Source organism: Kitasatospora sp. NPDC058444 (assembly GCF_042721415.1).
In the GTDB taxonomy this organism is placed as follows: Bacteria; Actinomycetota; Actinomycetes; order Streptomycetales; family Streptomycetaceae; genus Kitasatospora.
In genome coordinates, this window is the sequence record NZ_JBHXLL010000058.1 from 1 (window position 1) to 43,906 (window position 43,906).

The 43,906-nt window shown below is 73.9% G+C and carries 37 protein-coding genes and 1 pseudogene; 22 read left to right on the forward strand and 16 right to left on the reverse strand.

Annotated elements, in window-relative coordinates; all coding sequences use genetic code 11:
• From ACFWP2_RS35910 to ACFWP2_RS35925, 4 genes and pseudogenes are all read left to right on the forward strand, one after another.
• Nucleotides 1–97: pseudogene (locus tag ACFWP2_RS35910) on the forward strand (electron transfer flavoprotein subunit beta); the annotation flags it as partial.
• A gap of 45 nt (nucleotides 98–142) precedes the next feature.
• On the forward strand, nucleotides 143–1,105 hold the full coding sequence (locus ACFWP2_RS35915) for an electron transfer flavoprotein subunit alpha/FixB family protein (protein WP_380459604.1): 963 nt from the start codon (nucleotides 143–145) through the stop codon (nucleotides 1,103–1,105).
• A 296-nt stretch (nucleotides 1,106–1,401) separates the two neighbouring features.
• A complete protein-coding gene (locus ACFWP2_RS35920) occupies nucleotides 1,402–2,823 on the forward strand; it encodes an acyl-CoA synthetase (protein WP_380459606.1) in 1,422 nt (473 codons plus the stop codon).
• A gap of 298 nt (nucleotides 2,824–3,121) precedes the next feature.
• Complete coding sequence (locus ACFWP2_RS35925) at nucleotides 3,122–3,991, forward strand: C40 family peptidase (protein ID WP_380459608.1); 870 nt, start codon at nucleotides 3,122–3,124, stop codon at nucleotides 3,989–3,991.
• A 170-nt stretch (nucleotides 3,992–4,161) separates the two neighbouring features.
• Here ACFWP2_RS35925 and ACFWP2_RS35930 read toward each other — a convergent pair whose 3' ends face one another.
• On the reverse strand, nucleotides 4,162–5,076 hold the full coding sequence (locus tag ACFWP2_RS35930; RefSeq protein ID WP_380459610.1) for a PfkB family carbohydrate kinase: 915 nt from the start codon (nucleotides 5,074–5,076) through the stop codon (nucleotides 4,162–4,164).
• Nucleotides 5,077–5,554: 478 nt separating this feature from the next.
• Between ACFWP2_RS35930 and ACFWP2_RS35935 the strand changes: the two genes are divergently transcribed.
• Both ACFWP2_RS35935 and ACFWP2_RS35940 read left to right on the forward strand, forming a co-directional pair.
• Entirely contained in the window at nucleotides 5,555–6,622 is a 1,068-nt protein-coding gene (locus tag ACFWP2_RS35935; protein ID WP_380459612.1) for an NUDIX domain-containing protein, read from the forward strand.
• A 209-nt stretch (nucleotides 6,623–6,831) separates the two neighbouring features.
• Complete coding sequence (locus ACFWP2_RS35940) at nucleotides 6,832–7,707, forward strand: DUF4184 family protein (protein WP_380459614.1); 876 nt, start codon at nucleotides 6,832–6,834, stop codon at nucleotides 7,705–7,707.
• On the opposite strand, the gene ACFWP2_RS35945 is transcribed toward ACFWP2_RS35940, so the two are convergent.
• Nucleotides 7,683–9,047, reverse strand: a complete 1,365-nt coding sequence (locus tag ACFWP2_RS35945) for a dipeptidase (RefSeq protein ID WP_380459616.1) — start codon at nucleotides 9,045–9,047, stop codon at nucleotides 7,683–7,685. The genes ACFWP2_RS35940 and ACFWP2_RS35945 overlap by 25 nt on opposite strands.
• A gap of 398 nt (nucleotides 9,048–9,445) precedes the next feature.
• Between ACFWP2_RS35945 and ACFWP2_RS35950 the strand changes: the two genes are divergently transcribed.
• A complete protein-coding gene (locus tag ACFWP2_RS35950) occupies nucleotides 9,446–10,618 on the forward strand; it encodes a geranylgeranyl reductase family protein (RefSeq protein ID WP_380459679.1) in 1,173 nt (390 codons plus the stop codon).
• A gap of 118 nt (nucleotides 10,619–10,736) precedes the next feature.
• On the opposite strand, the gene ACFWP2_RS35955 is transcribed toward ACFWP2_RS35950, so the two are convergent.
• Nucleotides 10,737–13,040, reverse strand: coding sequence for a glycosyl hydrolase family 18 protein (locus ACFWP2_RS35955; RefSeq protein WP_380459618.1), 2,304 nt, complete (start codon nucleotides 13,038–13,040; stop codon nucleotides 10,737–10,739).
• A gap of 422 nt (nucleotides 13,041–13,462) precedes the next feature.
• Between ACFWP2_RS35955 and ACFWP2_RS35960 the strand changes: the two genes are divergently transcribed.
• Nucleotides 13,463–14,236, forward strand: a complete 774-nt coding sequence (locus tag ACFWP2_RS35960; protein WP_380459620.1) for an enoyl-CoA hydratase family protein — start codon at nucleotides 13,463–13,465, stop codon at nucleotides 14,234–14,236.
• Between the two features lie 169 nt (nucleotides 14,237–14,405).
• Here ACFWP2_RS35960 and ACFWP2_RS35965 read toward each other — a convergent pair whose 3' ends face one another.
• Entirely contained in the window at nucleotides 14,406–15,176 is a 771-nt protein-coding gene (locus ACFWP2_RS35965; protein ID WP_380459622.1) for a maleylpyruvate isomerase family mycothiol-dependent enzyme, read from the reverse strand.
• A 106-nt stretch (nucleotides 15,177–15,282) separates the two neighbouring features.
• On the opposite strand from ACFWP2_RS35965, the gene ACFWP2_RS35970 reads away from it, so the two are divergent.
• Entirely contained in the window at nucleotides 15,283–16,038 is a 756-nt protein-coding gene (locus ACFWP2_RS35970; RefSeq protein WP_380459624.1) for a DapH/DapD/GlmU-related protein, read from the forward strand.
• 94 nt (nucleotides 16,039–16,132) lie between these two features.
• Here the strand turns inward: ACFWP2_RS35970 and ACFWP2_RS35975 are convergent, their stop codons facing one another.
• Complete coding sequence (locus tag ACFWP2_RS35975) at nucleotides 16,133–17,449, reverse strand: PucR family transcriptional regulator (protein WP_380459626.1); 1,317 nt, start codon at nucleotides 17,447–17,449, stop codon at nucleotides 16,133–16,135.
• A 290-nt stretch (nucleotides 17,450–17,739) separates the two neighbouring features.
• Here ACFWP2_RS35975 and ACFWP2_RS35980 point away from each other — a divergent pair, with 290 nt between their 5' ends.
• Nucleotides 17,740–18,609 carry an esterase/lipase family protein gene (locus ACFWP2_RS35980; RefSeq protein ID WP_380459681.1) on the forward strand — a complete coding sequence of 290 codons (870 nt, stop codon included), beginning with the start codon at nucleotides 17,740–17,742 and terminating at the stop codon, nucleotides 18,607–18,609.
• A gap of 118 nt (nucleotides 18,610–18,727) precedes the next feature.
• Here ACFWP2_RS35980 and ACFWP2_RS35985 read toward each other — a convergent pair whose 3' ends face one another.
• The gene (locus ACFWP2_RS35985) at nucleotides 18,728–19,300 is read right to left on the reverse strand and encodes a HutD family protein (protein ID WP_380459628.1); all 573 of its coding nucleotides are present in this window, start codon (nucleotides 19,298–19,300) and stop codon (nucleotides 18,728–18,730) included.
• A gap of 87 nt (nucleotides 19,301–19,387) precedes the next feature.
• Complete coding sequence (locus tag ACFWP2_RS35990; protein WP_380459630.1) at nucleotides 19,388–20,677, reverse strand: MFS transporter; 1,290 nt, start codon at nucleotides 20,675–20,677, stop codon at nucleotides 19,388–19,390.
• Nucleotides 20,678–20,694: 17 nt separating this feature from the next.
• Here ACFWP2_RS35990 and ACFWP2_RS35995 point away from each other — a divergent pair, with 17 nt between their 5' ends.
• Nucleotides 20,695–21,975 carry an ROK family protein gene (locus ACFWP2_RS35995; protein ID WP_380459632.1) on the forward strand — a complete coding sequence of 427 codons (1,281 nt, stop codon included), beginning with the start codon at nucleotides 20,695–20,697 and terminating at the stop codon, nucleotides 21,973–21,975.
• Between the two features lie 104 nt (nucleotides 21,976–22,079).
• Entirely contained in the window at nucleotides 22,080–23,246 is a 1,167-nt protein-coding gene (locus tag ACFWP2_RS36000; protein WP_380459634.1) for a PLP-dependent cysteine synthase family protein, read from the forward strand.
• An 85-nt stretch (nucleotides 23,247–23,331) separates the two neighbouring features.
• Here the strand turns inward: ACFWP2_RS36000 and ACFWP2_RS36005 are convergent, their stop codons facing one another.
• From ACFWP2_RS36005 to mscL, 5 genes are all read right to left on the reverse strand, one after another.
• Nucleotides 23,332–23,673, reverse strand: coding sequence for a DUF6191 domain-containing protein (locus ACFWP2_RS36005; protein ID WP_380459636.1), 342 nt, complete (start codon nucleotides 23,671–23,673; stop codon nucleotides 23,332–23,334).
• A gap of 59 nt (nucleotides 23,674–23,732) precedes the next feature.
• Nucleotides 23,733–26,249, reverse strand: coding sequence for a right-handed parallel beta-helix repeat-containing protein (locus ACFWP2_RS36010; RefSeq protein ID WP_380459638.1), 2,517 nt, complete (start codon nucleotides 26,247–26,249; stop codon nucleotides 23,733–23,735).
• Between the two features lie 404 nt (nucleotides 26,250–26,653).
• The gene (locus tag ACFWP2_RS36015; protein ID WP_380459640.1) at nucleotides 26,654–27,541 is read right to left on the reverse strand and encodes an MOSC domain-containing protein; all 888 of its coding nucleotides are present in this window, start codon (nucleotides 27,539–27,541) and stop codon (nucleotides 26,654–26,656) included.
• A gap of 193 nt (nucleotides 27,542–27,734) precedes the next feature.
• On the reverse strand, nucleotides 27,735–28,514 hold the full coding sequence (locus ACFWP2_RS36020; protein WP_380459642.1) for a DUF6643 family protein: 780 nt from the start codon (nucleotides 28,512–28,514) through the stop codon (nucleotides 27,735–27,737).
• A 397-nt stretch (nucleotides 28,515–28,911) separates the two neighbouring features.
• On the reverse strand, nucleotides 28,912–29,358 hold the full coding sequence (mscL, locus tag ACFWP2_RS36025; protein WP_380459644.1) for a large conductance mechanosensitive channel protein MscL: 447 nt from the start codon (nucleotides 29,356–29,358) through the stop codon (nucleotides 28,912–28,914).
• Nucleotides 29,359–29,804: 446 nt separating this feature from the next.
• On the opposite strand from mscL, the gene ACFWP2_RS36030 reads away from it, so the two are divergent.
• Both ACFWP2_RS36030 and ACFWP2_RS36035 read left to right on the forward strand, forming a co-directional pair.
• Nucleotides 29,805–31,133 carry a glycosyltransferase family 4 protein gene (locus ACFWP2_RS36030; protein ID WP_380459646.1) on the forward strand — a complete coding sequence of 443 codons (1,329 nt, stop codon included), beginning with the start codon at nucleotides 29,805–29,807 and terminating at the stop codon, nucleotides 31,131–31,133.
• A gap of 140 nt (nucleotides 31,134–31,273) precedes the next feature.
• The gene (locus ACFWP2_RS36035) at nucleotides 31,274–31,948 is read left to right on the forward strand and encodes a thiol:disulfide interchange protein DsbA/DsbL (protein WP_380459648.1); all 675 of its coding nucleotides are present in this window, start codon (nucleotides 31,274–31,276) and stop codon (nucleotides 31,946–31,948) included.
• Nucleotides 31,949–32,198: 250 nt separating this feature from the next.
• On the opposite strand, the gene ACFWP2_RS36040 is transcribed toward ACFWP2_RS36035, so the two are convergent.
• The gene (locus ACFWP2_RS36040; RefSeq protein WP_380459650.1) at nucleotides 32,199–32,945 is read right to left on the reverse strand and encodes an SAM-dependent methyltransferase; all 747 of its coding nucleotides are present in this window, start codon (nucleotides 32,943–32,945) and stop codon (nucleotides 32,199–32,201) included.
• Nucleotides 32,946–33,034: 89 nt separating this feature from the next.
• Nucleotides 33,035–34,222, reverse strand: coding sequence for a glycosyltransferase (locus ACFWP2_RS36045; RefSeq protein WP_380459652.1), 1,188 nt, complete (start codon nucleotides 34,220–34,222; stop codon nucleotides 33,035–33,037).
• Nucleotides 34,223–34,240: 18 nt separating this feature from the next.
• Here ACFWP2_RS36045 and ACFWP2_RS36050 point away from each other — a divergent pair, with 18 nt between their 5' ends.
• A complete protein-coding gene (locus tag ACFWP2_RS36050) occupies nucleotides 34,241–35,011 on the forward strand; it encodes a glutamate racemase (RefSeq protein ID WP_380459654.1) in 771 nt (256 codons plus the stop codon).
• Nucleotides 35,012–36,320: 1,309 nt separating this feature from the next.
• Here the strand turns inward: ACFWP2_RS36050 and ACFWP2_RS36055 are convergent.
• Complete coding sequence (locus ACFWP2_RS36055) at nucleotides 36,321–37,154, reverse strand: polysaccharide deacetylase family protein (protein WP_380459656.1); 834 nt, start codon at nucleotides 37,152–37,154, stop codon at nucleotides 36,321–36,323.
• 819 nt (nucleotides 37,155–37,973) lie between these two features.
• Here ACFWP2_RS36055 and ACFWP2_RS36060 point away from each other — a divergent pair.
• From ACFWP2_RS36060 to ACFWP2_RS36070, 3 genes are all read left to right on the forward strand, one after another.
• Nucleotides 37,974–38,198 (forward strand): hypothetical protein, encoded by a 225-nt coding sequence (locus ACFWP2_RS36060; protein WP_360352468.1) that lies wholly within the window; start codon nucleotides 37,974–37,976, stop codon nucleotides 38,196–38,198.
• A 283-nt stretch (nucleotides 38,199–38,481) separates the two neighbouring features.
• The gene (locus ACFWP2_RS36065; RefSeq protein ID WP_380459659.1) at nucleotides 38,482–39,033 is read left to right on the forward strand and encodes a sugar transferase; all 552 of its coding nucleotides are present in this window, start codon (nucleotides 38,482–38,484) and stop codon (nucleotides 39,031–39,033) included.
• Between the two features lie 10 nt (nucleotides 39,034–39,043).
• Nucleotides 39,044–39,532, forward strand: a complete 489-nt coding sequence (locus ACFWP2_RS36070) for an NUDIX domain-containing protein (protein WP_380459661.1) — start codon at nucleotides 39,044–39,046, stop codon at nucleotides 39,530–39,532.
• 85 nt (nucleotides 39,533–39,617) lie between these two features.
• Here ACFWP2_RS36070 and ACFWP2_RS36075 read toward each other — a convergent pair whose 3' ends face one another.
• On the reverse strand, nucleotides 39,618–40,157 hold the full coding sequence (locus ACFWP2_RS36075) for a PTS-dependent dihydroxyacetone kinase phosphotransferase subunit DhaM (protein ID WP_380459663.1): 540 nt from the start codon (nucleotides 40,155–40,157) through the stop codon (nucleotides 39,618–39,620).
• A gap of 431 nt (nucleotides 40,158–40,588) precedes the next feature.
• On the opposite strand from ACFWP2_RS36075, the gene ACFWP2_RS36080 reads away from it, so the two are divergent.
• The 4 genes from ACFWP2_RS36080 to ACFWP2_RS36095 all read left to right on the forward strand — a co-directional run bounded on the left by ACFWP2_RS36080 (nucleotide 40,589) and on the right by ACFWP2_RS36095 (nucleotide 43,838).
• Nucleotides 40,589–40,852 carry a DUF397 domain-containing protein gene (locus ACFWP2_RS36080; protein WP_380459665.1) on the forward strand — a complete coding sequence of 88 codons (264 nt, stop codon included), beginning with the start codon at nucleotides 40,589–40,591 and terminating at the stop codon, nucleotides 40,850–40,852.
• 743 nt (nucleotides 40,853–41,595) lie between these two features.
• Entirely contained in the window at nucleotides 41,596–42,090 is a 495-nt protein-coding gene (locus ACFWP2_RS36085) for a hypothetical protein (protein ID WP_030058989.1), read from the forward strand.
• Between the two features lie 80 nt (nucleotides 42,091–42,170).
• A complete protein-coding gene (locus ACFWP2_RS36090; protein WP_350526312.1) occupies nucleotides 42,171–42,254 on the forward strand; it encodes a putative leader peptide in 84 nt (27 codons plus the stop codon).
• A gap of 390 nt (nucleotides 42,255–42,644) precedes the next feature.
• The gene (locus ACFWP2_RS36095) at nucleotides 42,645–43,838 is read left to right on the forward strand and encodes an acyl-CoA dehydrogenase family protein (protein WP_380459667.1); all 1,194 of its coding nucleotides are present in this window, start codon (nucleotides 42,645–42,647) and stop codon (nucleotides 43,836–43,838) included.
• Nucleotides 43,839–43,906: the final 68 nt, after the last annotated feature.

Here is a 43,906-nt window from a genome sequence, read left to right on the forward strand (position 1 = left end):
GGCGCGTCCGGCGCGTACCGCGGGCACGGTCGTCAAGGACGAGGGCGAGGGCGGCAAGGCGCTCGCCGGCTTCCTCGCCGACCAGAAGTTCATCTAGTCCCACCCGTTCGCGCATCCAACGATCGATCAGGAGCAACGAATCATGGCTGAGATCCTGGTTCTGGTGGACCACGCCGACGGTGTGGTCCGCAAGCCGGCCCTGGAGCTGCTGACCCTGGCCCGCCGCATCGGCGAGCCGTCCGCCGTCGTCCTCGGCGCCGGTGCGGCCGCGGCCGACATCGCGGCGAAGGCCGGCGAGTACGGCGCCGCGAAGGTGTACGTCGCCGACGGCGCCGAGTTCGCCGACCAGCTGGTCGTCCCCAAGGTGGACGCCCTGGCCCAGATCGCCAAGGCCAACGACGTCGCCGCCGTCCTGGTGACGTCCTCCGGTGAGGGCAAGGAGGTCGCCGCCCGCGTCGCGCTGCGGATCGGCTCCGGCATCATCACCGACGCCGTCGACCTGGAGGCCGGTGACGGCGGCCCGGTCGCCACCCAGTCGGTGTTCGCCGCGTCCTTCCAGGTGAAGTCGAAGGTCACCAAGGGCGCGCCGGTCATCACCGTCAAGCCGAACGCCGTCGCCCCGGAGGCCGCCCCGGCCGCCGGCGCGGTGGAGAACGTCGCCGTGGAGTTCACCGGCAACGCCGCCAAGGTCACCTCGCGCACCCCGCGCGTGTCCTCCGGCCGCCCGGAGCTGACCGAGGCCGCCATCGTGGTCTCCGGCGGCCGCGGCGTCGGTGCCGCCGAGGGCTTCGGCGTGGTCGAGGAGCTCGCGGACGCGCTGGGCGCCGCCGTCGGTGCCTCGCGCGCCGCCGTGGACGCCGGCTGGTACCCGCACAGCAGCCAGGTCGGCCAGACCGGCAAGCAGGTCTCCCCGCAGCTGTACATCGCGGCGGGCATCTCCGGCGCGATCCAGCACCGGGCCGGCATGCAGACCTCGAAGACCATCGTGGCCGTCAACAAGGACCCCGAGGCCCCGATTTTCGAGCTCGCCGACTACGGCGTCGTCGGCGACCTCTTCCAGGTGCTGCCGCAGCTCACCGCCGAGGTGAAGGCCCGCAAGGCCTGATCCCCGAACGACAGTGGAGGGCGTGGCGCCGAGTGGTACTCGGTGCCACGCCCTCCGTCGTTGCCTGCCGTCCGCCGTTGCCTGCCGTCCGCCGTCGCCGTCGGAGCCGTTCTCCTCGTCCGCCGTCCTCCCCGGCGCCGGCCCGGCGGCCCCGCCCGGTCGTCCCCGGAGCACGGTGGGCGCGGTGGCGGCCCGTAGAGTCGGCGCCGGCGCGTGACGCGGAGGCGGACGCGCGGAATCGAGCGCGCGGCGCACGGGCGCGGCGCGGTGGCGTGGGACGAGGCGAGGACGGTGGCATGGCACTGCTGACGGCACTTCAGGGCGGTTTCGGCGACGCGGCGGAGGCACTGCGGATCGACGGTCGGGCGCTCTCCCGGGAGGACCTGCTGGGCGCGGCGACCGCCGTCGCCGACCGGGTGGCCGGCGCCCCGGCGCTCGCGGTGCTCGCCCGGCCCACCGTCGAGACCGTCACCGCCGTGGTCGGCGGCCTGCTGGCGGGCGTCCCGGTGGTGCCGCTGCCGCCCGACTCGGGGCCCAAGGAGCGCGAGCACATCCTGCGGGACTCGGGGGCGGCGCTGCTCGCGCACGCCGTCGGGGAGACGCTCCCGCAGGACACCTCGGTGGCGGGGCTGCCGGTCGACCCCGCGCAGCGCTCCGCTACCACCCACGCCGAGCCGGACGCCGCGTCGACCGGCTTCGTGCTCTACACCTCGGGCACCACCGGCGCGCCCAAGGGCGTGGTGATCCGGCGCGAGGCGATCGCCGCGGACCTGGACGCCCTCGCCGCCGCCTGGCAGTGGACCGCCGAGGACACCCTCGTGCACGGCCTGCCGCTGTTCCACGTGCACGGGCTGTTGCTCGGCGTGCTCGGCGCCCTGCGCACCGGCAGCGGCCTGGTGCACACCGGGCGGCCCACCCCGGCGGGGTACGCGGCGGCCGGCGGCAGCCTGTACTTCGGCGTGCCCACCGTCTGGTCCCGGGTGGCGGCGGACCCGGAGGCGGCGGCCCGGCTCGCCACGGCCCGGCTGCTGGTCTCCGGCAGCGCGCCGCTGCCCGTCCCGGTGTTCGAGAAGCTGGCGGCGCTCACCGGGCACGCCCCGATCGAGCGGTACGGGATGACCGAGTCGCTGATCACCGTCAGCACCCGGGCGGACGGCGAGCGGCGCCCCGGCAGCGTCGGGCTGCCGGTGGACGGGGTCCGCACCCGGCTGGTCGGCGAGGACGGCGCGCCGGTGCCCAGCGACGGGGAGAGCGTCGGCGAACTCCAGGTCTGCGGCCCGACGCTGTTCAGCGGCTACCTCAACCGGCCGGACGCGGACGCCGAGGCGTGGACGGCGGACGGCTGGTTCCGCACCGGCGACGTCGCGGTGATCGGCGCGGACGGCTTCCACCGGATCGTCGGCCGCGCCTCGGTGGACCTGATCAAGAGCGGCGGCTACCGGATCGGCGCGGGCGAGGTGGAGGCCGCACTGCGCGACCACCCGGCGGTCGCCGACGCGGCGGTGGTCGGCGTGCCGGACGAGGACCTCGGACAGGCGATCGTCGCGTACGTCATCCCGGACGGCACCGTGACGGGGGACCAGCTGACGGCGTTCGTGGCGGAGCGGCTCTCGGTGCACAAGCGGCCGCGCCGGGTCGTCCTGGTGCCCGAACTGCCCAGGAACGCGCTGGGAAAGGTGCTGAAGAAGCAGCTGCTGGCGGAGGCCGGCGGCCGCTGACGAGGGGGCGGCGGACGCCCCCTCCGATGACGGCCGTTCACCCTGATGCGCCGTCGGTGCTCACCACCGGTGACCCTTCCATTGGCGCACTCCACTGCGCGCAGTGAGCGGACGCGTGCCTAACGTGACACGCAGGCAGAACCGAATCCCTGGGCGACACGCCGCGGCTCCCGGTCGCAGGACCGGAAGCCGCGGCGTGCCGGACGGGGACCCTGCCGGCAAGCACGGCCAGTCCTGGCCGGTCACAGCAATCCGCTGCAGTCCGCAGCGACCCGCAGCAGTGAAGGAAGTCAGCACGATGACCACCGTCAACACCGGCGCGCCGGAGGCCGCCGGCGAACCGACCGGGCAGCAGCACGCTGCCACCGTCCGCACCTCCCGTCCGTCCCGCTCCGCGCGGCTCCGTCGGGGGATAGCCATGGTGGCCGTGATCGCGACCGGTGCGGGCGTGATCGGCCTCGGCACCGGCGTCAGCCCCGCGGCCGCCGAGCCCGCCCCGGCGCACGCCGGGTGGGACGGCTCCCGGTACTGGTTCAAGAACAGTCAGGGGCAGTGGCGCTGGACGTCGCACTACAGCGTGTACGTGGCCCGCACCGGGGGCGGCTCGCCGTCCGCCGCCAAGGCCACGAGCAAGTCCTCCGGCGGGATCAGGCAGGGCTGGGACGGCTCGCGCTACTGGTTCCGCAACAGCAAGGGCGAGTGGCGTTGGACCTCGCACTACGACATCTACCTGGACCGCACCGGCGGCGGCTCCTCGTCGGATTCCGCGGGCTCGGGCTACTCCGACGACTCGGTCGCGGAGGACCGGAACGTCGAGACCGCCGTGCAGTTCGCCCTCGCCCAGCTGGGCGTACCGTTCCGCCGGGCCGGCAACGGGCCGGACGGCTACGACTGCTCGGGCCTGGTGCAGCAGTCCTTCCGACGCGGCGGGATCGACCTGCCGCGCGTGGCCAACGACCAGTACGCGGCGTCCACGCCGATCGGGGCGAGCCAGCTGCGCCGCGGTGACCTGCTGTTCTGGGCACCGGACGGAACCGCCCGGGGAATCCAGCACGTGGCGATCTACCTGGGCGACAACCGGTACGTCGAGGCCGCGCGGCCCGGGACCAACGTCCGGATCTCGGGGATCAGCAGCGGCTACTACCCGGCGTTCATGGGGCGCCCGTAGCGGGGTCGGATCTCCGCCCGTCGGGGGCACCGGGGCTGACCGGTGCCCCCGACGGGGGCTGTGCGGGCGGGGCCCCGGGCGCTTTCCGACGGGTGCTGCGTGGGCGGGTGCTCGCGTGCGTCGCGGTGGGCGCTGCGTGGGCGGGGCTTCGTGTGCTTCGCGACGCGGTGTCAGAGGTCGGCCGGGCGGGGCAGGGCGCCGCGGGCCCCGAGACCGGTGACGGCGAAGGCCCCGGCGGCGACGGCGGTGGCGGCCGCTTCGGGCAGCGCGGCACCGCGGGCGAGTGCGGCGGCGAGGGCGCCGCAGAAGACGTCGCCGGCACCGGTCGTGTCGACCACCCGGACGGCGGGGGCGGGCAGTCGGGTGGACGTTCCGTCCACGGCGACCAGCGCACCCTCGCCGCCGAGGGTGACCACCGCGCCCTCGGCGCGTTCGGCCAGTACCCGGGCGGCCTCGGTGACGTCGGTGGTGCCGGTGAGCTGGCGGGCCTCGACGGCGTTCGCGACCACCAGCGGGAGGCGTCCGGAGGGGCCGGCTTCCGGCAGGACTCCGGCCGGGGCGGTGTTGTGCAGCCAGCGGGTGCCGCCTGAGGGGCCCGCGGCGGGGAGGGCGGCGGCGGTCGCTCGGATGCACGCCGCGGGGACCTCGTTGCTGGTCAGGACCACGTCGACGGGCAGCAGGCGCAGGCGGGTGAGCGCGGCGGTGACCTCCTCCGGGGTGAGGTGGGCGTTGGCGCCGGGCACGACGACGATGCTGTTCTCGCCGGCCGGGTCGACCATGACGATCGCCTGACCGGTGGGCGCGTCCGGGTGGGTGAGCACGGCGCCCGTCTCGACCTGCGCGCCGTGCAGATCGGCGCGCGCCGCCTCGCCCTCGGCGTCCCGCCCGACCTTGGCGACCAGGTGCGTCGCCGCTCCCAGCCGGGCCGCGGCCACCGCCTGGTTGGCCCCCTTGCCGCCGAAGCCTTGGGTGGCGCCGGTGGCGAGGACCGTCTCACCGGGGGAGGGGAGCACGGGGCAGCGGAGGATGCGGTCGGTGTTGACCGAGCCGATGACGACGACCCGGCCGGCGGGAAGCAGTTTCATCGTTCCTCTGTACGCGGCGGGGTACGGGCAGCGCAAGGAGGCGGGCAGTGACGGGCGGATGCGGGGCGAGGGAAAGGCGAGGGAAGGGCGAGGACGGGACGAGGGCAGGGCGGCGTGGCGCGGAGCGAGGGCGGGGCGTGCACGGGGCGTGCGCGCGGGGTGCTGGAGCGTACGGGTGGGGGCGTGCGGAGCGTACGCGCGGGGCGTGCGCGGCAGGTCGACCCATCGGGCGTCCTGTGCCCCAGCCGTGGTGAAGGGGTGCAACTTTGATGTAGACCGGTCTGCATATTTCCTTCCGCACCTGTCTGACCTGGGCACATGCCCCTGTCACGGGGCAGTCCGGGGCGTGGCGGCGGGCGCACGGGAGAGGCATGGGGAGCGGCGTGACGCGGGTACCACCACGGGTGGCGCTGGTTCGACCGACGGGGGCGCTGCCCGGTGCGAACGGCATCGGGGGAAGTCGAGGGCAGGGGACGTTGTGATCGTCTGGGTCAATGGCACATTCGGGGCGGGCAAGACGAGCGCCTGCCGCGAGCTGGTGGAACTGCTGCCCGGGAGCGTGCTCTTCGATCCCGAGCTGGTCGGGTTCGGCCTGCGCCGGATGCTTCCGGCCGACCGGCTGGCGACGGTGTCCGACTTCCAGGACCTGGCGGCCTGGCGTCGGCTCGTCCCCGAGACGGCGGCGGCGCTGCTCGGTGAGGTCGGGGGCCCGCTGGTGGTCCCGATGACCCTGCTCAGAGAGGACTACCGGGACGAGATCTTCGGTGACCTGGCCTCGCACGGGATCACGGTGCACCACTTCGTCCTGGACCCTGAAGAAACGATCCTGCGCGACCGCATAGCCCATCGCGACGAGTGTCCGGGCGATCCGGAGGGCAGCGAGCGGGTCCGCGCCTGGTGCCTCGAACACCTGCCCCGCTACCGCGCCGCCCGCCGCTGGCTGGTCGGGGACGCCCGCATGATCGACACCAGCGAGCTCTCCCCCCGGGAGACCGCGCACCGGATCGCCGAGCTGGTCCGGGTCGGCGCCGCCCGCTGCCCGATCGTCCAGAGCCCGGACCCGACCGGGGACACCGTGGCCTCCGCCGTGCTGTTCTTCGACGAGCAGGACCGCGTGCTGCTGGTCGACCCGGTCTACAAGCCCGACTGGGACTTCCCCGGCGGTGTGGTCGAGCGTGGCGAGGCCCCCACCGACGCCGCGCTGCGCGAGACCGCCGAGGAGCTGGGCCTGCGCCCGGACCCGTCCACCCTGCGCCTGCTCGCCGTCGACTGGGAGCCGCGCACCGGCCCGCGCCGCGGCGGCCTGCGGCTGATGTACGACGGCGGTCTGCTGGACGCGGAGGGCCGGCAGAACCTGCTGCTCCAGCAGGAGGAGTTGCGCAGCTGGCGCTTCGTCACCCTGGACGAGGCCGGCGAGCTGCTCCCCCCGGGGCGCTACCGGCGGCTGGAGGCCGCGCTGGACGCGCGGCGGAGCGGCGAGCTGCGGTACCTGGAGGCGGGGAGCCGGGTGGCCGTCGGATTGGCGAGCACGGCGGACGCGGCGTAGGCGGGCAGCGGGGTAAGCGGGGCAGACGGGCAGGCTGGCAGGCGGGGTAGGGCCGTGTGGGCGGGGAACGGCCGGCCCGGGCGGACGAGGCGTGGCGGTCGGCCGGGACGGGGCACGGTCGGTGGTCCAGGCTTTCCCGGGCGGTCTGGGGCGCCTGCGGTGTGTCTCCCGGCGCGTCGTGCCCCGGTCGTGGGCGGGAGGATGGGGGTATGCCGTTCACGCTGAGCCATCCCGCCGCCGTCCTGCCCCTGCTGCGCGCCGCCGGCGCGCGCGGGCCCTTGGTGGCCTCGGCGCTGGTCGCCGGGTCGATGGCGCCGGACGTGCCGTTCTTCGCCGAGTCCCTGCTGCCCGGGGTGTACGGCCACGGCGGGCTGACGCACCGCTGGTGGGCGGTGCCGACGCTGGACGTGGCGATCGCCGGCGCGCTGGTGGCCGGCTGGCACGGGCTGCTGCGCGGGCCGATGGTGGCGCTGCTGCCCGAGCGCTGGGCGGCCGGCGCCGAGGCGCTGACCGCCCGGCGGGCCGGGGACACCAGGGGCATCGGCGCGGTCGGAGGAGTGGCCGGCGGCGCTGTCGGTGGCGCGGCGTGGTTCGCGGCTTCGGCGGCGCTCGGCGCGGCCACCCACGTCGGCTGGGACGCGTTCACCCACGGGGACCGGCTGGGGACGCGGCTGTTGCCCGCACTGGACCGGCCGGTGGCCGGCGTCCCGCTGTACGAGGCGCTGCAGTACGGCAGTTCGGCGCTCGCCCTGGCCGCGCTGGGCGGCTGGGCGGTGCGTGCGGTGCGGGCCGCGGAGCCGGTGCGGCCGGCCGTGCGGCTCGCGCCCCGGGTCCGGCGGGCGGCCGTCGCGCTGCTGGGCGCGGCGACGGCCGCCGGGGTGGTGCACCGGCTCAGCCCCCTGCGGCGGAACCTGGTGCCGGAGGTCTGCTTCGGCGCGGGGGCCGGGCTCGCGGTGGGCGCGGTCGGTTACGCGGTGGTGCTGGCGGCCGCCCGCCGGTTGCGCGGCGGACGGCCCGACGCCGCGGGCGAGGCCCCTCGGGACCTCGCCCCGAACGTCCGTCAGACGGAGCGCAGTTCGGCGTAGCGGCGGAGGAACAGCGCCTCGGTGAGGGCCATCCGCTCCAGCTCCTGCGGGTCGACGCTCTCGTTGACCGCGTGGATCTGGGTGGTCGGCTCCTCGACGCCGATCAGCACGATCTCGGCCTGCGGGTAGAGCGAGCGCAGCGTGTTGCAGAGCGGGATCGAGCCGCCCTCGCCGGAGGCGACCATCGCGGTGCCGAAGGCCTCGGCCATCGCCTCGCCCATCGCCTCGTACGCCGGGCCGCTGGTGTCGGCGCGGAACGGCGAGCCGTTGCCCTGGCGCTCGACGGTGAGCCGGGCGCCGAGCGGGACCTGCGCCTCCAGGTGGGCGACCAGCGCGTCCTGGGCGGCGTGCGGGTCCGAGCCCGGCGCGACGCGCAGGCTGATCAGGGCCTTGGCGGTGGCCTGGACGGAGGAGGTGGCGCCGATCACCGGCGGGGCGTCGATGCCGAGGACGGTGACGGCCGGGCGGGCCCAGAGGCGGTCCGCGATGGTGCCGGTGCCGGTCAGGGCGACGCCGTCGAGCACCTTGGCGTCGGCGCGGAACTGCTCCTCCGAGTACTGCACGCCGGTCCAGGACTGGTCGGTGGTCAGGCCGGCCACCGCGACGTCGCCGTTCTCGTCGTGCAGCGAGGCCAGCATCCGGACCAGGGACTGGAGGGCGTCCGGGGCGGCGCCGCCGAAAGCGCCGGAGTGCAGGTTGCCGGCCAGCGTGGTGACCGTGGCCTCGACGACCGTCATGCCGCGCAGCGAGGCGGTCACGGTGGGCAGCCCGGGGGCGAAGTTGCCGGTGTCGCCGATGATGATGGCGTCGGCGGTGAGCAGCTCGGGGTGGGCCTCGGCGTAGCGCTCCAGGCCGCCGGTGCCCTGCTCCTCGGAGCCCTCGACGATGATCTTCAGGCCGACCGGGTAGGCGTCGCCGTGGACCTGACGCAGCGCCCGCAGGGCGGTCAGGTGCATCAGGATGTTGCCCTTGCAGTCGGCGGCGCCGCGCCCGTACCAGCGGCCGTCGCGCTCGGTCAGCTCGAAGGCGGGGCTGAGCCAGCCGTCCTCGTCCAGCGGGGGCTGGACGTCGTAGTGCGAGTAGAGCAGGACGGTCGGCGCGCCCTCGGGGCCGGGCAGCTCGCCGTAGACGGACTGGGTGCCGTCCGGGGTGTCCAGCAACCGGATGTTGGTCAGGCCCTCGGCGGCGAAGGCGTCGGCGACCCAGCGCGCGGCCTTCTCGCACTCCTCGACCGGGAACTGGCGCGGGTCGGCGACCGAAGGGAAGGCGACCAGTTCGGCGAGGTCGGTGCGGGCACGGTCCATCAGGGACCGGACGGCGTCGGCCAGGGGCTGTGACATCGGGGCTCCGAGGAGACGGTCCGCCCTGGGGTGGAGCGGGCGGAGGCGGCGGTTTTGCGGTAGTGCCGATCATAGGCGGAGCGGAGCGGGGAGTTCCGAGGGTTCGGTGCGGGACCCTTCGGATCGCTGGACCCGCGGGCCCCCCGGCCTTCCTCGGGGCCCCGGATCCCCTGGCCCCCGGCCTTCTCCGGGGCCCCGGATCCCCGGACTCCTTCGGCCCGCTGGACGTCTGCCGGTCCCCCGGGCGACCGGGTGGCGCCGGTGCGGGGGCGGCGCGCTCGACCGGCGAGGCCGGACGCATAGGATTGCTCGACGTGACTGACTCCGGAAGCTCCGATTCCCGCAGCCCGCTCGACAGCCCGGCCGAGGACGGTCCGACCGACGAGGCGGCAGCGCCGCTGGACGGCGTCTGGGACGTCGTGGTGGTCGGCGCCGGACCGGCGGGCTCCTCGGCCGCGCACGCCGCCGCGGTCCAGGGCCGTCGGGTGCTGCTGCTCGACAAGGCCGAACACCCCCGGTACAAGACCTGCGGCGGCGGCATCATCGGCCCCTCCCGGGACAGCCTGCCGCCGGACTTCCGGCTGCCGCTCCAGGACCGGGTGCACGCCGTCACCTTCGCCTACGACGGGAAGTACACCCGCACCCGGCGCTCCAAGCCGATGCTGTTCGGCCTGGTCAACCGCGACGAGTTCGACCTGCGCCTGGTGCAGGCGGCCAAGCAGGCCGGGGCGGTGCTGGTCACCGGAGTGACCGTCACCGGTGTCGAGCAGCGCGGCGGCGACCACCGGACGGCGCTGGTGACGGCCGCCGACGGGCGCACCTTCGAGGCCCGCGCGGTGGTCGGCGCGGACGGCAGCGCCAGCCGGATCGGCCGGCACGTCGGCGTGACCTTCGACCAGATCGACCTCGGCCTGGAGGCGGAGATCCCGGTGCCGGCGCAGGTCGCCGCCGACTGGGCGGGCCGGATCCACCTCGACTGGGGCCCGCTGCCCGGCAGTTACGGCTGGGTGTTCCCGAAGACCGAGACCAGCAGCCTGACCGTCGGTGTCATCTCGGCACGCGGTGACGGCGAGCGGACCAAGCAGTACCTCGCCGACTACATCCGTCGGCTGGGCCTGTCCGGGTTCACCCCCCGGGTCGAGTCCGGGCACCTGACCCGCTGCAGGGCCGAGGACTCGCCGCTCTCCCGCGGTCGGGTGCTGGTCGCCGGGGACGCGGCCGGACTGCTGGAGCCGTGGACCCGCGAGGGCATCTCGTACGCGCTGCGCTCGGGCCGGCTGGCCGGCGAGTGGGCGGTGAAGATCGCCGAGTCGGGTGACGCGGCGGCGGTGCGGCGCGAGGCGCTGAACTACGCGTTCGCGGTCAAGGCCGGGCTGGGCGTGGAGATGCGCGCGGGCAAGCAGCTGCTGGGCGCCTTCGAGCGGCGGCCGTACCTGTTCCACGCGGCGGTCTGCCTGGTGCCGGCGGCCTGGCGGGCCTTCGCCCGGACCACCCAGGGGCACACCACCTTCTCCCAGGTGCTGCGGCAGTACCGGGCCGCGCGGCGGCTGACGGCGATGGCCTTGCGGTAGGCGGTAGGCGTGACGCGGGGCCGGTGCTCCTCCCCGGTGCGGGGAGGGGCACCGGCCCTGTTTCCTGCGTGGTGCGGGCGAACTACTTGAGCCCGGTGTCCAGCGCGGTGCGGACGGACTACTTGAGCCCGGTGTCCAGTGCGGACATCAGGGTGCCGGTCGGGGTGTCGCCGGACATCTCCCAGATCATGCCGCCGAGCAGGTTCTTGGACTTGAGGTAGGCGGTCTTCTGCGAGATCGACCAGGCGTCGTCGAAGCTCCACCACTGGCCGCCGGCGCCCGTGTAGCCGTACGTCGCAACGGACTTGGGGTCGTGATAGACCTTGAGGCCCGAGAGACTGCTGATCAGGTTCTGGTAGCCGCGGGTACCGGCCTCGTCGGTGAACTGGCCCGGTGCGGCGCCGTTCGCGGACTGCCAGGCGCCGTTCGCGCCGCCGTCCGTGACGCTCTGCCAGCCGCGCCCGTAGAACGGGAAGCCGATGGTCAGCTTGCGCGGGTTGACCCCGGCGGTCAGGTACGTCTGGACGGCCGTGTCCACGCTGAAGTGGGTGGTGTACGGGTCGTTCGGGTCCTGGTAGAGGTTGGAGGCGTGGCCGGTGCGGTTCGGCTCCCAGGAGTTGTCGCTGCCCGAGCCGTGGAAGTCGTAGCCCTGGACGTTGGCGATGTCCAGCGAGCCGAAGATCTTCGAGAGGTCCCAGCCGGCGGCGACCTTCGCCGGGTCGGCGGGCGTGAAGGCGGTGAGCAGCTTGTGCGAGCCGCCCAACGCGTCCAGCTGCTTGCGGAATTCGGCCAGCAGCAGGGTCAGGTTGTCCTTGTCGTTGGGGCTCCAGTGGTTGCCCGGGTGGCCGTCGCCGGAGCCGGGCCACTCCCAGTCGAGGTCGATGCCGTCGAAGATGCCGGCGGCCACTCCGTCGCCGCCGGCGCCGTTGTAGACCGGCAGGTTGCCCTTGATCCAGGTGTCGACGCAGGACTTGACGAACTTCTTCCGGGACGCGTCGGTGGCGGCGGCGTCGGAGAAGTACTTGGAGTACGTCCAACCGCCGAGCGAGACGACCACCTTCAGGTTCGGGTACTTGGCCTTGAGCTTCTTCAACTGGTTGAAGTTGCCGCGGAGTTTGCCCCAGCCGTCGTCGGCCACGCCGTCCACCGACTGGGCGGCGCTCATCGCCCGGCCGTAGTCCGCGTCCGCGTCACCCGCGCCGGTGCCCTGGTCCGGGTCCTGGGGGTTGCCGCTGGTGCCCTTGGTGACGCCCGCCATGCAGGTCAGGTTGACCGGATCGATGTTCTCGAAGGCGTAGTTGATGACGTCGAGCTTGGCGGCGGCGCCCGAGGTGTCCAGGTTCTTGACGAAGTACTGGCGGCCGTAGATGCCCCACTGGACGAAGTAGCCGACCCGGGCGTACTTCCCCGCGCCGACCAGGTCCGAGGTGGTCACGGTGAGCGGGGCGGACGCGAGTGAGGCGTTGTCGGCGGCGTCCCGGGCCTTCACGGTGAACGTGTAGGTGGTGGACGGCGAGAGGCTGCCGACGGTCGCACCGAGCGTGCTGCCGGTGACCGTGGCCGCCAGGGTGCTGCCCTGGTAGACGTCGTACGCGGCGACCCGGACGTTGTCGGTGGCGGCGTTCCAGGCGAGCTTCACATCTGTCGAACTGACCGCTGTTGCCCGGAGGCCGGCCGGTGCGGTGGGCGGCGAGGTGTCGGTCGACGGGTCGAAGGTGGAGGCGGTGACGGACGCGCTGAGCGGGCCGGTGTTGCCGCGGCTGTCCTTGGCCCGGACGGTCAGGGTGTACGAGGTGGCCGGGGTGAGACCGGTGACCAGGACGCTGTTGGACGCGCTGGAGGCGAGCACGGTGCTGCCGCTCAGCACGTCGTAGGAGGCGACCGGGAAGTCCCCGCCGGTGGCGGCCGGCCAGCTCAGCGCGAGCGTGTGCGCGGTGGACTCGGTGACCGTCGGGGCCCCCGGTGCGGTCGGCGGGACGTCCGCGGTGCCGTCGCACTTGTCGCCGTTGATGCGGCAGTTGAGCGGGGTGGAGACCGGTCCGTTGCCGACGAACCAGAAGCTGTACGGCTCGGTGGTGCTGTGGGCGTTGACGGTGGAGTTGTAGAACGCGGCCGTGGCGGTGACGTGCCGGCCGTTCACGGTCGCGGTGCCGTTGTAGCTGTTGCCGATGGTGACGCCGGTCGGGAGGTCGAACTCCAGGGTCCAGCCGCTCACCGCGGTCGCGTTGTCGTTGTGGACGATGTAGGTGCCCTGCCACCAGGAGCCGTTGTCGGCGGTGGTGAAGGTGGCGGTGAGCTTCCCGGCGGCGTTCGCCGGGGCGGCCAGCGCGGTGAGCGCGGCGAGGGGCAGGAGCAGGACGGAGAGCAGTGCCAGCAGTCTGCTGCGCACGCGCGGGCGCCCGGCCCGGGATCGAGCGGACATGGTTCTCCCTGTGGCTGTGGGGGTTGAACAGGGTGATGTAGAACCTTGATTGATCCGTGTGCGATCGATGCCTGCGCCGTGGGGAGGCGAGGCATGGGAACTGTAGGAGGACTGGACCAATGCGTCAACAGGTCTGTACCACTTGGGAGTTGGCGGGGGTGCCGGGAGTCGGACCGAGGTGGGTGGGCGGAGTTGGGCGAACGGATGACAGATGACAGATGACAGATTTCAACATCTGTCATCTGTCATCTGTCATCCGTTGCCCGTTGCCTGTTGCCCTTGTCCGTTGTGTCCGGCCGGTGGGCAGTCGGCTCTGGCCGAGGGGCGGGTGGGCGTGCCAGAGTCGTCCGGGCGTCGTCCGGGCACCTCCCGGACCGCACCCGCAGTCCGACCCACCCTCAGCCGGAAGGCAGGCCCCGCCGATGACCAGCGCAGCGCCCCTCGTCCACGTCACCACCGCCGACGCCGTCACCACGCTCACCCTCGACTCGCCGCACAACCGCAACGCGCTCTCCACCCGGCTGATGGCCGAGCTGCACGCCGGGCTGGCCTCCGCCGCGGCCGACCCGGACGTCCGCGCGGTGGTGCTCGGGCACGCCGGCAAGGTGTTCTGCGCGGGCGCCGACCTCTCCGAGGCGACCGGCGCGGACCCGACGGTCGGCCCGCGCGGTCTGGTCGAGCTCCAGCGGGCGATCGTGGACTGCGCGAAGCCGGTGATCGCCGTGATCGACGGGCACGTCCGGGCCGGTGGCATGGGCCTGGTCGGCGCGGCGGACCTCGCCATCGCCGGACCGGCCTCCACCTTCGCCTTCACCGAGGTGCGGCTTGGCCTCGCGCCCGCCGTCATCTCACTGCCGCTGCGCCCGAAGCTGGACCCGCGCGCCGCCTCCCGCTACTACCTCACTGGCGAGGTCTTCGACTCCGCCGAGGCCGCCCGGATCGGGCTGATCACCACCGCCACCGACTCCGCGGAGTCCACCGCGGTGGTCCTGAAGGGCGTGCTGGACGCGCTGCGCCTGGGCTCCCCGCAGGGCCTGGCGGAGTCGAAGCGGCTGGCCAACGCCGAGGTGGTGCGCTCCTTCGAGCGGGACGCGGACGAGCTGGTGGAGCTGTCGGCGCGGCTCTTCGGCTCGGACGAGGCGCAGGAGGGGATGCGGTCGTTCCTGGAGAAGCGGCCCGCGCGCTGGGTGCGCTGACGGCAGGGCGCCCGGCGCCGCGCCCGCTCGCCCGGGGGCGGCGCCGCCCCCGGGCGTCACGGATGTTCGCACGTGTCACGGTGACAGGTGTCCGCGCGCGGCATGGACGTTCGCACGCGTCACGGTCACCGGTGTCCGCACCTGGTATGGGCCTTCGCGTGCGGCGGCGTCACGACCAGCGGATGGCCGCCGCGTCCTTCCAGAGGTCGAGCAGGTCCTGGTCGCCGATCGCCTTGGTCTCCCCGGCCTGTTCGGCGGACAGCCGGTTCCACAGCAGCAGGTAGAGCTCGCGGGCGGGGCCGGTGAGGGTCAGGTCGGCCGGTTCGGAGCTCTCGCCGGTCGTGACGGTCGGCGGCTCCTGGGTGATCGTCAGCCGCCAGGAGCCGGCCGCGTCGGTGGTTCGGACCTGGAGGGTTCGCGGCCGGTCGCTGCGCAGCGCGGAGCGGCTGCGGGTCATGAAGCCGCACACCAGTTCGTCGATGCCGTCCACGGCGAGGGCGGTGTCCACGACCGGGCCGGGCACCCCGGCGGCCGCGTCGGCGTCATAGCGGTGGATGGCGGTCTCGTGCGCCTGGCGCCGGGCCCAGGACGCCAGCGGGGTGGGCGAGGGCAGGACGCTCCAGCACTCGACGTCGGCGGGCGCCGAGGTGAGCACGTCCACCACGGTGGCGTGGCTCTCGCGGTACCAGTCGAGCAGCGCGGCGTCCGAGGGCATCGGCCCGATGGCGGCCTGCGCGTCCGCCTCGTCCAGCGGCGCCCGCAGGCCCCGGGAGAGAATGGTGGCGGCCCAGCGGTGGACGTAGCCGAGGTGCCGCAGCAGGTCCGCCAGCTGCCACTCCGGGCAGGTCGGCACCGGGGCGGACAGCTCGGTACGGGCTGCGGCCTCGGCGAGCCGGGCGCCTTCGCGGCGCAGCGCGTCGATGTGCTCGGTGATTTCCATGGACGGAGTCTTCCACCGCGGTCGGCCGGCACTCGCGGATTTCGGACGGTTCTTCGAGTCGCCTCCCGGCGAACGGGCGGACGCTACGGGCCGGTAACGTGAGCGCATGCCGATAACCCGTTCCCTCGTCTCAGCCGTCCGGACCGGTGGCCGCCGTGCCGCCGGACGCCTCGTTCACCGGGGCTGGCGCTGGGTGCAGCGGACCGGCGCGGTCACCAACCGCAACCCCGGCCCGTACCGGTTCGGCGAGCTGGGGGACGGCACGACGCTCAGCTTCCCGCTCGGGGCGGTGTTCAACGAGCAGTGGATCACCATCGGGCCGTTCTCGATCATCGGCGAGCGGGTCACCATCAGCGCCGGGTTCCTGCCCGGGCTCGACCTCGGGCCGGAGCCGATCGTGCGGATCGGCGGCGGCTGCGTGATCGGCCGGGACAGCCACATCGTCGGTCACCAGTCGATCGTCATCGGAGACGACGTGTGGACCGGGCCGGGCGTGTACATCAGCGACCAGGCGCACGAGTACCGGGACACCGAGCTGCCGATCGGCAAGCAGTGGCCGCGCAACGAACCGGTGGAGATCGGCGCGGGCAGCTGGATCGGCACCGGTTCGGTGATCCTTCCGGGGGCGCGGATCGGCCGCAACGTGGTGGTCGCGGCGGGGGCCGTGGTGCGCGGCGAGGTGCCCGACCACAGCGTGATCGCCGGGGCGCCGGCCAAGGTGGTGCGCCGCTGGACCGAGGCCGAGGGCTGGCAGCCGCCGCTGCGCCACGACGCTCCCCAGCCGGTGCCGGACGGCGTGACCGCGGAGCAGCTGCGCGCCCTGGTCGGTTGGGACCTGCGGCTGCCGGGGGAGCAGGGCTGACGTCGTGCGCGGGGGCGGGGCTGGTGTTGTCCGTCGGGTACTGGCGTCGGTGTCGCCCGCGGGCGCGGCGCCGTGAGGCGGCGGACGGCCTGAACTACCCCGCGAGGGAAGACTGTTCGGCGGTCCGGGCGGCGATGGCGGCGGTGATCCGCGGGATGTCGGCGGGGCGCGTCGGATCCAGACCGGTCAGCGCGGCGATCCGGCGAAGCCGGTAGTCGACGGTGTTCGGGTGCAGGTGCAGGGCGCTCGCGGTGTGCCGGCGGTTCAGGCCTCCGGCCAGGTGGGTGCGCAGGGTGATGAGCAACTCCCCGCTGTCGGCGAGCGGTTCGAGCAGTGCGGCGAGCCGGGGGCGGGCCTGGCTGGGCCGGGTGAGCTGGTACTCCAGGAGGACGTCGTCCAGCCGGTGCAGCCCCGGAAGGCGTTCGAACGCCCGTGCCACGTCCAGGACTTCGCAGGCGAGGGCGGCGGCTCCGGGCACCTCGGCGGGGGCGGCCGAGGCGGCTCCGGCCAGGACGGGTGCGCCGGCCGCCCGGGCCGCTGCGGCGAGGGTGGTGGCGAGCAGCGGCCAGGGCGCCTCGTCGGTGCCGTCGTCCTGGCTCGGACCGGATGACGGCCCGAACGGGATGAGTACCAGGCCACCCGTGGGGGTGAGCGCGGTGAGCGCCGACTGCCGGGTGCGGTGGTCGAGTTCGGCCTCGAACCGGCGGAGCTTGCGTCGGGCGGCGATGCCCGGCTCGACATCGGGGGAGCGCTCGTCGGGATGGTCGGCGATGGACAGGCAGAGCACGGCGTACCCGGTGGGCAGCCGGAGCCCGGCGCGACCGGCGGCCTCGTCGGCGGGGGTGCCGGCGAGGAGTGCGCCGAGCAGGGAGTGCCGGGCCGCGCCGCGCCGGTCGGCGGTCGGACGCCGGCCGTCGAGATAGCCCGCCCCGGTGGCGGTGGCGGCCTGGCGGAGCTGGTCGAGCAGCAGCCGGTTGAGGACGAGCAGGTCGGCGGCGTCGCCGTCCCGGGCGTGCCGGGTGGCGAACTCCCAGCAGACCTCCAGGCCGAGGTGGTGGGCGAGCAGTACGGCGTCGAGCGGCAGGCCTTCCTCGGCGCGCCGGGTGGCGGCCTCCCGGACGGCGGTGAACTCCTCGGCGGGGGCGGGGATGCCGGTCCGCACGGTGTGGGCGAGGGCGCGGATGCGACGCTCGGTGTCCCGGGTCAGCTCGCCGGTGATTTGCTCGCGGGGCATCCGGCGGTAGGCCGCCACCCGCTCCACCAGGGCGGCGACCACGGTCTCGGCCAGCTCCCGTGCACCGCCGAGCAGTCGCTGGTCGGCCGGGAGCCCGCCGATCACCGGGACGCGCCAGTCCGGCGGCCGGTCGGAGGTGTTCGGGGACGTGCAGTGGGGTGCGTTGTGACCGGTCACAGAGAACACCGTCCAGGTCTGGGGAACGCCCAAGGGCCGGGCCGGAGGGGCGACCGCATGATGGAGCCCTCGGGTTACCTGTTGGTAACAAACTTCCGCTGTGGAGGCAACAGTTGAGAACCCCACTTCTCCGCTTGTCCGCAACTCCCGTGCGCGGCAGGGCCGGTGGCGCCCTGGGTGCACTGCTGCTGGCGGGGGCGCTGCTGGTCGGTGCGACGGGCGCGCCGGCGAGCGCCGCCGCGGCCCCGTCGGTGGCCGTCGGGGCCGGGTCCGCCGCGCCTGCCGGGTTCATCGGGTCTGCCGGATCCGCCGGATCCGCCGGATCCGCCGGGGCTGACGGAGCGGCTGCCGGGACCGCCGAACTGCCGCCCGACGGTGACACGGTGGCCTCGCCGCCCGGCGCCAACGACTGGACCTGCCGGCCGAGCGCCGCGCACCCCGCCCCGGTCGTCCTGGTGCACGGCACCTTCGCCAACCGCTACGAGAACTGGCTGGCGCTCTCCCCGCTGCTGAAGAGCCTCGGGTACTGCGTCTTCGCCCTCGACTACGGGACCATCCCCGGCATCACCTCCAGCGGCAGCGGCCTGCTGCTGCCGATCGGCGGCCTCGGGCCGGTTCCGGAATCGGCGGCCCAACTCGCCCGGTTCGTGGACCTGGTGCGGAACGCGACCGGTGCCGCCAAGGTCGACATCGTCGGGCACTCCCAGGGCGGCATGATGCCGAACTACTACCTCAAGTTCCTCGGCGGCGCGTCCAAGGTCGGCAGGCTCGTCGGGCTGGCGCCGTCCAACCACGGCACGACACTCAGCGGGATCACCAACCTGGTGCCGTACTTCCCGGGCGTCGCGGACCTGATCTACACGGTCTGCCAGGCCTGCCGGGACCAGGCGGTGGGCTCCGACTTCAACAAGCAGATGGCCTCCCGGCCGGACACCGTGCCGGGTGTGAGCTACACCGTGGTCTCGACGGTCCTCGACGAGGTCGTCACCCCCTGGCGGACCCAGTTCCTGAGCGGCTCGGGTGTCGACAACCAGGTGGTGCAGGAGCACTGCCCGGTCTCACTGGTGGAGCACGTCGGGATCGCGTTCTCCCCGACGGCGCTGCACCTGGTGACCAACGCCCTGGACCCGGCGCACGCCACGCCGGTGTTCTGCGGCTGAGTCCGCCGGGCGGACCGGTGACGGCGCTTCCGCCTCCTGTCGCGACGGGAGGCGGAAGCGCCGTCTCGCGCCGGTGTACGGGTGCGTGGGCCTGTCGGCCGGTCCGCCTCGCCCGCGGTCAGCGGGTGGGGCTGAAGGTGACGACGGCGGTGGTGCCCTCCGGGTGCAGCTCGTACGTGCCCGAGGTGGGGAGTAGCGCGGCGTCGTAGCGGGCGAGTTCGACGCCGTCGACGGAGGCCGCGCCGGCGAGGCAGACCAGGAGACCGGTGCTTCCGGCCGGGACGTCGACCGCGGTGGTCGTGACGGCCAGGTCCACCGCGGCCTCGACCCGCCCGCGGCGCGTCATCACGTTGAAGTCCACCACCGGGCCGGCCAGTAGCCGGCAGTCGGTGGTGGCGTCGCCGGAAAAGGCGAACGGCCGGAACGGCTCGTCCACCAGGCGCTCGGTGCCGTCGACGGTGAGTGCCATGCCGGGGCCCTCGACCAGGGTGATCACCCGGTCGATGCCGGGAAACGCGGAGAACGGCCCGGCCGAGGCGACGTCCGCGAGGCTGACCCGCCAGTCGAAGGCGTCCAGCCCGGCTCCGGCGGGGAACCCGGCGACCTCCCTGGTCACCCCGCCGCCGTTGAGCCACGCCGTCGCCGGGCGCTCGCTCGCCCGCAGTACCTGGAAGCGTTCGCTGCTCGTCATGGCCCCGCATCCTGTCACATGGCGGATGACAGCTGACAGCTGACAGATTTCATCAGCTGTCATCTGTCATCCGTTGTCCGTCGGCTGTCACCTGCCGTCCGCCGCTCGCCGCCCGACCGACAGCGGCAGGAGCGCCGCCACCGTGGCCGCGACCGCGACGGTGGTGAGGGCCAGCGGCAGTCCGGCCGCGTCGGCGAGGAAGCCGATCACCACCGGGCCGATCAGCATCCCTCCGTAGCCGAGCGAGGAGGCGAACGCGACGCCCTGCGGCCCGCCGGCCTCGCCGGCCCGGGCGATGGCGAGCGGGAAGAGGTTGGCCAGGCCGAGGCCGACCAGGACGAACCCGCAGATCGCGACCGGCACCACCGGCGCCAGGGCGGCGATCAGCATGCCGACCGCCGCCGTCAGCCCGCCGAGCAGCATCAGCCGGTTCTGGCCGAGCCTGATGGACAGCCAGGTACCGCCGACACGCCCGCCGGCCATCGCGAACGCGTAGGCGCCGTAGCCGGTGGCGGCCACCACGGAACTCGCCTGGACGTCGTCGGTGAGGTGGAGCGTGGTCCAGTCCGCGACCGCGCCCTCGCCGTACGCGGTGCAGAGCGCGGTGAGGCCGAGCAGCAGGACGAGCAGCCGGGTGCGGGTACGGGCCGAGCCGGTGTCCGCCGTCGCGGTGCCGGACGGCTCTGCGGTCCGGCGCGTGCGGTCCCGGTCCGCACGGCTCGGCGTCACCGGTGTCACCGCCGGGCTGCGCAGCAGGACGATGCCCGCGCCCACGGTGACGGCCATGCCGAGCGCGGCGCTGAGCGCGAGTGCCCACCCGGTGCTCAGCGGCCCGGCGAGCAGTCCGCTGACCCCGGTGCCGGCCAGTCCGCCGAAGCTGTACCCGGCGTGGAAGCTGGGCATCACGGGCCGCCGCAGCTGCGCGACCAGGTCGACGGCGGCGCTGTTCATCGCGACGTTGGCCCCGCCGTACCCCGCGCCGAACAGCAGCAGTACTCCGCCGAGTGCGGTGACCGAGTGGGCGTGGGCGGGCAGCGGCACGGCGAGGCTGAGCAGGGCGAGGGAGCCGACGGTGACCGGGCGCGAGCCGTACCGCAGGCAGAGCCGGCCGATCATCGGCATGGTGAGGACGGCACCGATGGACAGGCAGAGCAGGGCGAGCCCGAGGGTGCTGTGCGAGGCGTCGACCTGCCGTCGGACGTCCGGGATGCGGACGACCCAGGCGGCGAAGAGGAAGCCGTCGATGGCGAAGAAGGCGGTGAGGGCGACACGGGCGGGATCCCAGGGGCTGTCGGTCGCCGGGGGTGTGCTGCGAGACTGGGAGGAGGGATGATGGTTCGGGCGCGTGAGTGAACCGATTTTGTTTCGAAGCGACACAAAGTCACAATAGGGGCGTGCAGCTCTCACCATCAAGCCCGAGGCCCGGCACCGGGACCGACTCCGACGCACAGCGCGACAGTCACCGCCGCGCGGCGCCCGACCGGGGTCGGACGCTGCTGGGCCCTGCGCTCTCCCTGATCCATACCGGCCAGGCGCCGACCCGCTCGGCGCTCACCCGAGCCCTGGACGTCACCCGGGCCACCGCCGGCGCGGTCACCGCCGAGCTCGAGGCGCTCGGACTGATCACCGTCGACTCGCGCCCGGCCGGCGGGGGCCGCGGCCGCCCCTCGCACCGGCTCGCGATCGACCCGCAGGGCCCGGTCGTGGTCGCCGGGCAGATCCACGCCGACGGACTGAGCGTCACCCTGGCCGGCCTCGGCGGACTGCTGGACCCGCCCGTCCACCTGCCGTTGCCCGCCGCCACCGACCCGGTCCGGATGCTGCGCGCCGTCGCCGTGGCCGGCGCCGAGCTCGCCCGCGCGACCGACCGCCGCTGTCTGGGCGCCGCCCTCGCACTGCCCAACCCGGTCACCGAGCCGGACGGCACCGCTCTCGCCGCGCTGCACTTCGCCTGGCCCAGCGGCACCCCGGTCGCCGACCTGTACGACGTCGAGGTGGGGCGCGCCGACCACGGTCCCAGGGCGATGCGTCCGCTGCCCACCGCGATCGCCAACGACGCCAACCTGGCCGCGCTCGCCGAGTACCGGCACGGTGCCGGCCGAGGCGCCCGCCATCTGCTCTTCGTCACGTCCGGCCACCGTGGTGTCGGTGGCGCGCTGGTCATCGACGGCCACCTGCACACCGGCAGCGCCGGCCTCGCCCTGGAGGTCGGCCACCTCACCGTCGACCCGCAGGGCCGGCCGTGCATGTGCGGCAACCGGGGCTGCCTCAACTCCGAGACCGACCCCGACGCGCTGTTCGCCGCCGCCGGACTCACCCCGGAGCCGGGGCGCCCGCTGCTCGACCAGGCGCGCGAGCTGTGCCAGGCGGCCGCGACGGACGACCGTGCGAGGGCGGCGGTGGAACACGTCATCGACCGGCTCGGGCTCGGCCTGGCGGGCGTCGCCAACATCCTCAACCCCGACCGGGTGGTCCTCAGCGGGCTGCACCTCCACCTGCTGGAGGCCGCGCCCGACCGGCTGCGGTCGGTGGTCGCCGAGCGCAGCCTGTGGGGGCGCAGCGGCCGGGTGCCGATCGTCGGCGCGGAGCTGGTGCACGGCGCGCTGGCGGGCGCGGCCGAGCTGGGCTGGGGGCCGTACCTGGCGGACCCGCAGTCGGTGCCGGTCCTGCCCTGACGGCAGGGATAAGCGGAAGCTGGGTCGCCGAAAACGGTCACTTATCGTGACCGTCATACACTCGTAGTGAGCAGTGGGGGGTCACCACGAGGGAGACAGCGACGATGAGCATCCAGTCCGGCACTCAGCCTGGCACCCAGCCCGGGATCAAGCGCGGGATCAGGCCCGGCATCGAGCCGACCGTCGACGTCGACCGCTCCGACCCGGAGTACCGCGCCTGGCTCAAGGAGGCGGTGCGCAAGGTCCAGGCGGACGCCAACCGCTCCGCCGACACCCACCTGCTGCGGTTCCCGCTGCCCGCGGAGTGGGGGATCGACCTCTACCTCAAGGACGAGTCCACCCACCCCACCGGCTCGCTCAAGCACCGCCTGGCCCGCTCGCTCTTCCTCTACGGGCTCTGCAACGGCTGGATCCGGCCCGGAAAGCCGGTGATCGAGGCCTCCAGCGGCTCCACCGCCGTCTCCGAGGCGTACTTCGCCCAGCTCGTCGGGGTGCCGTTCATCGCCGTGATGGCGAAGAGCACCAGCCAGGCCAAGATCGACCTGATCCAGTTCCACGGCGGCGAGTGTCACCTGGTCGAGCGTTCGGACGAGGTGTATGAGGCCTCCGCCCGGCTCGCCGAGGAGACCGGCGGGCACTACATGGACCAGTTCACCTATGCCGAGCGGGCCACCGACTGGCGCGGCAACAACAACATCGCCGAGTCGGTCTTCGCCCAGCTGCGCCTGGAGCCGAACCCCGAGCCGGCCTGGATCGTGGCCACCGCCGGCACCGGCGGCACCTCGGCGACCATCGCCCGGTACGTCCACTACATGCAGTACGACACCCGGATCTGCGTCGCCGACCCGGAGAACTCCTGCTTCTTCGACGGCTGGGTGCACCACGATCCGGACGCCCTCTGCGAGAGCGGCTCGCGGATCGAGGGGATCGGGCGGCCGCGGATGGAGCCGAGCTTCGTCCCGGGGGCGATCGACCGGATGATGAAGGTGCCGGACGCCGCGTCGATCGCCGCCGTACGGGTGCTGGAGCAGGTGCTCGGCAAGAAGGCGGGGGCCTCGACCGGGACGGGCCTGTGGAGTGCGCTGCGGATCGTCGCCGAGATGAGGGAAGCCGGACGGACGGGCAGCGTGGTCGGCCTGATCTGCGACCCGGGGGACCGCTACCTGGACAAGTACTACTCCGACGACTGGCTGGCGGGCGAGCGGATCGACATCGCGCCGTACCGGGCGGCGCTGGAGTCCTTCCTCGCGGGCGGGGCCTGGGCGGGCTGACCCCGGCGGCGCACAGCCAGGGGCCGACAGAGGACAGCTGACAGATTTCATCATCTGTCAGCTGTCCTCTGTCATCTGTTCGCCCTCAGCCCTCGCCCTCAGCCCTCGCCGCCGGATCGCCATCGGATCGCTGCCGGATCACCGCCCGACCGCCCGCGAGGTCGATCCCCGTACGCTTCGGCGCGCCGTCGTGCTCGTCGTCCCGCAGCACCAGTTCGACCCGCCGCTGCTCCAGCTGCACCCGCTTGCTCGGGTAGAGCAGCGCGTGCAACTCCTCCGTCGCGGTCGCCCCCGCGCCGCGTCCGCCGCCCGGCTCCACCGCCGGGCGGGCGCGCAGCCGGCGTACCACCGCGCCGAGGAAGAACACCACGATCAGTCCGGCCGGCAGCAGCAACCCGCCGGCCGCGCCCGTCAGCAGCACACCCATGTCCGCCTCAACGGACCGGCGCGGCCGACGAGTTCCCTGCCGCGGTGCCATGCCTTCCGCTACGGAAGCGGCGCCGACGGCAGGTCGGCCGGGACGAGCAGTTGGAGTTCCTCCGTGGACGGGTTCGCGAGGTGGGCGATCCGCACCGCGTGCCGCTCGACCATGGTCTCGAAGACCTGCCGCGCGGTGCGCCCGTTGCCGAAGTTGGGCCCACGCTCCAGCCCGCCGAAGTGTTCCAGCAGTGCCTTCTCCGTCTCCTCGGAGAGCGCGTACTCGTGCTCGGCGCACTGCGCCCGGGCGATCTCCAGGAGCTCGTCCGCCGTGTAGTCGGGGAAGCCGATGGTGCGTGAGAAACGGGACGAGACACCGGGGTTGGCGGAGAGGAAGCGCTCCATCTCGGCGGTGTAGCCCGCCACGATGACGACCACCTCGTCCCGGTGGTCCTCCATCAGCTTGACCAGGGTGTCGATCGCCTCGCGCCCGAAGTCGCGCGCCCCGTCCTCGGGCGCGAGCGCGTACGCCTCGTCGATGAAGAGCACCCCGCCGCGTGCCCGGTCGAAGGCGGCCGCGGTGCGGATCGCGGTGGAGCCGATGTGCTCGCCGACCAGGTCCACCCGGGCCACCTCGACCAGGTGCCCGCGCTGGAGCACGCCGAGCGAGGCGAGGATCTCGCCGTAGAGCCGGGCGACGGTGGTCTTGCCGGTGCCCGGTGCCCCGGTGAAGACCAGGTGTCGGCGCAGCGAGGGCGCCTTGAGCCCGGCCTGGCGGCGGCGCCGGCCGACCGAGATCAGGTCGATCAGCGTGCGCACCTCCTGCTTCACCGTGGCCAGTCCGACCAGGGAGTCCAGCTCGGCGAGCGCTTCCTCGGCCGGACGGCAGTCCGGGATCGGTGCGATCGCCGCCGAGCCGGTTGCCGCGGGCGCTGCCAACACCGCGGCTGCCGCCGTCAGTTGGGCCGCCCGTGGCGCCGGTACGTCGGGGGATCCGAAGGGTGCCCCCAGCCCCGGGCCGCGCCCGGACGCCGGCCCGGACCCGAGTCCGGGCCCCGGTCCTAGCCCCGCCCCGCCACCGGGGGCGGCGGGAGCGGCCGGCATCGGAGCGGCCGCGACGTCGTCCGAGATGCAGCCCTCGGTGACCGGCCCAGGCTCGGAGAACTCGAACCCGGCCCGTTGGTTGTGCTCCGCCCGGCACCGGGTGAGCTGGGTCCGGCAGCCGTCGATGATGTGGAAGCCGAAGCCCTTGCCCTGGGAGACCCGGCAGTCCTCGAAGGTGCCCCGCCCCTGCGCCGAGACGTACACCGCGGCGTCCGTGCTGGCCCGTACGGTGCAGTCGCGGAGCACCGGGTCGGCGCCCTTGGTGACGATCACGCCGGTGGCCACGTCGGAGATCTCGCAGTCGGTGAGCAGTCCGCCGCTGCCGTGGTCGCGGAACCAGAGCCCGGTGCCCGCCTCCTGCACCCGGCAGGAGGCCAGGGAGACGGTGGCCCCGCCGCTGACCGAGACCGCAGAACTGCGGATCCGGCTGAACGAGCAGCCCTCGGCGGTGGCGGCGGAGTCCCGGTCGAGGACGAACAGGGCGTCCGGCAGGTCGTGCAGCGAGCAGTCGGTGAGGGTCAGCCGGGCGCCGTCGCTGACCCACAGCGCCGGGTACTCGCCGGTCGAGCCGTGGATCTGGCAGGACTCGGCGACGGCCTCGGTGCCCTGGTCCCAGACCGACAGGGCCCCGCGCCCGAAGTCCCGGACGGTGCTGTTGGCGAGGCTCAGCCGGGCGCGTCCGCGCAGGTCGGCGCCGTTCTCCGGCAGGTCGTGCACGCGGCAGCCGGTGAGCACCAGCTCGGCCTCGCCGTCCAGGGTCAGACCGTTGCCGGTGACCCGGTGGATCTCGCAGTCGATCAGCCGCCCGCCGGCCTGCGCCTCGGCCTGCACGCCGCTGCCGCGGATCTCGTAGATCTCGCAGCCGGTCAGCTCGGCCGCGCTGCCGGGGTCGGAGAGCAGGACCCCGGCGCCGGAGGCGTGGTGGACACGGCAGCGGTCCAGGACCGCTGTGGCGCCGCCGAGGACGGCCAGTCCGGCCTGGCCGGCGGCGGCGACCTCGCAGTCCTCGAAGGCGGCGGCGGTGTCCGCGCCGCGCAGCCGCAGCCCGAGCCCGCCCGGGTTGGTGACCATGCAGCCGCGCAGGGTCGGCCGGGCGCCGCCGGTGACCTCGATCCCGGTGGCCGAGCGGGTCTCGATCCGGCAGCCGCTGAAGGCGGGCTGCGCCTCCGGCCCGGTGACCAGGACGGCCGGGGTGGAGCTGTCGCCGCCCTCGACCACCAGGTCGCGCACGGTCGCGGCGGCGGTCACGGTGAGCGCCACCCCGGAGGGCGGGTCGATCCGGACCGTCCCCGGGCCCTGGGCCGGGACGATCGTCACGGGCTTGTCCAGGACGACGTTCTCCCGGAAGGTGCCCGGACGGACGGTCACGGTGTCGCCCGGTTCGGCGGCGGCCAGGGCCTCCGCGAGCGTGTCGTACTCGCCCGCGCGGCGACGCCAGCGGGATGCGCTGTCCTGGGTGACCCGGACCCTGTGCTCAGCCATGACGGTCTTCGTCCCCACCTTCGTCGAGCCGGCGATCAACGGGCCGAAACGCGCGGGGGTGCGCGGGCCGCCCGCCCACCGTAGCGCGCCCACGTGGGTGGTCCGGCCGCCCGCGGTCGCGCGGACACCGGTAGCGTTCAGCGCCGCCACAGGTTCCGACCACTTGTTTCAACGAGCGCGCACAGCGGTGGTTCCGTCCGGGACGCGCCGGTTCCGGAACGCGGGGCGCGCCCGGCGCCGGTCGGCGGACGCACCGCGCCGCCGACCAGGCCGGGAAGTCGGCGCGGGACAGCTTCGGTCGGCTCCGCTCAGCGCGGGTCAGCTCCGCTCAGCGCGGGTCAGCGCTGATCAACGCGGGTCGGCTCAGCTCCGCTCGGCGCGGGGCCAGCTCCGGTCAGCTCCGCTCAGCGCTCGTCGGCCGGCCAGTGCGCCCCGGCCTCCAGCACCTCGACCTCGTCGCCCAGCCGCAGCGTGCCGAGCTCGTCGCCCTCGACGCCGGCCGCCCGCTCGGGGATCAGGTTCTGTCCGAACGAGGCCTTGCGCAGCAGCCGGTGGTGCCGGGCCAGGGTGCGCAGCGGTTCCTTACCGCGCCGCTCGCCGGTCTCCTGGTCGGTGGTGGTGACCACGCAGCGGCCGCAGGGCTTGACCACCTTGAAGGTGACCGTGCCGATCCGGATCCGGCTCCAGGTGTCCTCGGCCCACGGTTCGGCGCCGCCGACCACCACGTTCGGGCGGAAGCGTTCCATCGGCAGGATCTCGTGGCCGTCCGGGTTCTCCGCGGTGATCAGCTCGTTGAGCCGGTCCAGCGAGGCGGTGGTGGTGAGCAGCAGCGGGAATCCGTCGGCCATCGAGACGCTGTCGCCGGGCTCGCCGTACTCCGGGTCGACGGGCCGGGCGCGGGGGTCGTCCAGGTGCACGAGGCGGTAGTCGCCGAGGTGCTCGGCGATCCACTTGCGCGTCTCCGTGTCGGCCTCGGCCTCGGCCTCGGCGGCGCGGAAGCGGGTGCCCCAGACCTCGACGTCGGCGAGCGGGTCGCCGGCCGCGGCGGTGGGGGCGGCGACCTCGATCCGGGAGCCGTCGGGGGCGGTCAGCGCGAGGGCGCCTTCGGGCAGCAGTCCCGCGCGGATCTGCCCGAGGGCCGGGTTCTCGCGCTGGCTGACGAACCGTCCGGTCGCGTCGGCGAGCATCCAGCGGCGGTCTCCGGCCAGGCCCCAGGGGTGGACCACGGCGGTGTCCGGGCTCAGGCGGTACATCGACTTGACGGGGTAGACGTGGAGTCCGGTGAGCTGCATCCCCCCATCCTGCCAGTCGGTTCCGGCCGGCCGGGAAGGACCCCGTACGCGCACGGACCGCCCGGACGCCGTGGGGGCGTTCCGGGCGGTCCGTGGATGACCCGTTTCTCCGTTCGCCCGGCGCGCGGGGCGCCGGGTGGTGCTCAGGTGGTGCGGGTGTGGGCCGTGTGGGGGACGGCCTCGGGGAGGTGGTTCAGTAGCCCTGGCCCTGCGGCTGGTAGCCGCCCTGGAACTGCCCGGGCTCGCCGTACGGGCCCGGGCGCTGCGGCTGCATCGGGCGGGCCGGCGCGACCGGCGCCATGGCGGGGCGCAGCTGGGCACCGCCGAAGGACTGGTCGCCGCCCTGGCCCTGGACGCCGGGGCCCGCGGCGCTCGGCCCGCCGAAGGACTGCTGGCCGCCGAAGCCCTGCGGACCGGCGGGCTGGCCCTGGGCGAAACCGCCCTGGCCGCCGGCCGGCTGCGCGCCGAAGGTCTGCGGGCCGCCCTGGGCGCCGATGAAGGTGTTCTGGCCGCCGAAGCTCTGGCCGCCGGTCGGCTGGTAGCCGCCGCCGGTGGCCTGGGCGAAGGCCGGTGCGCTGGGCTGCGGTCGCTGGTACGGCTGGGGGGCGCCGTAGCCGGGGACCGGCGGCTGGGGGGCGGCGTACGCCGGCGCGGGCTGCGCGGGGATGTACGCGGTGGCGGGGCCGGCGGAGGGACCGCTGCTCGGGCCGGGGCCCAGGGCGAGGCGGGCGGGCGGCAGCGCGGGGAGGTTGCTGCCGGCACTCTCGTACCCGTTGCCGTACCGGTTCTCGTGGGACTGGCCGAGGCCGGATCCGTAACCGGACGACAGCGCCGGTGGCAGGGCGGCCGGCACGTTGATGGGTGCGATCTGGGGGACGCCGCGCTCAGCCACGAGGCTGTCGTAGATCGGCGTGCCGGAGGAGAAGGACGGAGAGGGGTAGCCGACTCCGTCGTAGGAGCGGGGCGAGGTCATGGGCCATACGGTAAGCCCACAACGAGCCTGCTGAGGAGAGCGGGAGGGGGAGCAGTTCGAGTGTTTACACAGTCTTCGCTCGCACAAAGGTTTCGAAAGTAGTAAAGACGGACATTCCGGCGTCTGGTTCCGGACAACCTTGGCGCCCCGTCAGTGGTCGAACAGTGGCCGGACGGAGTCTCCGGAAGTCCTTGTGGTGACCGGCCGGTAGACGGTCGGGAGCCCTGCGGAGAAACTTTTTCCGGACGGGCGTGCGCGGGCGCATTCGAGCCCCCGCCATCGGGACGGCGGGGGCTCGTGAATGTTTCGGGAATAAAGTCCCCGTCAGTTTTCCGGGTGTTCGCTCACCGGCCCGCGACCTGCGCTCTCAGCCCGGTGCCGGCCCGATTCGCGCTGGTCAGTGCGACTGCAGCGCCTGGGCCTGTGCGGGCAGGCCCGGCTTGCCGACCTCGGAGGTGCAGAAGGAGCACCGGGTCGCGGCGGCCGGGATCGAGCTCAGGCACTCCGGACAGTCCACCTTCGCGGCCGGCGCGGGCTTGGCCGATTCGAAGCGGGACTGGAGCTTGCCGACCGGCAGCACCACGGCGAAGTAGATGACGGCCGCGGTCAGCACGAAGCCGATGACCGCGTTGACGAAGACGCCGTACGGGAACCGGGTGCCGGCCACCTCGAAGGTCTTCTGGGTGAAGTCGCCGACGGCGCCGGACGCGACGCCGACCAGCGGGGTGAGGAAGGCGCTGACGAACCCGGTGACGACGGCGGTGAAGGCCGCGCCGATCACGATGCCGACCGCGAGGTCCACCACGTTTCCGCGCAGCAGGAAGCTGCGGAATCCCTTGAACACCGGGTGACTCCAAATCCGTACGAGGAAGGGGGAGATGGGGCGGCACGGCGGGTGCCGCCCCCGGCCGGACATCCTGCCGAGCCGCCCGGGTCGAGGTCCAACCGCGTTCACCCGAACCGGGTAACCGGCGCAGGGCCCGACGCCGACCGGCCGGGCTGGGCGGGGGCGCTCCGCGTACCGGCCTTTCGGCGGTCGAACGCCCGGCCCAACCTCCCGGCGCCACAGGGCATTTGACAGGGGCATGCGCGGATCGGGGGTGGCGCCGACCCGGCGCGACGGGGTGAACCGGAGCGCGGCAGGGGGCGAGACGGGGCGCACAGCGGTCGCATCCGGCGCACGACGGCGGCCCTGTGGCGCACATCGGGTGTACAAGTGCGGGCGGATGGGCCACCATCAGGTTGCGCGAAGGGGATGTACCGGACGGAGCACTGTGCCAAGGTCGGTCCATGCCCGACCATTTGTCGGCCGATCCGGCCGGAAACCGTCCGCGTGTCCTGCATCTGATCAGCGACTCACGCCGTGGCGGCGCACAGAACTTCGCCCGTGACCTCCACCGGGAACTGAGCCGTCGGGGGCAGTCCTCCGCACTGTGCGCCCTCGCCCCGCATCCGGCCGTCCACTGCGGCCCCGCCGGGTCGGGGCGGGACTCCGCCGGCCCGGGCCCCGACTTCGCCGGCCCGGGTCCTGACTCCGGAGGCCCGAGTCCTGACTCCGCTGCTCAGGGCCCCGATTCCGCAGGCCAGGGCCCCGACTCCGGGTCCCGGTCCTCCGGTTCCGCGGGCCAGTCCTCCGGCTCCGCGGGCCGCTCCTCCGCCGACTGCGCCGCCGCCGGACTGCGCTCCGCGGCCGTGCTAGGCCCCGGCCGGCTGCACCCGAGCACCCTGCGGGCGCTGCGCGCCGCCTCGCGCGCCGCCGACGTGGTGCTCGCCCACGGCTCGGACACCCTGGCCGCCTGCGCCCTCGCCCTGGCCGGGACCCGTACGCCCTTCGTCTACGTCTCGGTCGGCCACCCGCGCTACTGGACCGCCAACCGGTTGCGCCGGGTGCGCGGCGGCGCGCTGATGCACCGCGCGGCCGCCGTCACCACCCTCACCGACGAGGCGCGCGTCGTTCTGGAGGAACAGTTCCGGCTGCCCGACGGCAAGGTCCACGTGATCCCCAACTCCCGTGCCGCCGAGAGCTATCCGCCCGCCGACGGCCGGGACGACCGGCGCGCCGCGCGGCACGCGCTGGGCCTGCCGGCCGACGTGCTGCTGGTCGCCTGGATCGGGGCGATATCCCCCGAGAAGCGGCTCGACCTCGCCCTCGACGTGCTCGACCGGCTGCCCGACGTCCGGCTCGCCGTCGCCGGCGACGGACCGCTGCGCGAGACGCTGGCCCGCCACCCGGCCGCCGCCCGTGCCCACTTCCTCGGCCCGCTGCCCGACCCGGCCCCGCTCTACCGGGCCGCCGACGCGCTGCTGCTGACCAGCGACAGCGAGGGCGTGCCCGGTGCGCTGATCGAGGCGGCACTGGCCGGGGTGCCCGCCGTGGCCACGGACGTCGGCTGGGTGCGCGAGGTGGTCCGCGACGGTGCGACCGGTGCGGTGGTCGCCCCCGGGGACCCGCTCGCCCTCGCCGAGGCGCTGGGCAAGGTGCTGGCGGTCAACCGGGCGGGCCTGGGTGCGGCGGCCCGGGCGCACGCACTGGAGCACTTCGAGCTGGGTGCCGTCGTGGACGCCTGGCAGCAGCTGGTCGCCGAGGTGTGGACGGCGGGCGCGGAGGCGGCCCGCTGACCCCGCTGACTCCGTTGGCCCTGTCGGGTGGTCCGCCCCGTCAACGGGCAAGGCCCGGGGTGCGCCGTTCGGGCGAATCCGGCCCTGCCTGCGCCGCAGCAACCGGCCGGTAGCGAACCGTCACCAGCACACTGCCCGATGTGAAATCGAAGTCGCTGCTGCGGTCCACCGTCCTGCTCGCCGTCGCCGTCGGGATTGCCGCGTCCCCCGTCCAGGCCGGCGCGATGACCCACCAACACCCTGCCGAGGGCGCCAAGTTCGTCAAACTCGACCACCCTCGGCCGGTGCGCGAGAGCGCCCGGACCGAAGCGATCGAATTCTTCTGGTACGACTGCAGCCACTCCCAGGCGCTCGAACAGCCTTTGCAGGCCTGGGCGGAGAAGCACCGCGCCGATGTCGCGCTGCGCCAGGTCCCGGCCATCTGGCCCGGCAGCCAGGACGAGGCCGCGCAACGCGGCCACGCCCGGCTCTACTACACGCTCGATCGGCTCGGCCTGGTCGGCCGCCTCCAGGGCAGCGCGTTCCGGGCCGTGCACGACGAACACCTCGACCTCACCGCCGAGTCCACCGCCACCGCTTGGGCCGTGCGCAACGGCGTCGACGCCCAGGCGTTCGGTCGCGCCTACCGCTCCACCGCGGTGAGCCAGTCGGTCAAGGAAGCCGCCGCCGCCTTCACCCGCTACGGAGTCAACGAGCTGCCGACGGTCATCGTCCAGGGCGAGTACCGCACCTCACCGACCCAGGCCGGCGGGGTCGAGGCGATGCCCGAGGTGCTCGACCACCTGGTGCAGCAGGAGCATGAGCACCGCCACTGATCCCGCGCTCACGGTCGTCGCGGTGACATCGGATCAACTCGCCCATGGGCCTTGTCCGGCAGGCGATGTGCCGGACAAGCGCCCCTGGTCCGACCGATCGCCCCGCTGATCGACGACTTCCTCGCGCGAAATCCGGAAGCAGCCGATCGCTGGAGGGCCGCTTGAGGGCGGCGGCGATTCGGCTGCTTCAACCGATTCAACCGATTCGGTCGCGTCGGTAGTGTCGGTCGCGTTGACCGCTTCAGCCGCTTCAGTCACGTCGCAGCAGGTACGTGACGAAGCCGAGCGTCCCCCGGTAGCCGTGCAGCCACTCGGTGCGGTGTCGGTCCGCGGCCTCGCGGGCGGTCGCCGCGTCCGGGTGGTCCGGGTGGTCCAGCGCCCACTCGGCCAGCGAGCCCGTCCAGGAGAACTCGTAGTCGTCCCACTCCTGTTCGGTGCTGACGTGACCGAACACCGGCGTCCAGCCGTCCGCGAGGACCTGGTCGGTGGTCGTCGCCAGATCCGCGAAGTCCTCCCGGACCGCGCCCAGCCCGTCCAGCGCCGCCTGCGACGGCTCGCGCTGCCAGAACCCGTCGCCGACCAGCAACCGGCCGCCCGGAGCCAGGAGTTCGCGGGCCGCGGCGAGCGTCGGCAGCAGACCGTCGAACGCGTGGGTGGCGCCGACGCACAGCACCAGGTCGAACGGCTCCCTCGCGGTGAACTCCCGTACGTCCAGGTGGTGCAGGCCGATCCGGCGGACCACGCCGAGCGCGGTCGCCGTCTCCCGGGCCCGGGTCAGCGCCGCCGCGTCCAGGTCCACGCCCACGGCCCGCCAGTTCGGACGGGCGGCCAGCGTCCGGAGCAGCCAGGCACCCTCGCCGCAGCCCAGGTCCAGCGCCCGGCCCTGCTCCGTCCCGGCCGTGGCGCGGTCCAGCAGCCGGGCCACCGACTCGTCCGCCAGCGGGGCCGCGACCGGGTGGCGGGCATGGGCGAGGCGGGAGATCTGCTGACGGTCCATTCGAGCAGTATGGAACGGGGCGGCCCACCGCGCAGGGGGTTTTCAGGGCAGAGGGCTTCCAGGGCAGGGGGTTTCGCACCTGGGACTCCTCAGGCCCGGGAGTACGTCCGGCCCTTCCACTCCGCACCCCGGCCGCGCCAGTGCTGCACCGCCGAGTCCACCGTCATCAGCAGGTACAGCCCCGCGGTGAACGGCAGCAGCAGGACGGCCGCGGCCGGCTGCCCGTAGTACCGGACCATCGGCAGGTACGTGCCCGCCATCAGCGCCCACGCCGCCCCGCCCGCGGCCGCCACCGCCGGCACCCCCGCCACCAGGCCGGCCGCCGTCGCCACCGGCGGCACCAGATAGACCAGCGCCAGCCCCAGCACCGTTCCGAGCAGCAGCAGAGGCGAGTGCCGGAGCTGGGCGTAGGCGCTGCGCGAGACCATCCGCCAGAGCTGCTCCAGCCGCGGATACGGGCGCACGCTGTCCACGTCGTCGGCCAGGCCCAGCCAGGTCCGGCCGCCGGTGGCCTTCACCGCGCGGGCCAGCGACACGTCGTCGATCACCGCGCCCCGGATCGCCGCCACCCCGCCCGCCCGCTCCAGCGCCTCGCGTCGCACCAGCGAGCAGCCGCCGGCCGCGGCCGCCGTCCGGGCACCCGGGCGGTTGCTCCGGCGGAACGGGTACAGCTGGGCGAAGAAGTACACGAAGGCCGGCACGATCAACCGCTCCCAGCCGGTCTCCACCCGCAGCCGGGCCATCTGCGACACCAGGTCCAGCCCGTTGCTCTCGGCGGCGGACACCAGCTCGGCCAGCGAATCCGGGCCGTGCGCGATGTCGGCGTCCGTCAGCAGGAGGTACTCGACGTCCGGGCCGGCCAGCGCCACGCCGTGCCGCAACGCCCACAGCTTGCCGGTCCAGCCCGGCGGCAGCGGGGGAGGGGTGGTGACGGTCAGCTCCAGCCCGTCGATCTTCCGCAGCTCCGCCGCCAGTGCGCCGGTGCCGTCCGAACTGTGGTCGTCCACCAGGATCACCCGGGCCCGCCCCGGGTACTTCTGCGCGAGCAGCGTCGGCAGGCTCACCGGGAGCACCGCGGCCTCGTCCCGGGCCGGTACCACGATCGCCGCCTGCGGCCAGCGGACCGGCGGGCGACGCGGCGGCAGCCGCACGTCGGTGCGCCAGAACGAACCGTGGCAGCACGCCAGCCAGAGCCAGACCAGCAGGGAGAACGCGGCGATCCACAGCAGGACGGTCACCCCGGCAGTCTGCCGCAGAAGCGGGCCCGGCGGGCGCATCGACTAAAGTCTTGACCCGTGAAGATCGCACTGATGGACTCCGGAATCGGCCTGCTGGCCGCCGCCGCCGCCCTTCGGAAGCTGCGCCCGGACGTGGATCTGGTGCTCTCTTCCAACCCGGCCTCGATGCCATGGGGGCCGCGTACGCCGGAGGAGGTCACGGAGCTGGCCCTCGGCTGCTGCCGGGCCGCCGCCGCGCTCGAACCCGACGCGCTGGTGATCGCCTGCAACACCGCCTCCGTGCACGCGCTCGCCACACTGCGGGCCGAGCTCGAGCCCGGGCTCCCGGTGATCGGCACCGTCCCGGCGATCAAGCCCGCCGCCGCGCAGGGCGGCCGGGTCTCCATCTGGGCCACCCCGGCCACCACCGGCAGCGAGTACCAGCGCGGGCTGATCCGCGACTTCGGCGGCTCGGCGGACGTCACCGAGGTCGCCTGCCCGGGGCTCGCGGACGCGGTCGAGCACGGCGACGACGAGGCGATCACCGCCGCCATCGCCGACGCCGCCGCCCGGACTCCGGTCGGGACCGACGTCATCGTGCTCGGCTGCACCCACTACGAACTCGTCGACGAGCGCATCCGCGCCGCCGTCGCCCCGACCGCCTCGCCGGGGCTCACCCTTCTCGGCTCCGCCGACGCCGTGGCCGCCCAGGCCCTGCGCCGCGTCGCCGACCCCACCCGGACGGGCGGCGGCACCCTCACCGTCCTCCATGCCGGCGCCCCCGCCGACCTCCCCGCGGCCGCCGCCCTCTACCCCCAGGGCAACACCCTCGCCACCCTCATCGGCTGACCCCGGGCAGCGGCCGGGCAGCGCGTGAGAAGTCGGCCGGGCCGACTTCTCACGCATGGCATGGTCGTCTCCGCGCGTAGAGCGATGGCGCGTGCAGGTCTCTCCCGTGCGGGCGCGCAGGCTTCCCGACGGCGCGCCCGAGACTCGGCGCGGTCGACATCCCCCGCCCACACCCGAACGCTACCGTCTGCGGCGCGCGTCCTCTCAGTGCACAGGAAGTCGGCACCGCCGACTTCTCACGCGGCGACCGGACCGAATCTGCGCGCGTAGAAATTGCCCTCGAGCCAGCGCGCACGAGAAGTCGATCCGGTCGACGTCCTGTGCCGTGCGGGGGAGCGATAGCTCCGCGTCCCGCCACTCCCAAGGTCTTCCGATCACTCCCGAAGCACAGGAAGTCGACCCGCCCGACTTCTCGCTCCAGGCCCCGTCCGCAGGCCCAGCCCGCCTTGCCCCGCTTCCCGCACTGAGGGGCCAACCGCCTCAGCTCCGGTGCGCATAGCCGCCGCCCGAGAAGTCGACCCGGCCGACTTCCTGCGCGGCGCCGGGGTGGCCGGCGCTCTGCTGCGCAGTCGCTCGAGGTTTTCTGGTTGCTGGCTGGGTTCCTCTCGCTGCGGAGGAAGTCGATCTGGCCGACTTCTCGTGCCGGCTCGGGACTGTTGCGCGCGGGCGGGTGCCGGGACGGCCTCTACGCGCAGAGAGTCGCGTTGCGGGTGAGGGCGGTTGGTGTGGCGTACGCGGGAAGTCGACCCCGTCGACTTCCCGCGCTGTGTTGGGGCACTGCGGCTCCGCGTCCAGCCGCCCGGCGGGCTTGGGACCGCCCAGCTGGGCGGTCCCGGTGTGTAGGAAGTCGACCGGGCCGACTTCCTGTGCGGCGTTGGGGTGGCTGGTCTGCGCTGCCCGGTCGCTGGGGACTGGTAATCGTTGGCCCGGGCGGTCCCGGTGCGTGGGAGGTCGACTTGGCCGACTTCCTGTGCTGTGGGCATGGACGGGGGCGGGGGCGGGGCCGAGTTTCTATGCGCGTAGAGTCGCGTTGCGGGTGGGGGTGCCTGGCGTGGCCGCGCGTGGGGAGTCGGCCTGGCCGACTTCTCGTGGTGAGGGGTGTCTGCCTGTGCGATTGGGCAGTGGAGCCGGCTTTTTGTTTGGGCTCAGGATTTCTGGGGGTGGGTGCGTGAGAAGTCGATCTGGTCGACTTCTCGCGTGGGGATGGTGGTCGCGATTGAAAGTCGGCCTGGCTGATTTTCGGTGCGCGCAGGAAGTCGGCCCGGCCGACTTCCTGCGCGCAGGTGGTGCCTGCCGCCCCCGGCCAGGGCTAGGCGACGGCTTGGCGGCGCCAGCGGCGGTAGGCGGGTTCCAGGCCGGAGAGGATGGTGTCGAAGCGGCGGGTGCTGGTGGTGGAGTCGACCTGGAGGCGGCTGATCTGGAGGGGATGGGAGGGGAGCCGGGGGCCCAGGCGGTGGTCGGAGAGGAAGCCGAGGCGGTAGCCGAGCTCCTGCAGGACGGTTTCAGCACGGACGTCGTGGCCGCCGTCCGGGTAGGCGAAGGCGATGGGTGGTTCGCCGAGCCAGCGCGTGAGGGCCTCGTGGGCGCCGGTGATCTCGGCGCGCACGGTGTCGTCGTCGCAGCGCCCGAGGCACGGGTGCCCCTGGGTGTGGTTGCCGATGGCGACGCCCCCGTCCCGCAGGGCGAGCAGGTCGGCGGGGGTCAGCTGCTCCTGGCGGGGTGGCCGGCGGTCGGCGCTGACCCGCAGCTCGTGCAGGCTGCGCCGGCGGTCCGGGTCCGGCATGGCCTTGAGTCGCCGGAGCAGCTGGGACGGGTGTCCGCAGTCGAGCGAGCGGGCCCGGCCCCCGTGCCGGGCCAGGAAGTCGGCTTCGTGCCACCAGAACGGCCGCTCGGTGCCGATGAGCTCCGAGATGACGAACGCGGTGGCCGGAATGCCCCGGGCGTCGAGGGCCGGCAGGGCGTGGGTGAGCACGCTCCGGTCGGCGTCGTCGAAGGTGACCAGGACGCTCCGCGGCGGCAGCGGCCGCCGCTCGGCCACGGCCTGGAGGACCGCGCCGAGCGAGACGGGTGTGGCGAGCCGCTGGAGGCGGTCGAGCTGGGCGCCGAAGGAGCGGTGGTCGGTCACCCCGTGGTAGGCGAGCACGGCGAGCCGTTGGGCCGCCCGGGCCCGGAACAGCGGCTGGACGGGGGCGAACCGCAGCCATTCGCCCCGAGCGTCCTGCTGTTCCGTGTCGACGGCCGCCCGGTGACGGCCCCCGCCGTCCCGGTGCCCGCTGTCCCGGTGCCCGCCATGCCGTTGCTCACCATGTCGGTGTTCGCCGTGTCGGTGCTCACCATGGCGGTGTTCGCCATGTTGGCGTTCCCCATGTCGGTGTTCGCCGTGAAGATGCCCGCCGTGCAGGCGGTCGGCGGCCGGACGGTCGGCGGGCCGGCCGATGTCGCGCCGGTCCGCGGGCCTGACGACGGGTGGGGGCAGCGCGCGTACGCCGGGTGCCGGCCGGTCGCGGGCCATGGAGGTCGATGTACTGGACTGGGACTGCGGCACGGTTCCCCCTCGTTCGCCGAGCGGCGTGGCGGTACCGCCGGAGGACGGAGCCCGGCCTCCGACTCCAGGGGCGGCGGCTCCGCTCCTGGATATTCCTGTTCTCGGTGGGGGTTCACACCCGCCCTCGAACGGCTCCTGGATCACTCAATGCCATTGAGACCGCTGCACCCGACGGATGGTTGTACCGGGGGGACGAGGATTTTTCGTGGACTGATTGTGGAGCCGGAATGCCCGCGTCGACGTCTCGATCACACTCCGCGGCGAGCCCGCCGAGGCCCTGACCAGCTCCGATCCGCCGGTCGCACAGCGTGTTCGAGCCTTCACTCCCTGCGGGCTGCCGCCCGGGCCGCCCCGGGGTACCTTGGGCTCATGGCAGATGCGGACCGTGACCCCTTCCATCTCCACGGGGCGTCCCGAATGGCTCGCGCGTGCAGCGGCGGAGCCCTGGTCACCCACCAGCTCCCGCTGACCGTGGTGGGCCTGGCCTGCCTGGCGCTCGGCATCGTCGTGGCCGTGTTCGTTCCGGACAGTGACGGACCGGCCTGGGCGATGGCGGTGGCGGGCTGTCTGGCCGCCGGTGTCCTGCTGCTCGGCCGGATCGCCTTCGGCGTGTTCCGCGACCGGCGCCGCGCCGCGCTCTGACGGCTCCGGCCGGCGTGCCGGCCGTACGGCAGGCGGGTTCCGCCCGGGCGTCGCCCCCACCTGATATGTCGATCGCTCTCGGCATTTCGAAACGGCGGATCGAGCGAAATTGGTCAGACCGACTGAATATCGTCCAGTCGGACAAATTCGGCCCTCTTCTTTCACCATTCCCGGACACGGGCTTCATCCCGCCTCTACTGTGAATGCGTTCTTCCGGCTCGACTCGAAGCATCGCGGGAGGGGGAGCGATGGCCAGCAGACCGGATCGTGCCGTGACCACCTCATGAGGCGCGCCGGCGACCTCGCCGTCACCGCCCTGGCCGCGGTCGTCGCACTGCCGCTGGCCCTGCTGATCGCCGTCCTGCTTCGCTGCACCACCGGCGGCCCGGTCCTCCAGCGGCGGACCCGGACCGGCCGGTACGGCCGCGAGTTCCAGATCCTGCGCTTCCGGACCGGCGGGAACGGCCGGCTCACCGCCCTGCTGCGCCGCACCGGCCTGGACGACCTGCCGCGGCTGTGGAACGTGGTGCGCGGCGAGATGGGGGTGGTCGGCCCCCGGCCGGCCGGCCCCGACGAGGTCGTGGGCTGCTCCGGCCGGGAGCGAGGCCGGCTCGCGGTGCGGCCCGGCCTCACCGGCTGGGCCCAGCTGCACGCTCTGAGCCGCTCCCGGACGCTCCGCCCGCTCAGCCGTCCCGAGTGGGCCGAGCTCGACCTCTGGTACGTCGAGCACCGCTCGCTCGGGCTCGACCTGCACATCCTCGGGCTCACCGTGCTCGCCCTGCTGCGGTCCGACGCGGGCCGGGCGCACCGGGTCGGCCCGGACCCGCGCCGATAGGCTGCGGCCCATGGCTATCCCTCCCTTCCTCGCCGAACTCCGCGCCGTCGTGGGCAACCGTCCGCTCTGGCTCAGCGCCGTCGTCGCCGTCGTGCTGGACGACCGCGACCGGGTGCTGCTCGCCCGGCGGGCCGACGACGGCCGGTGGGCGCCGGTCGGCGGCATCCTCGACCCCGGCGAGCAGCCCGCCGACGGCGTGGTGCGCGAGTGCGAGGAGGAGACCGGGGTGGTGGTCGTGCCTGAGCTGCTCGCCTCCGTCACGGTCTCGCCGCAGGTCACGTACCCGAACGGCGATGTGACGCAGTACCTGGTGCTGACCTTCCGGTGCCGCGCGGTCGGCGGTGAGGCGCGGGTGAACGACGATGAGTCGCTCGAGGTCGGCTGGTTCGGGCTGGACGAGCTGCCGCCGATGGTCGAGACCGAGCACGAGCGGCTGCGCCACGCACTGGAGTGCGAGGGCCCGGCGGTCTTCACCTGGGAGGGCAAGGAGCGCCCCTGAGCCCGAGCGGCACGACGGCCACGCCAGCCACGCGGGCCACGCGAGCCACCCCCACCGCACCCACCGGAACCCCGCCCGGGCGAGGTCAGCCCTTGTACTGCCGGTAGGCCTCCTCCGCCGCGTCCAGCACGGCCGCCAGGTCCCCGCCGGCCGTGGCGGTCGCGGTGGCTGCCACCGCGCCCTCGACGAACGGGGCGTTGGCGAACCTGACCGGGAACGGCAGTCCGTGCTCGTCCGCGTCGGCCAGCAGCGCGCGGACGGTGGTGACCGCGCCGCCCAGGTCGGCGAGCACCACCACGCCGTGGCCCTGGTCCACCCGGCGGGTCGCGGCGGCCACCAGGACGGCGCTGATGCCCGGTCCGTCCGACGGGTCGCCGCCGGTCGCCGCGACCGGTGCGGGGGAGTCGGATCCGGTCAACGCGAGCGCGAGGGAGCGTACGGCGGTGGCCAGTTCCTGGCTGTGCGAGACCAGGACGATCCCGACCCGCCCGTGCACGGCGGGCCGGGCGGGGGTCGGCCGGGGCAACGGGGTGGGTGAGGGAGGCGTACGGGGTGCCGGGGGATGGGCCGAGGGGGCGTCGGAGATGGGGATGACGTCGGCGCGGGTGCCGTCCCGGCGGCTCATCGGCTGCTCCCTTGAGCGGATCGGTGGGTGGATCGGTGGATCGGTGGGCGGGCGGGCGGGCGGGCAAGGCGGTCGGGCGGCGCGGCGCGGCGCGGTGGGGCGGCGAGGCGGGGTGGGGCCGCCGATGGCTCCAAGCACTCCCGGACTCCCGGATCCGCCGCCGCCCGGCCGACCCGCCCTGCCGTGCCACCCGCGCCTCCCCGGCTGGAGAAGCCGGAGCGGCCGGAGCGGTCGGCGAAGCCGGCGAGGCGGTCGTGCGGCGCCCTGGCAGCACTCTGGCAGCTGCCCGCCGCCCCCGCCGTCGGGACACGCCTCAACCCGTTCTCCGGCGGTCCGCGTCCCCGCCTGGAGGAGTCCTCGTCAACCCGCTGACCGGGGCCGGGCGGTGTGGCTAGGCTGGCCCAGGAAAGCCGTCGGGAGGAGATCGGTCAGTGGGATCCAGCAGCGGGACGAACACGGAGTCCGGTGTGGCGCAGCCGGAGTTGGCGCCGAACGGGAAGCCCAAGGTGGACTTCACCGGGGCGGAGTGGCTGTGCAGCAGCCAGGGCGTCGGGGACGTGCAGATCGCCTTCGTGGACGGCTACATCGGGATGCGGGACGGCCGCCAGGACGACGGGCCGGTCCTGGTCTTCACGCCGGGCGAGTGGCGGGCCTTCGTGCTCGGCGCCCGGGACGGCGAGTTCGACCTCACCTGAGGCGGCGCGTCGGGCGATTCACCACGGGAGCGGGCCCCCGGTCGACGGGGGTCCGCTCTGCAAGCGATCTTTCGGGTCCGAACATCACAAGTGATGATCTATTGAGCGTGCCCCGTCAGAATTTCTGTTGACTGTTAGACAAACGCAGCTCAGAGTATGAGCACGGGCAGACGCCGTGCCCACCGCCCCCACGCGGCCAGACACGGCGCCTGCTGTGCGGCCCGGCATTACTGCCAGGCCATCCTCCCAGTCATCCCCTGCGCACCGGGGTGCGTCGGCCGGTCCCGGCCCCACGAGGGGCCGGCAGTCGCCGGGAGGCTGGCGCCGAAGCCGAGAGCGACTCGGATGACGGCACCGATGCTCGGGACCCGCACGCCCCCACGCGGCGGCGTCCCGAGCAGATCCACGGGAGCGACGGGCCGGGGCCCCGCGGATCTGGCTTGTGATGCATGGAACTGTTGGCTTGTGTGTTCGTGCTGTGTGCGATGACGAAGATGACGAAGCTGGGTGCTCGGCAGTTCGGCACGACAAGTGCACAGTGAGGGAAACGCGTGTAGGGCCGCGTTGCGACATGCCGTCCCCCCGAAGGGTGAAACCCAGAACGGCTGTCGTGCTGAACCGAACGTAGCCCGGACGGTTGCTCAGAGTCAACATTGGTCTCTGAGCGTCGATCTCCCGCTCGTCCCCCGGCGGCGCCCGACCCACCTCGCGAGCGTGGTCTGCCGGACACGTACGATGTTCCCATGTCTTTTCTCCGCCGTCGCTCCGGACAGCCCGCCGGCCCGGACTTCGACGTGCTCGCGATGGACCCGGGTGACTGGCCCGGTGACTTCGGTGCGGCCATGATGACCGGCCCGGACGGCTCCTGCCAGGGGATTTTCCTGCGCTACGACCTGTTCGGCGGCAGAGGCCCGGCGATGTTCATCGGCAACCTCCCCGAGGGTTCGCCCGCCCGGGAGACCGGCGACGACGTGCCCTTCGAGGTGCGGCAGCTGCTCGCGGCGCTGGAGAACGACGAGCCGGTCGAGTTCGTCTCGGCCGAGGACTTCCCGGTGATGCTCGGGGACGACCTGCTGATCGTGAAGAAGGTCAAGGTCAGCGAGGAACGCGTGTTCTGCGCCCAGTTCGGCCGCAGCGACGGCGTCCTGGTCACCATCGCCTCCTGGGACCGACCGATTTCGGACGACCTGTATCAGCTGCTGAAGCCGCTGCCGGCGGACATGTTCCAGCAGGGCTGATCCCGACGGGGCCGACCGGCTCCATCCGGGGGACCGACTCTGCTTGACGGTATCGATCAACGGTTCGTACAGTCGCGAACATGCCGTGCCGTCTTCCGCTGCTGACCCGTCGCAGGCATCTGGACCTGCGACGCACCGCCAGCGCGGCGTGTCCGGGCCGCTGAGGGGGCTTCGTCCCCCGGCGGAGGGCGGTCGACCGGGTGTCCGGTCGGCGCCGACACCAGGGGGCGGGCCTTGAGCCGACCTTCGGAGCCGCCAATCGGTACCGCGCGCCCGTACGGCGTGCCGCCCGCATACGCCGAGCCCACGCTGCCGCCCGGAGGCACCGCATCATGACGACCCGCGCCGCCAACCGTTCGACCGTCGATCGTGCGTCCGAGAGCGCTTCCGGTGGGCGCCGTTCCCGGACCGCCCCGGCGGCGGCGGATTCCGACCGGTCCGATTCCGGCCATCTCGAATCCACCGGTTCCACGCCCGCCGGTTCCACCGCGGCCGCGCCTGCCGCCTCCGCCGGTTCCGCCGGTTCCACCGCCTCCGCCGCCTCTTCCGGCCCGGTGCGCACCGGTTCCGCGGACCCCGCGCCCGACCGCACCGGGATCGAGGCCGCCCTCGCCGGGCTGCCCCGGGTGGTCGACCTGCTGGCCGCCCGCGCCGAGGAGCACGACCGCGACGCGACCTTCCCCTACCAGGGGATCGAGGCCGTCCACGAGGCCGGGCTGCTCACCCTCACCGTCGCGGCGCGGTACGGCGGTCCGGGCGGAACGCTCGCCGACATCGTGCGGGTGCTGTCCCAACTCGGCCGCGGGGACGCCTCGGTGGCCGTGGTCACCGCCTTCACCCTGCTCCGGCACGCCGAGCAGGCCCGCCGCGCCGACTGGCCGACGGCCGGCTACCGGCGGCTGCTCACCGAGTCCCGGCGCGGCCCGGCGCTGGTCAACACCCTGCGCGCGGAGCCCGGTACCGTCGCGGGCGAGCTGCCCGCCACGGTCGCCCGACGGGACGGCGACGGCTGGCTGTTGACGGGTCGGAAGACGTACTGCACCGGCGCCGAGGCGCTCGCGTGGATGGCGGTCACCGCGCGGACCGACGAGGAGGAGCCGAGGGTCGGCACCTTCCTGGTCCGCGGCGAGAGCGAGGGTCTGGAGATCGATCCGACCTGGGACCAGCTCGGCCTGCGGGCCAGTGCCAGCCACGACGTCGTGCTGGACGGGGTCCGGGTGCCGGCCGACCTCGCGCTCGGCCTGACCGGCGGCCGCCGGGCGGCCCGTCAGGATGCCGACGCCGAGGCCGAACTCGCCCTGGCCTGGCACGACCTGGCGCTGTCCGCGGTGGCGATCGGCGTCGCCCGGGCCGCCGAGGCCTGGCTGATCCGCTTCCTCAACCAGCGCACCCCGGCCAATCTGACCGAGCCGCTCGGCACCCTGCCCCGCTACCGGACCGCCCTCGGCGAGATCGAGGCCCAGCTGATCGGTGCCGAGGAACTGGTCGAGGGCCTGGCCTCCCGGGTGGACCGGGGTGAGGCGGAGGCGGTCGCCCGGACCGGGCCGGCCCACCTGCTGGCCACCCGGGCCGCGACGGCGGTGGTCCAGCAGGCCGTCGCCCTCACCGGCAACCCCGGCCTGAGCCGCCGGCACCCGCTGGAGCGCTATCTGAGGGACGTGCTCAGCAGCCGGGTGCACCTGGCCGCTGACGAGACCGTCCTGGAGGCCGCGGGCCTGGCCGCCCTGGAACGGGGTTCCCGGACGTAGGGCCCGTCCTGTCGGGCGGCGCTCCCGGGGCACGGCCCGACGATGAGCGACCCCCGACGCCGCGGCAC

Excerpts from the sequence above, each read along its gene's own strand:
- ACFWP2_RS35915 (WP_380459604.1), top strand. The coding sequence starts at position 143 with ATGGCTGAGATCCTGGTTCTGGTGGACCACGCCGACGGTGTGGTCCGC.
- ACFWP2_RS35920 (WP_380459606.1), top strand. The coding sequence starts at position 1,402 with ATGGCACTGCTGACGGCACTTCAGGGCGGTTTCGGCGACGCGGCGGAG.
- ACFWP2_RS35925 (WP_380459608.1), top strand. The coding sequence starts at position 3,122 with ATGACCACCGTCAACACCGGCGCGCCGGAGGCCGCCGGCGAACCGACC.
- ACFWP2_RS35930 (WP_380459610.1), bottom strand. The coding sequence starts at position 5,076 with ATGAAACTGCTTCCCGCCGGCCGGGTCGTCGTCATCGGCTCGGTCAAC.
- ACFWP2_RS35940 (WP_380459614.1), top strand. The coding sequence starts at position 6,832 with ATGCCGTTCACGCTGAGCCATCCCGCCGCCGTCCTGCCCCTGCTGCGC.
- ACFWP2_RS35945 (WP_380459616.1), bottom strand. The coding sequence starts at position 9,047 with ATGTCACAGCCCCTGGCCGACGCCGTCCGGTCCCTGATGGACCGTGCC.
- ACFWP2_RS35955 (WP_380459618.1), bottom strand. The coding sequence starts at position 13,040 with ATGTCCGCTCGATCCCGGGCCGGGCGCCCGCGCGTGCGCAGCAGACTG.
- ACFWP2_RS35960 (WP_380459620.1), top strand. The coding sequence starts at position 13,463 with ATGACCAGCGCAGCGCCCCTCGTCCACGTCACCACCGCCGACGCCGTC.
- ACFWP2_RS35965 (WP_380459622.1), bottom strand. The coding sequence starts at position 15,176 with ATGGAAATCACCGAGCACATCGACGCGCTGCGCCGCGAAGGCGCCCGG.
- ACFWP2_RS35970 (WP_380459624.1), top strand. The coding sequence starts at position 15,283 with ATGCCGATAACCCGTTCCCTCGTCTCAGCCGTCCGGACCGGTGGCCGC.
- ACFWP2_RS35985 (WP_380459628.1), bottom strand. The coding sequence starts at position 19,300 with ATGACGAGCAGCGAACGCTTCCAGGTACTGCGGGCGAGCGAGCGCCCG.
- ACFWP2_RS36000 (WP_380459634.1), top strand. The coding sequence starts at position 22,080 with ATGAGCATCCAGTCCGGCACTCAGCCTGGCACCCAGCCCGGGATCAAG.
- ACFWP2_RS36005 (WP_380459636.1), bottom strand. The coding sequence starts at position 23,673 with ATGGGTGTGCTGCTGACGGGCGCGGCCGGCGGGTTGCTGCTGCCGGCC.
- ACFWP2_RS36010 (WP_380459638.1), bottom strand. The coding sequence starts at position 26,249 with ATGGCTGAGCACAGGGTCCGGGTCACCCAGGACAGCGCATCCCGCTGG.
- ACFWP2_RS36015 (WP_380459640.1), bottom strand. The coding sequence starts at position 27,541 with ATGCAGCTCACCGGACTCCACGTCTACCCCGTCAAGTCGATGTACCGC.
- ACFWP2_RS36020 (WP_380459642.1), bottom strand. The coding sequence starts at position 28,514 with ATGACCTCGCCCCGCTCCTACGACGGAGTCGGCTACCCCTCTCCGTCC.
- ACFWP2_RS36030 (WP_380459646.1), top strand. The coding sequence starts at position 29,805 with ATGCCCGACCATTTGTCGGCCGATCCGGCCGGAAACCGTCCGCGTGTC.
- ACFWP2_RS36040 (WP_380459650.1), bottom strand. The coding sequence starts at position 32,945 with ATGGACCGTCAGCAGATCTCCCGCCTCGCCCATGCCCGCCACCCGGTC.
- ACFWP2_RS36045 (WP_380459652.1), bottom strand. The coding sequence starts at position 34,222 with ATGCGCCCGCCGGGCCCGCTTCTGCGGCAGACTGCCGGGGTGACCGTC.
- ACFWP2_RS36060 (WP_360352468.1), top strand. The coding sequence starts at position 37,974 with ATGGCTCGCGCGTGCAGCGGCGGAGCCCTGGTCACCCACCAGCTCCCG.
- ACFWP2_RS36065 (WP_380459659.1), top strand. The coding sequence starts at position 38,482 with ATGAGGCGCGCCGGCGACCTCGCCGTCACCGCCCTGGCCGCGGTCGTC.
- ACFWP2_RS36070 (WP_380459661.1), top strand. The coding sequence starts at position 39,044 with ATGGCTATCCCTCCCTTCCTCGCCGAACTCCGCGCCGTCGTGGGCAAC.
- ACFWP2_RS36075 (WP_380459663.1), bottom strand. The coding sequence starts at position 40,157 with ATGAGCCGCCGGGACGGCACCCGCGCCGACGTCATCCCCATCTCCGAC.
- ACFWP2_RS36085 (WP_030058989.1), top strand. The coding sequence starts at position 41,596 with ATGTCTTTTCTCCGCCGTCGCTCCGGACAGCCCGCCGGCCCGGACTTC.
- ACFWP2_RS36090 (WP_350526312.1), top strand. The coding sequence starts at position 42,171 with ATGCCGTGCCGTCTTCCGCTGCTGACCCGTCGCAGGCATCTGGACCTG.